Origin of the sequence: Chryseobacterium sp. Leaf201 (assembly GCF_001421435.1) — a bacterium.
In the GTDB taxonomy this organism is placed as follows: Bacteria; Bacteroidota; Bacteroidia; order Flavobacteriales; family Weeksellaceae; genus Chryseobacterium.
On the sequence record NZ_LMKA01000068.1, the window covers coordinates 1 to 57,671 of the forward strand.

Annotated in this window: 48 protein-coding genes and 3 tRNA genes (1 of these 51 running past the window's edge); 18 read left to right on the forward strand and 33 right to left on the reverse strand. The window is 39.0% G+C overall.

Annotation, left to right across the window (positions count from 1 at the left end):
- Window positions 1-280 precede the first annotated feature (280 nt).
- From ASE55_RS08945 to ASE55_RS08970, 6 genes are all read right to left on the reverse strand, one after another.
- A complete protein-coding gene (locus ASE55_RS08945) occupies window positions 281-775 on the reverse strand; it encodes a low affinity iron permease family protein (protein ID WP_056218134.1) in 495 nt (164 codons plus the stop codon).
- 305 nt (window positions 776-1,080) lie between these two features.
- Window positions 1,081-1,386, reverse strand: a complete 306-nt coding sequence (rpsJ, locus tag ASE55_RS08950) for a 30S ribosomal protein S10 (RefSeq protein ID WP_002661363.1) — start codon at window positions 1,384-1,386, stop codon at window positions 1,081-1,083.
- A gap of 17 nt (window positions 1,387-1,403) precedes the next feature.
- Window positions 1,404-3,521 carry an elongation factor G gene (gene fusA, locus ASE55_RS08955; RefSeq protein ID WP_056218137.1) on the reverse strand — a complete coding sequence of 706 codons (2,118 nt, stop codon included), beginning with the start codon at window positions 3,519-3,521 and terminating at the stop codon, window positions 1,404-1,406.
- A 6-nt stretch (window positions 3,522-3,527) separates the two neighbouring features.
- A complete protein-coding gene (gene rpsG / locus ASE55_RS08960; protein ID WP_055987532.1) occupies window positions 3,528-4,004 on the reverse strand; it encodes a 30S ribosomal protein S7 in 477 nt (158 codons plus the stop codon).
- 23 nt (window positions 4,005-4,027) lie between these two features.
- Entirely contained in the window at window positions 4,028-4,441 is a 414-nt protein-coding gene (rpsL, locus tag ASE55_RS08965; protein WP_027381287.1) for a 30S ribosomal protein S12, read from the reverse strand.
- A 107-nt stretch (window positions 4,442-4,548) separates the two neighbouring features.
- A complete protein-coding gene (locus tag ASE55_RS08970; protein WP_056218140.1) occupies window positions 4,549-6,138 on the reverse strand; it encodes a hypothetical protein in 1,590 nt (529 codons plus the stop codon).
- A gap of 101 nt (window positions 6,139-6,239) precedes the next feature.
- Here ASE55_RS08970 and ASE55_RS08975 point away from each other — a divergent pair, with 101 nt between their 5' ends.
- The 7 genes from ASE55_RS08975 to ASE55_RS09005 all read left to right on the forward strand — a co-directional run bounded on the left by ASE55_RS08975 (window position 6,240) and on the right by ASE55_RS09005 (window position 12,338).
- Entirely contained in the window at window positions 6,240-6,716 is a 477-nt protein-coding gene (locus ASE55_RS08975; protein ID WP_056218142.1) for a Dps family protein, read from the forward strand.
- A gap of 86 nt (window positions 6,717-6,802) precedes the next feature.
- The gene (gene pncB / locus ASE55_RS08980) at window positions 6,803-7,981 is read left to right on the forward strand and encodes a nicotinate phosphoribosyltransferase (RefSeq protein WP_056218146.1); all 1,179 of its coding nucleotides are present in this window, start codon (window positions 6,803-6,805) and stop codon (window positions 7,979-7,981) included.
- A 150-nt stretch (window positions 7,982-8,131) separates the two neighbouring features.
- A complete protein-coding gene (locus tag ASE55_RS08985; RefSeq protein WP_056218148.1) occupies window positions 8,132-8,374 on the forward strand; it encodes a hypothetical protein in 243 nt (80 codons plus the stop codon).
- Between the two features lie 104 nt (window positions 8,375-8,478).
- Window positions 8,479-9,234: a DUF5995 family protein gene (locus tag ASE55_RS08990; RefSeq protein ID WP_056218151.1), complete on the forward strand. Its 756-nt coding sequence runs from the start codon at window positions 8,479-8,481 to the stop codon at window positions 9,232-9,234.
- 26 nt (window positions 9,235-9,260) lie between these two features.
- Window positions 9,261-9,908, forward strand: coding sequence for a hypothetical protein (locus tag ASE55_RS08995; protein ID WP_056218153.1), 648 nt, complete (start codon window positions 9,261-9,263; stop codon window positions 9,906-9,908).
- A 53-nt stretch (window positions 9,909-9,961) separates the two neighbouring features.
- Window positions 9,962-11,470, forward strand: coding sequence for a DNA recombination protein RmuC (gene rmuC / locus ASE55_RS09000; RefSeq protein WP_410493013.1), 1,509 nt, complete (start codon window positions 9,962-9,964; stop codon window positions 11,468-11,470).
- 100 nt (window positions 11,471-11,570) lie between these two features.
- On the forward strand, window positions 11,571-12,338 hold the full coding sequence (locus ASE55_RS09005; protein WP_056218155.1) for a TrmH family RNA methyltransferase: 768 nt from the start codon (window positions 11,571-11,573) through the stop codon (window positions 12,336-12,338).
- A gap of 76 nt (window positions 12,339-12,414) precedes the next feature.
- Here ASE55_RS09005 and ASE55_RS09010 read toward each other — a convergent pair whose 3' ends face one another.
- Window positions 12,415-12,657, reverse strand: coding sequence for a hypothetical protein (locus ASE55_RS09010; RefSeq protein ID WP_056218158.1), 243 nt, complete (start codon window positions 12,655-12,657; stop codon window positions 12,415-12,417).
- Window positions 12,658-12,840: 183 nt separating this feature from the next.
- Here ASE55_RS09010 and ASE55_RS09015 point away from each other — a divergent pair, with 183 nt between their 5' ends.
- The gene (locus tag ASE55_RS09015) at window positions 12,841-14,022 is read left to right on the forward strand and encodes a hypothetical protein (RefSeq protein WP_056218160.1); all 1,182 of its coding nucleotides are present in this window, start codon (window positions 12,841-12,843) and stop codon (window positions 14,020-14,022) included.
- Entirely contained in the window at window positions 14,006-14,590 is a 585-nt protein-coding gene (locus ASE55_RS09020) for a hypothetical protein (RefSeq protein WP_056218163.1), read from the forward strand. Before ASE55_RS09015 ends, ASE55_RS09020 begins: the two co-directional genes overlap by 17 nt.
- On the opposite strand, the gene ASE55_RS09025 is transcribed toward ASE55_RS09020, so the two are convergent.
- Together ASE55_RS09025 and ASE55_RS09030 are read right to left on the reverse strand one after the other, a co-directional pair.
- Entirely contained in the window at window positions 14,536-15,114 is a 579-nt protein-coding gene (locus tag ASE55_RS09025; protein WP_056218166.1) for a 5-formyltetrahydrofolate cyclo-ligase, read from the reverse strand. The two genes, ASE55_RS09020 and ASE55_RS09025, sit on opposite strands and share 55 nt — an antisense overlap.
- A gap of 18 nt (window positions 15,115-15,132) precedes the next feature.
- On the reverse strand, window positions 15,133-16,485 hold the full coding sequence (locus ASE55_RS09030) for a rhodanese-related sulfurtransferase (protein WP_056218169.1): 1,353 nt from the start codon (window positions 16,483-16,485) through the stop codon (window positions 15,133-15,135).
- Between the two features lie 329 nt (window positions 16,486-16,814).
- Between ASE55_RS09030 and ASE55_RS09035 the strand changes: the two genes are divergently transcribed.
- Complete coding sequence (locus tag ASE55_RS09035) at window positions 16,815-18,341, forward strand: trypsin-like peptidase domain-containing protein (protein ID WP_056218172.1); 1,527 nt, start codon at window positions 16,815-16,817, stop codon at window positions 18,339-18,341.
- Between the two features lie 81 nt (window positions 18,342-18,422).
- On the opposite strand, the gene ASE55_RS09040 is transcribed toward ASE55_RS09035, so the two are convergent.
- The 3 genes from ASE55_RS09040 to ASE55_RS09050 all read right to left on the reverse strand — a co-directional run bounded on the left by ASE55_RS09040 (window position 18,423) and on the right by ASE55_RS09050 (window position 21,908).
- A complete protein-coding gene (locus ASE55_RS09040; RefSeq protein ID WP_056218174.1) occupies window positions 18,423-18,872 on the reverse strand; it encodes a hypothetical protein in 450 nt (149 codons plus the stop codon).
- Complete coding sequence (locus tag ASE55_RS09045) at window positions 18,872-19,252, reverse strand: RidA family protein (RefSeq protein WP_056218177.1); 381 nt, start codon at window positions 19,250-19,252, stop codon at window positions 18,872-18,874. The genes ASE55_RS09040 and ASE55_RS09045 overlap by 1 nt, the downstream gene beginning before the upstream one ends.
- Window positions 19,253-19,319: 67 nt before the next feature.
- A complete protein-coding gene (locus tag ASE55_RS09050; protein WP_056218180.1) occupies window positions 19,320-21,908 on the reverse strand; it encodes a putative LPS assembly protein LptD in 2,589 nt (862 codons plus the stop codon).
- 66 nt (window positions 21,909-21,974) lie between these two features.
- Here ASE55_RS09050 and ASE55_RS09055 point away from each other — a divergent pair, with 66 nt between their 5' ends.
- The 6 genes from ASE55_RS09055 to ASE55_RS09080 all read left to right on the forward strand — a co-directional run bounded on the left by ASE55_RS09055 (window position 21,975) and on the right by ASE55_RS09080 (window position 24,623).
- A complete protein-coding gene (locus ASE55_RS09055; protein WP_056218182.1) occupies window positions 21,975-23,261 on the forward strand; it encodes an N-acetylmuramoyl-L-alanine amidase in 1,287 nt (428 codons plus the stop codon).
- A 56-nt stretch (window positions 23,262-23,317) separates the two neighbouring features.
- A tRNA-Glu gene (locus ASE55_RS09060) sits at window positions 23,318-23,389 on the forward strand.
- Between the two features lie 339 nt (window positions 23,390-23,728).
- A complete protein-coding gene (locus ASE55_RS09065; protein ID WP_056218185.1) occupies window positions 23,729-24,049 on the forward strand; it encodes a hypothetical protein in 321 nt (106 codons plus the stop codon).
- Window positions 24,050-24,115: 66 nt separating this feature from the next.
- Window positions 24,116-24,370, forward strand: coding sequence for a 30S ribosomal protein S20 (rpsT, locus tag ASE55_RS09070; protein ID WP_027387243.1), 255 nt, complete (start codon window positions 24,116-24,118; stop codon window positions 24,368-24,370).
- Window positions 24,371-24,381: 11 nt separating this feature from the next.
- A tRNA-Glu gene (locus tag ASE55_RS09075) sits at window positions 24,382-24,453 on the forward strand.
- Window positions 24,454-24,551: 98 nt separating this feature from the next.
- Window positions 24,552-24,623: transfer RNA gene (locus ASE55_RS09080), tRNA-Glu, on the forward strand.
- A 588-nt stretch (window positions 24,624-25,211) separates the two neighbouring features.
- On the opposite strand, the gene ASE55_RS09085 is transcribed toward ASE55_RS09080, so the two are convergent.
- From ASE55_RS09085 to ASE55_RS09135, 11 genes are all read right to left on the reverse strand, one after another.
- Complete coding sequence (locus tag ASE55_RS09085; protein WP_056218188.1) at window positions 25,212-25,886, reverse strand: superoxide dismutase; 675 nt, start codon at window positions 25,884-25,886, stop codon at window positions 25,212-25,214.
- 109 nt (window positions 25,887-25,995) lie between these two features.
- Window positions 25,996-26,676, reverse strand: a complete 681-nt coding sequence (locus tag ASE55_RS09090; RefSeq protein WP_056218191.1) for an SCO family protein — start codon at window positions 26,674-26,676, stop codon at window positions 25,996-25,998.
- The gene (locus tag ASE55_RS09095) at window positions 26,663-26,938 is read right to left on the reverse strand and encodes a YHS domain-containing protein (RefSeq protein WP_056218192.1); all 276 of its coding nucleotides are present in this window, start codon (window positions 26,936-26,938) and stop codon (window positions 26,663-26,665) included. Before ASE55_RS09095 ends, ASE55_RS09090 begins: the two co-directional genes overlap by 14 nt.
- Window positions 26,939-27,156: 218 nt before the next feature.
- A complete protein-coding gene (locus ASE55_RS09100; RefSeq protein WP_056218195.1) occupies window positions 27,157-27,519 on the reverse strand; it encodes a hypothetical protein in 363 nt (120 codons plus the stop codon).
- A 165-nt stretch (window positions 27,520-27,684) separates the two neighbouring features.
- Complete coding sequence (locus ASE55_RS09105; RefSeq protein WP_056218198.1) at window positions 27,685-29,652, reverse strand: heavy metal translocating P-type ATPase; 1,968 nt, start codon at window positions 29,650-29,652, stop codon at window positions 27,685-27,687.
- A gap of 44 nt (window positions 29,653-29,696) precedes the next feature.
- Window positions 29,697-30,116 (reverse strand): Fur family transcriptional regulator, encoded by a 420-nt coding sequence (locus tag ASE55_RS09110; RefSeq protein WP_056218200.1) that lies wholly within the window; start codon window positions 30,114-30,116, stop codon window positions 29,697-29,699.
- Window positions 30,117-30,128: 12 nt separating this feature from the next.
- Window positions 30,129-31,376, reverse strand: a complete 1,248-nt coding sequence (locus ASE55_RS09115; protein ID WP_056218202.1) for an efflux RND transporter periplasmic adaptor subunit — start codon at window positions 31,374-31,376, stop codon at window positions 30,129-30,131.
- 1 nt (window position 31,377) lies between these two features.
- Window positions 31,378-35,736: a CusA/CzcA family heavy metal efflux RND transporter gene (locus tag ASE55_RS09120; RefSeq protein WP_128414542.1), complete on the reverse strand. Its 4,359-nt coding sequence runs from the start codon at window positions 35,734-35,736 to the stop codon at window positions 31,378-31,380.
- 239 nt (window positions 35,737-35,975) lie between these two features.
- Window positions 35,976-36,299, reverse strand: a complete 324-nt coding sequence (locus ASE55_RS09125; RefSeq protein WP_056218205.1) for a DUF6660 family protein — start codon at window positions 36,297-36,299, stop codon at window positions 35,976-35,978.
- A gap of 334 nt (window positions 36,300-36,633) precedes the next feature.
- Window positions 36,634-37,587, reverse strand: coding sequence for a hypothetical protein (locus ASE55_RS09130; RefSeq protein ID WP_056218208.1), 954 nt, complete (start codon window positions 37,585-37,587; stop codon window positions 36,634-36,636).
- 113 nt (window positions 37,588-37,700) lie between these two features.
- Complete coding sequence (locus ASE55_RS09135) at window positions 37,701-37,925, reverse strand: hypothetical protein (RefSeq protein ID WP_128414543.1); 225 nt, start codon at window positions 37,923-37,925, stop codon at window positions 37,701-37,703.
- A gap of 566 nt (window positions 37,926-38,491) precedes the next feature.
- Between ASE55_RS09135 and ASE55_RS09140 the strand changes: the two genes are divergently transcribed.
- Both ASE55_RS09140 and ASE55_RS09145 read left to right on the forward strand, forming a co-directional pair.
- Window positions 38,492-39,364, forward strand: coding sequence for a helix-turn-helix domain-containing protein (locus ASE55_RS09140; protein ID WP_157844641.1), 873 nt, complete (start codon window positions 38,492-38,494; stop codon window positions 39,362-39,364).
- A gap of 29 nt (window positions 39,365-39,393) precedes the next feature.
- Window positions 39,394-39,804, forward strand: a complete 411-nt coding sequence (locus ASE55_RS09145; RefSeq protein WP_056218215.1) for a type II 3-dehydroquinate dehydratase — start codon at window positions 39,394-39,396, stop codon at window positions 39,802-39,804.
- Between the two features lie 109 nt (window positions 39,805-39,913).
- Here ASE55_RS09145 and pckA read toward each other — a convergent pair whose 3' ends face one another.
- From pckA to nusA, 10 genes are all read right to left on the reverse strand, one after another.
- On the reverse strand, window positions 39,914-41,533 hold the full coding sequence (pckA, locus tag ASE55_RS09150; RefSeq protein ID WP_056218218.1) for a phosphoenolpyruvate carboxykinase (ATP): 1,620 nt from the start codon (window positions 41,531-41,533) through the stop codon (window positions 39,914-39,916).
- 127 nt (window positions 41,534-41,660) lie between these two features.
- Complete coding sequence (locus ASE55_RS09155; protein WP_056218220.1) at window positions 41,661-42,566, reverse strand: GYDIA family GHMP kinase; 906 nt, start codon at window positions 42,564-42,566, stop codon at window positions 41,661-41,663.
- A gap of 10 nt (window positions 42,567-42,576) precedes the next feature.
- Window positions 42,577-43,452 (reverse strand): ACP S-malonyltransferase, encoded by an 876-nt coding sequence (gene fabD / locus ASE55_RS09160; protein ID WP_056218221.1) that lies wholly within the window; start codon window positions 43,450-43,452, stop codon window positions 42,577-42,579.
- A 69-nt stretch (window positions 43,453-43,521) separates the two neighbouring features.
- Entirely contained in the window at window positions 43,522-45,465 is a 1,944-nt protein-coding gene (locus tag ASE55_RS09165) for a LysM peptidoglycan-binding domain-containing protein (protein ID WP_056218224.1), read from the reverse strand.
- A 37-nt stretch (window positions 45,466-45,502) separates the two neighbouring features.
- Complete coding sequence (gene bshC / locus ASE55_RS09170) at window positions 45,503-47,089, reverse strand: bacillithiol biosynthesis cysteine-adding enzyme BshC (protein WP_056218225.1); 1,587 nt, start codon at window positions 47,087-47,089, stop codon at window positions 45,503-45,505.
- A 12-nt stretch (window positions 47,090-47,101) separates the two neighbouring features.
- The gene (locus ASE55_RS09175; RefSeq protein ID WP_056218228.1) at window positions 47,102-49,033 is read right to left on the reverse strand and encodes a putative porin; all 1,932 of its coding nucleotides are present in this window, start codon (window positions 49,031-49,033) and stop codon (window positions 47,102-47,104) included.
- Window positions 49,034-49,136: 103 nt separating this feature from the next.
- The gene (locus ASE55_RS09180) at window positions 49,137-50,594 is read right to left on the reverse strand and encodes a RagB/SusD family nutrient uptake outer membrane protein (RefSeq protein ID WP_056218230.1); all 1,458 of its coding nucleotides are present in this window, start codon (window positions 50,592-50,594) and stop codon (window positions 49,137-49,139) included.
- Window positions 50,595-50,606: 12 nt separating this feature from the next.
- Window positions 50,607-53,627 carry a SusC/RagA family TonB-linked outer membrane protein gene (locus ASE55_RS09185; RefSeq protein ID WP_056218233.1) on the reverse strand — a complete coding sequence of 1,007 codons (3,021 nt, stop codon included), beginning with the start codon at window positions 53,625-53,627 and terminating at the stop codon, window positions 50,607-50,609.
- A 303-nt stretch (window positions 53,628-53,930) separates the two neighbouring features.
- On the reverse strand, window positions 53,931-56,981 hold the full coding sequence (gene infB, locus ASE55_RS09190) for a translation initiation factor IF-2 (RefSeq protein ID WP_056218235.1): 3,051 nt from the start codon (window positions 56,979-56,981) through the stop codon (window positions 53,931-53,933).
- 76 nt (window positions 56,982-57,057) lie between these two features.
- A protein-coding gene (nusA, locus tag ASE55_RS09195) for a transcription termination factor NusA (protein ID WP_056218238.1) crosses the window boundary here: on the reverse strand, window positions 57,058-57,671 show its 3' end. The gene runs 622 nt beyond the window's last position; 614 of the gene's 1,236 nt are visible here — the last part of the coding sequence; its start codon lies off the right edge, out of view; its stop codon occupies window positions 57,058-57,060.

Consider the following 57,671-nt stretch of genomic DNA (forward strand, 5'->3'; position numbering starts at 1 on the left):
TCTGCATTCTTTGCATTCATTAGCCCTGCTACACATATAGTAGCAACAAATAATAATTTTTTCATAAAAAATATAATAAATTAGTGATTCAAAATTATATAAGAAAAGTATTTTTTTCAAATATTTCATATCAAATAAATAATCTATTTTTTTATGTTAAATCACCTTTATTAGATTTACATTCACTGAGGCGAATCATTTGAATTTTTTACAATAATAATTGATTACTATTTATTAAGGTTAAAATGCATTTGTTAAAATCTGTTAAAAGAAATTACAGTTATCCATGTTGCTGATTCTGTTCCTTCAACCATTCTGCATGACGCTTTCTGAACATTTCATCCTTATGATCCTGGTTCTGCTGGGCAGCATCAATGGAGTGCGAAGCGTGGATGTCTACATCTTCTTCGGCAAAGTCAGCCAGCTTTTCATAGTAGCAGTGAATCTGATCGAGTTCTTTCTCTGTAAGGTCTTCAATATCCACCATTCTGTTGCTTGCTTTTTCGTTGGCCGCGATCAGCTCATTCAGTTTGATCTGGATTGCTTTTGAATCTTTATTCTGAGCCTTCTGAATCAGGAACACCATCAGGAACGTAATAATTGTTGTCCCCGTATTGATCACCAGCTGCCAGGTTTCTGAATAATTGAAAACCGGTCCTGAAGCCGCCCATATAATAACGATTAGTGTGGCACCGATAAAAGCATAGGAACTTCCCGTAAATTTTGTTGCCCAATTTGAAAATTTTTCAAAGACATTTTTGTCTGAACCTGACATCATATTGATTTTAGCATAAAGTTAAGCATAAAAATTTGCAGCAATTGTGGTATCTGGATAAAGTTATGTAAACGATTATAGAATTTAATATAAGGATTACTATTTCACTTATAATAATTTAATCCAGCTAATTAATTAGCTATTTAGTTTTTTCACTAATCATATATACCTTGAACTGAAAAAGTATATAATATCAAAAGATAAAAGAAAAATCCCTCTTCTTTCGAAAAGGGATTTTATTATCATAGCAAAGTTTGATTTGCATTGAAAGCTTCTGACTTACATCATCCGTCTTCCGGCAATTATCACACTTTAATTTCAACGTCTACACCTGAAGGAAGTTCTAACTTCATCAGAGCATCTACCGTTTTGGAAGAAGAAGAATAGATATCCATCAATCTCTTGTGAGCTGATAACTGGAACTGTTCTCTTGCTTTTTTGTTAACGTGCGGAGATCTCAATACAGTGAAGATTCTCTTGTTTGTTGGCAATGGAATAGGTCCGTTTACAACAGCACCTGTAGCCTTTACCGTTTTTACGATTTTCTCAGCAGACTTGTCTACCAAGTTGTAATCGTAAGATTTTAGTTTTATTCTGATTCTTTGTGACATTTCTTTACTTTAAAAAATTAACCTTTTGCTTTAGCAATGATATCTTCCGCAACGTTTTGTGGAGTCTGTGCATACTTCTCCAATTCCATAGAAGAAGTAGCTCTTCCTGATGAAAGTGTTCTCAGCGTTGTTACATATCCGAACATTTCAGAAAGTGGAACTGAACCTTTGATTACTACAGCACCGTTCTTTTCTTCCTGTCCGCTGATTGTACCTCTTCTCTTGTTAAGGTCACCAATAATGTTACCCATATATTCTTCCGGAGTTACAACTTCCAGTTTCATGATAGGCTCCATAATTACCGGCTTCGCAGCACGTCCAGCTTCTTTAAATCCTATTTTAGCAGCTAATTCGAAAGAAAGTGCATCAGAATCCACTGCATGGAAAGATCCGTCTTTAAGAACTACTTTAATACCTTCAACTTCGAAACCAGCCAAAGGACCGTTTTTCATTGCAGCTTTAAAGCCTTTTTCAATAGCAGGAACAAATTCTCTAGGAACGTTACCACCTTTGATTTCGTTAATAAATTCTAAACCGATTTTACCTTCTTCAGCAGGTCCAAGTTCAAATACAATGTCAGCAAATTTACCTTTACCACCGGATTGTTTTTTGTAAACTTCTCTGTGCTGAGCAACTTTTGTAAGATTTTCTTTGTATTCAACCTGAGGCTGTCCTTGGTTAACTTCAACTTTGAATTCTCTTCTCATACGGTCTACAATGATATCCAGGTGAAGCTCGCCCATTCCGGAAATAATTGTTTGTCCTGAAGCCTCATCTGTTCTAACCGTAAACGTAGGATCTTCTTCAGCTAATTTAGCCAATGCGTTACCCATTTTATCCTGGTCAGCCTTCGTTTTAGGCTCAACAGCAATACCGATTACCGGATCAGGGAAAACCATCGATTCAAGAACGATCGGGTTTTTCTCGTCACACATTGTATCACCTGTTTTGATAGATTTGAAACCTACTGCTGCACCGATGTCTCCTGCTTCAATATATTCTACAGGGTTCTGCTTGTTAGCGTGCATCTGATAGATTCTTGAGATTCTTTCTTTATCTCCTGAACGGGTGTTCAAGATATAAGAACCAGCATCAAGTCTTCCTGAGTATGCTCTGAAGAATGCCAGTCTTCCCACGAATGGGTCAGTAGCAATCTTAAATGCCAAAGCAGCAAACGGTTCGTTTACGTCCGGTTTTCTTGTAATTTCAAGATCTGTTCTAGGGTCAGTACCTTTGATATCATCTTTATCCAGTGGAGAAGGAAGGTATTTACATACGGCATCCAACATAAACTGTACTCCTTTATTCTTGAATGAAGAACCACAAGTCATCGGGATAATAGATAAATCGATGGTTGCTTTTCTAAGCGCTTCGTTAATTTCGTCTTCAGAGATTGAATCCGGATCTTCGAAGAATTTCTCCATCAAAGTCTCATCGTAGTCAGCTACAGCTTCTACTAATTTCTCTCTGTATTCCAGAACTTCAGCCTTCATGTCTTCAGGAATCGGAACTACCTCGAAAGTAGCACCCTGTCCAGCTTCATCCCAGATGATCGCTCTGTTTTTAATTAAGTCTACAACACCTTTGAAATCTTCTTCAGCACCGATTGGTAAAACGATTGGAACTGCATTAGATCCTAACATTGTCTTAACCTGGTTTACCACGTTAAGGAAGTCAGCACCCTGTCTGTCCATTTTGTTTACGAATCCCATTCTTGCCACTTTGTAGTTGTCAGCAAGTCTCCAGTTTGTTTCAGACTGAGGCTCTACTCCGTCTACTGCAGAGAAAAGGAATACCAACCCATCCAATACTCTCAAAGATCTGTTTACTTCTACTGTGAAGTCAACGTGTCCCGGGGTATCGATGATGTTGAAGTGGTAAGGTTTAGTATCTGCTAAAGGTTTCCCCTGGTCTGTTGGGAAGTTCCAAGAACAGGTAGTTGCAGCGGAAGTAATGGTAATACCTCTTTCTGCTTCCTGCTCCATCCAGTCCATTGTAGAAGCACCGTCGTGAACTTCACCAATTTTGTGGTTTACACCTGTATAGAATAAAATTCTTTCTGTAGTGGTTGTTTTACCCGCATCAATGTGGGCAGCGATACCAATATTTCTTGTAAATTTAAGATCTCTACTCATTTCTAATTAGAATTTAAAGTGTGAGAAAGCTTTGTTAGCTTCCGCCATTTTGTGAGTATCAGATTTTTTCTTGTAAGCAGCACCTTCTTCTCTTGAAGCAGCTACTACTTCGTTAGCCAATTTCAAAGCCATTGACTTATCATTTCTCTTTTTAGAGTAAAGAATTAACCATTTCATTGCCATAGAAATTTTTCTGTCAGCTCTGATTGGCATAGGAATCTGGAAGTTAGCTCCACCTACTCTTCTGGAACGTACTTCTACGTGAGGCATAACGTTGGTTAATGCATCTTTCCAGATCTCAAGGGCAGTTTTTTCAGTTTCTCCTTTTTTAGTTTCTACGATCTCTAAAGCATCATAGAAAATTTTGAATGCGATTGACTTCTTACCGTCAAGCATCAGGTTATTTACAAATCTAGTTACCAATTGATCATTAAATTTTGGATCTGGTAACAACGGTCTTTTTTTCGCTTTTGTCTTTCTCATTGCTTCTGTACCTTATTTAATGATTATTTTTTCTTTCCTTTAGCCGGTGCAGCTGGTGCCTGACCTGGTTTTGGTCTCTTAGCTCCATACTTCGATCTTCTCTGTGTTCTTCCATTTACACCTGCTGTGTCTAAAGCACCTCTTACGATGTGGTAACGTACTCCCGGTAGGTCTTTCACCCTTCCGCCTCTCACCAATACTATCGAGTGCTCCTGAAGATTATGTCCTTCGCCCGGGATGTAGGCGTTGACTTCTTTCCCGTTAGAAAGTCTTACCCTTGCTACTTTTCTAAGTGCAGAGTTAGGTTTCTTAGGAGTGGTAGTATATACTCTCGTACATACCCCTCGTCTTTGTGGACATGAATCAAGGGCAGCCGATTTGCTCTTCTTGGCAAGCGTGGCTCTTCCTTTTCTTACTAATTGTTGAATAGTAGGCATTTAATTGCTTTTATTTTAGGGTGCAAAAATAATAATATTTTTTTAATCTACAAGCAGTTATGGAGAAATAATCCTTTTTATTAAAAATTAACTCCCAAGTACTTACGCTAATCCACAATTGTAACCCGGACATTCCTGTTCCAGTTAAATTTCCTGATATTTTCTTTAAGCGACCTGAGATTACGATGATTTACCGAATAAACAGAAACTTCTTCCCTGGCTACGGTTACCGGATTGGTGATCTTTAAAACTGCTGCTTTTTTCCAGTTGTCCGGAATCTGCCCTTCTAACCATTGATCATAAACGATGGCTATATCATATGTATTGCTGATTGTATATCGGGTAAGGAACTGTTTAAAATGCTTATCTGCCTTTCTTTTATTCTGATTGAACGGAATAGTTTCTTTCGATCCCAAACCGGCAATATCCAGCAAGTGAATATCTGTATAATAAGTGATAGCCCCGATATCGTTGGCCACTACTTTTGAACGGTTATAATATGTATTAAGGAACCTGGCCGACTGAATCTGCTGTTCGTAAATATTTTTGCCTCCGTTATCCAGCATCAGATGGGCGAAAAAAATTTTGTAGATCATGAGAATAATATTCATGAGTATTAAACCTGAAATCAATTTCTCATGTGTAATATAATTTTTAAAATCTTCAAAAAAACCTTTTACCTTCGGAATCAAAGCCATTGAAAACCCTGCCAGAATATAGGCTTCATACCGGAAAAATCCTTTAAGATCAGCAAACATAGCATGGCAGAACATTAATAACGAAAGCACGATAAGGAGGAGATTGTTATTTATTACTTGTGAAAAGTTCCTGTTTTTAAAATCTCTTACGATAAAAACCAAAGACATCAGAATGGGAAGAAACCCGACTTTATAAAAACTTATATTCAACAGAAAGTTATCAATAAAAATAATTTTTAGCTGATGAAAAAAATCTGAACCGAAACTGATCTGCGTTCCCTTCACCACTACCGAATTCGGGAAAAAGTATCCGGTATGCTGCTCATTGAAATAACAGAAAAAGGCAATCGGGATAAATCCGGTGAGGAGAACAGCCAACGCTTCCCTCCATTTTCTGATCCCCGTAAAAACAACAGCCAGAATGACAAAATAAAACATGCTTTCAAAGCGCACCAGCCCCATCAGCAGTAAAGAAAAATAGAATCCGGCAACAGCTGTTTTGCTTTTAAGATTCGAAAGGCAGAAAATGTTTAATGCAAACAGAAAAACATGCACAACATGCTCCATACCGGATAAAAGCTGCAAATGCACTACTGAAAAAAACAGCGTAAAAACAACAGCCGCGACAATATGACTTGCCTGCTGAAAAACCCGCGAAAAATACAGAGTCAGAATATAGACAAGTCCAAACCCCGCAAATACATTTAAATACAGAGGAATAAGATCCTTATTTCCGAAAAATTTGATAAGAACACTCAACAGATAAGTAAACAGCGGTGAAGATGATGTTGAAGAAAATTCATATCTGGTCACCCCCCACACTTCGTACAGCGCAAAATTCTTTGCCATGGCAAGATGGATATAGGCATCATCAACAAGATAGACATAATGCCCGTCCGTTTCAGCAGCAACAGTAAAATAATATCCGGCACAGACCGCAAAAAACAGGCTTAGTGATATCAGAAAACTCTTTAAAAAAATACCGGAAGAAGTACCCATACCTTAAATCTATTATAGAAATTTCAAAGATAAGTATCATCAATCAGGAAAATATAGTTTCGGCATGATATTTACTAAATTTGTTATCTAAAGTAAACTATATGAAAAATGCCAACATTATAGGCCTGCAGGAGGCCGATTGCCAAAAGATCGCTGAAAAACTCAATATCCTTTTAGCCAATTACTCTGTTTTTTATCAGAATACCAGAGGTTCACACTGGAACATCAAAGGAGATCAGTTTTTTACATTACACCCGAAATTTGAAGAGCTTTATAACAGCCTGGTCCTGAAAATTGACGAGATTGCTGAAAGAATCCTGACACTGGGAGCAACCCCTGCCCACAATTATTCTGATTATTTAAAAATTGCGACCATCCAGGAAAGCCAGGAAGTAAGCGACGGTACGAAAAGTGTCGAAATTATTCTAAACTCGTTCAAAGTAGTCATTGATTTACAGAGAGAACTTCTGGATATCACAGATGCCGCCGGAGACGAGGGTACCAACTCACAGATGAGCGATTATATCACAGAACAGGAGAAGGAAGTCTGGATGTATAATTCTTATCTTGGTAAGTAAATAAATAGACGATAACATAAAAAATCACCTTACATTTAGGTGATTTTATTTTTTAATAATTATATTTGCGTAAAAATTACACAATAATGCAGGAAGTACGACTGAACTCAATTTTAGATAATGACTTTTATAAAATTACCATGCAGAATGCCGTGGTAAAATTATTCCCCGCCTCCATCGTAAAGTACGAATTCATCAACAGAGGAAAGCACCAGTTTCCCGAGGGTTTCGATGTCGCACTGAGAGAAGCGGTGAACAAAATGGCTGAACTTACCCTGACGAAGGATGAAAAAAAATTCATGGCAAGAACCTGCCCGTATATTGATCTTCCCTATCTTGATTTTCTTGAAGGCTATCATTATGACCCGTCTGAAGTGAAAATCCATCAGGAAGGAAGTGATCTTTCTGTAGTGGTTGAAGGACTCTGGTACAGAACCATACTTTGGGAAGTTCCTTTATTGGCACTGATCAGCGAACTTCATTATGAAATGAACCATATGGAACGTGATTCCAATGAGGTGGTTATGCATAAGACGCTTGAAAAAGCCGCGTCACTGGCAAAGCTTGGGGTTACTTTTGCTGAATTCGGGACCCGGAGAAGGCACTCTTATAAAGTTCAGAATCTGGTGATGGAAGCACTTACACAGAAAGAAGGCTCTGCATTCATCGGTAGCTCCAATGTGTATTTCGCGATGAAATACGGTGTAAAGCCTATCGGAACACATGCACACGAATGGTTTATGTTCCATGCTGCAGAATACGGTTTCAAAATGGCCAACGAACTGGCTCTGGAACACTGGGTGGATGTATACAGAGGCGATCTGGGCGTAGCACTTTCCGATACCTATACCACCGATGTTTTCTTCCAGCAGTTTGACAAAAAATTTGCGAAGCTTTTTGACGGTGTCCGCCATGACAGCGGAGATGCGCTTGAATTTGCAGACAAAACCATTGCCCACTATCAAAGGCACGGGATCAATCCTTTATTTAAATACATCATTTTTTCAGACGCTTTGAATCTTGAAAAAGTAGAAGAAATTACCAACTACTGCAGAGGGAAAATAGGAATTTCCTTCGGAATAGGAACCAATCTTACGAATGATGTAGGCTTAAAACCGATGAACATTGTAATGAAGCTGATTGGCGTACAGGCTCCAAATAAGGAATGGATCCCAACCGTAAAACTTTCCGATGAACACGGAAAATACACCGGAGACCCGAAAATGATTGAGCTGGCCAAAGAGTTTTTAAGGATAAAAGATTAATCAGAACAATAATTAAAGGACAAAACGCTCCAATTGAAATTTATAACGCACCCGTGATTTATTTTTAGTACTTTAGATGATAATTTCCGCAACTCATAGAATTAAATATGAGAATGTTACAGCTAATCATTAATCATCAAAATATCTACTATGAAAAAAATCAACTTAACAAAACTTTCAAGACAGGCATTAAAAGACGTTATGGGAGGAGACCTCTATCCTGCCCTGGAATGTTATTCCAACAGAGATTGTGCCCGTTACGGAGAAGCACTAATCATGTGTCCGGATGGAACGTCTTCAATGACAAATTACAGCTGCATGGGCGGAAAATGCATGATGAACACCGGATTCTGCCCGCCGGTTGAAATTGCAGGACCTGTCCAGACTCCGTAATAATAACGAGTCTGAATTAATACTCATCAGTGAGCCTTTCCGGCTCACTTTTTTTTTACAGATAATCCACAGATAATTTTTATATTTAATTAAATAAACTACCCATGAAAACCATTGAAGAAGTCCTGAAAAAATTAGATGAAATCATTATTTGGGCGAAAGAAAACCAAAGTCCTGCCGGGTATTTTGCATGTACTTACAGAATCATGACTGCGCAGGTTTTGAAAGGAATTCAGCAGGGAAAGTTTGAAGACAACCTAAGGATGATCCTGCTTGATATTGCGTTTGCCACCCGCTATCTGGAAGCCTGGGAGGCTTATTCCAAAGGCAGAAAGTGTACAAATTCATGGTACATTGCCTTTGACGCTGCAAAAAATAAAAACCTTCTGATCCTTCAGCACATTTTCTTAGGAATGAATGCACATATTAATCTCGACCTGGGTATTTCAGCAGCATCGGTTATGCCTTACCGGAAAATCAATCCCCTGAGAAAGGATTTTGAAAACATCAACAATGTCATTGCATCCATTAATCAAAAGGTACAGAATGCACTAAATACCATCTGCTATCCGGTAGATCTTATGGATAAAATTTCGAATGGAAAAGACAACGCCGTATTGGATTTTGCCATTTCAAAAGCAAGGGAAACTTCCTGGGCAACCGCAGTTATTGCTTCAAACACCCCGAACTTCATGAGGGAATCCGTCATCGGAATTGTTGATTATGCGGCGGCAAAAGTAGCTTCACAGATTATCAGCCCGAAAATACTCACCCCTGCCCTGACAAAACAGCTGAAAAAATATGAAAGCAGTGATGTGGTGAAGAATATTGAAATTTTATCTTCAGTGAAAAATATTTAACCTGAATCATTTAAACAAAAAAAATAATGAATGAAACCCATAATCCGCTTTGGAACCAATTTCTTGTTATTAAAAACTTCAACCAATACCCTGTCCTTTCTTCTTTACTGACAGGCTACGGAGGTCAAAGTCTTTTCGGGTATACATATGTTGACCATGAGGAAGGCATTACGCTGGAAATATTAAAATTATTCACGGAAAATGACGGGGAATTTATAATTGACAAAGATCTCCCGGCTGACCGGTCAAGAGCAATTTTAAGATTTGAACATTTTTCCGAAATGGATTTTGAAATTGCCGAGGAATATCTGATCAATGCTTTGAAAGCAGAAGTTCCCGGCTATATTAAAGGGTACGACCGGAATGATTTAATATCTTTCAGAAACGAAAAAGCTTTTGACAAATTCAGGGCTCCGGGTTTTACAGATGACATTCAGATACTTCTCATCAACAACAGAAATACGCCTGAACTTATCTGGGGAAGAGTAGAAGATTATAATTCCGTTGAAAAAACCGGTACATCAAAACTATTGGTGCAGCCACATCAAAACTTCAACCTCAATAACGGTGATCAGTTACGGTTCAAATGGATGGATATTAACAACAGCCTGTATGCTGTGGGAATTATTGATCATAAACCTGTTAAAAAATGGTGGCAGTTCCGGCAAAAATAAATTCTACGGTTTCCCGTAAAACAAATCAGCTATTCTTTTTGTAATTTTGAAATATGGAGATGACATATTTAATAATCGGGTGTATGGCAGGAGGAATTCTCGGGGCGGTTATTCTGTATTTTGCGCAGAAATCATCAACGGTTTCGAGAAGTACTTATGATGAGCTGAACAACCTGTACATCAGAAACAGTTCGGATACGGAAAATTCCCATCAGAAAATCCAGGAACTGTCTCAGAGCATCATTAAAGAGAAAGAACTCAGTTTACAGCAGTCGGATCTTCTCAATGATCTTAAAAATGAATTTGCAAAAGTCTCTGCAGAATATGCTTCACTGAATACCCAGTTTCTCGAACAGAAACAGTACAATTCCGGACTGACTGCACAGATTGAAAGCCTGTTGACGGAAAAGCAGCATATGTTTGCTAAAAATGCTGAGCTGTCCGCAGTCAATCAAAGCCTTCGGAAATCCCTGGACACACAGAAATCAGAAATCACAAAGATCCAGGAAGAATCAAAGACGCAGTTTGAAAACCTGGCGAACAAAATCCTGGAAGAAAAAACAGAAAAGTTCACCACACTGAACCAGAATAATTTAAAAAATATTCTTGAACCGTTCCAGGAAAAGATCACCGACCTGAAAAACCGCGTGAATGAAGCCTATGAGAAAGAAAATAAAGAACGTTTTTCACTGGCGGAAAAAGTAAGGGAACTTGCTGAACTGAACCAGCAGATCTCGGAAGATGCCAAGAAACTGACCCGGGCTTTAAAAGGTGAAAGCAAAACCCAGGGAAACTGGGGCGAGATGATCCTGGAAAGTATTCTGGAAAAATCCGGACTGGTAAAAGGCAGGGAATATTTTCTCGAACATGAGCTCCGGGATGAAGACAACAAAGCACTCTTCTCAGAATTTTCAGGCAAGAAAATGCGGCCCGATGCGGTTGTGAAATATCCGGATGAACGGAATGTGATCATTGATTCCAAGGTTTCGTTAACTGCCTTTACGGAACTTGTGGATGAGACGGACCAGGATGTTTATCTGATAAAACTCAACCAGCATTTATCTTCCATAAAGAACCACATCAGCCAGCTGAGCCAGAAAGCGTATGACGATTACGGAAAATCCCTTGATTTTGTCATGATGTTTATCCCAAGCGAGCCTGCCTATATTGCAGCGATGCAGGCAGACCAGAATCTTTGGAATTTTGCGTATGACAAAAGGATATTGCTGCTTAACCCAAGCAACCTGATCACCTCACTGAAACTGATCGCCGATCTCTGGAAACGCGAATACCAGAACAGGAATTCCATGGAAATCGCGGAACGGGGTGCAAAACTGTATGATAAATTCGTGGGCTTCGTTGATAATCTGGAGAAAGTAGGCAGGAATCTGGATCAGGCCAAAAACGTTTATAATGAAGCATACAAACAGCTCTCAACAGGAAATGACAATCTTGTGACCCAGACGCAGAAATTAAAATCATTAGGCATAAAGAATAAGAAAGAACTTCCGCAAAGCCTGATTGAACATTCTCAGGTCCCTGTTGATCTTACCGATGAATAAAATATGCTTCACAATACAAATCCCGGCTGCCAACCGGGATTTTCTGTGCTTAACATTCAATTTAGACGCTCTTAAAAATTATTTTACATAATTTTGCGGAATGTTAATAGAAAGCTTTCAGAACGAAAAAATAAAATACCTTACCCGGCTTCTTACCGACAACAGGTTCCGTAAAAAATCAGAAGTTTTTGCAGTGGAAGGCCAGCAGGAAAACGAACGGGCCCGGAAATTCGGCTTTGAGGCAGTAGAGTTTTTCATCTGCGAAAAGATCTATCAGGAAAAACTTCCGGAAGGGAAGGTTCATCTTGTAAGCGAAAAGGTATATGAAAAAACGGCTTACCGGGGAAGTTCTGAAGGCATTATCGGAATTTATAAAACGAAAGAAACTGATCTTTCTTCATTTACTCCCGGGGAACATGCTACGGTAATTGTAGTAGAAGGTGTAGAAAAACCCGGAAATTTAGGTGCTATTCTGAGGAGCTGTGAGGCATTCGGAATTGATGCGCTTATTGTTTCAGACGGAAAAACAGACTTTTATAATCCGAATGTAATCAGATCCAGTGTAGGCTGCCTGTTCGGCATGCAGGTATTTCAGGCCGATAACCAGCAGACCCTTGAATATCTTCAGAACAACAGCTTCAATATTTATACAACGATAATGGACGTAACAGCAAAAGACCTGTCGGAAAGGGATTTTAAACAGAAGTCTGCAGTTTTATTCGGGACGGAACATTCAGGATTAAGCGACTTCTGGGCCGGCAAAGGAAGCAATACACTGATTCCTATGGCCGGAAGCATTGATTCTTTAAACCTGAGCAATGCGGTGGCAATTACATGCTATGAAGCTCTGAGGCAGAAAAAGGATTAAAAAACCATCATTTAACAGAGCATAAAAAAACCGCATCACTGGGTGACGCGGTTCTTTTATTTTTAGCGGCTAAAAATTATTTGTTTTTAACTGCAGTTTTAGCAGAGTCAGTCTTAACTTCAACGCTATCTTTCTTAGCATCAACTTTAGCATCGATAGAATCTTTCTGAACGCTAGCTGTAGAGTCCATATTGTTCTGAAGTGAATCAGCTTTGTTCTCTAAAGAATCAGTAGCTCCTTCAGTAGTGTTAGCTTCAGTTTTTTTACAAGCAACTAGAGAGATTGCAGCGATAGCAGCTACGAATAATGACTTTTTCATAATAAATTAAATTTAATTTTGTTAATATTGTTATATATAAATCTTTTCTGTTCTGTTATTTGAACAAGACAAAGGTATAGCAGATAGAAAGTTTGTTTATGAAAAATAATTGTAATACCTTTGTAAAATCGTTTTACAAGTGAATGTAACTGATAATCAATAATTTAATTATTTAACAGTAAATTGACAGATTTAGATTTATTGCATTTTGAGCAGCTTAAAAAGGATGTACAGGCTCAATATCTGAAAGAACACACTCCCTCCTACGATGATATTTCGAAATGGAAGGGGATTGATATCATATATTTTCAGGAAGACCTCCGTAAAAAAGCCAAAGGGAACATCAGCGAAAAGTCTTTTTACACCTATTTCAAATCATCACCGGTTACCAAACTGCCAAGAATAGATATGCTCAATTTACTGAGTATCTATGCGGGATACGAATCCTGGTACGAGTTCAAAAAACAGCATCTTTTTGCCGGGGAACTGTTACAGGATGATGATGAATTATCTGATGAAGACATTACAGAACTGGAAAAAACAGTGACTGCATCAGCAGAACTCCCAAAAGATCCTGTTTTAAGTAAAAAAACAGAGATAAAAGCGCCTGAAATTTCTGATTTACAAAAATCAGATACTGAAAATCAGGACATTAATACAAAACCGACAGTCGCTCCTATTCCTGTTGCCGAACCTATAAAACACCGTAAAAATTTCCTGCAGAAGAATGCCTGGATCTTTCTTACCTCAATTTTAATTGTGGTTACAGGGCTTTTAGGATTTAAAGATGTTCTTTTTTCCAAAACCTATAAATACTGCTTCAGCGATGCCGACCGAGGTGCAGGTGTATTGAATATGCTTGAAATAAAGGTGATCAAAGAAAACGAATCCCCCATCCTCTATAAAATAAAGCCCGGTGAATGTTTTTATTATTCCACGAAAGATAAAAACCTGAAAATGCAGATCAGCGCGCCTTTCTATGAGTATCTGGAAGTCAACAGAAGCCTTGAAAATGCACCGGATGAAGAAATGATTGAACTGAAGCCGGACGATTATAAGATGGCAGCCTATTATTTCTCCATTAAAGACGTAACCGGCGCACCGAAAGAAGAGCAGCTTGCCCTGATCAAACAGAAAAGAAACCAGCTGGAAAACCTGATAAGCAGCAATGCGGTAATCTATCAGGTATATGACAACAGCACTTACGGGATTGAAAGACTTGACAAACAAAAGTATATTACCCTCGTAACAACCCCTACTACATCACTTAAAAACCTGACTGTAATAGAAATGAAAAAAGACAATAACGGAAAAATCATCTCCATTAAATTTAAAATTGCAACCACAGATGAAAATAATAAATAACTTTTTAATTTTTACCCTGTTATTTTTTGCATTGGTTTCATGTAATAATAAAAAGACGGAAATAAGCGACCTCGACAAGCTCAGAAACAGCACGAATACAAAAACCTATCCTGCGGTACAGATGGACAGCGCACAGGCCATCAACCTGATTACCAAACAGAAAGTACAGGAGCTTCTGGACCTGTCTACTTTATATCTTTCCGGAAACCGGAATACGGAGATTGATACGGTGATCTATTCCCAGATGCAGAGCTATTTCCACAAACCGGACAGTTTAACGTTTAAAAAACTCTTCAGTGAACTGGACAGCTTAAAAGTAAAAAGCGTAAAAGTAAATAACCTGGAAGTTTATAAAGATTTTTATAATGAGGATACGCTAGATTTTGCCAAATTCAGTGTGGAATATTTTGACAGCAGGCATAAATCATTGGGGTCTTTTGAGAAAAACGCCCAGTACATCCTGGTTTCCACTCCCAATACCAACAGAGAATTTAAATTCTTCTTTTTGGACTTCTATTCCAATCCTTTACTGAAGAAAGACAGTACGTCTGTAGGAGTTACCAAATAGTCAAGCGGAATATCATATTCCCAGACATCATCGATATTTTCATCGGGGTTAAAATAATTAACTCCGGTTTTTTTTGATTTTTCAGAAACTTTCTCAAAGAACCCGTCATAAAAACCTTTGCCATAGCCTACCCTGTTGCCCGTATAGTCGCAATAGAGCAAAGGGGTAATTACATAATCAAAATCCAGACATCCTGAATCTTCATCAGAAACCGGTTCGGAAATGCCCCAGGTATTGGTTTCAAATTTCGTATCCTTTGAAATTTCAACGGAGATCAGCTTCGTATCTGCGATTTTGGGAACAAACACCCTGATATTCCGGGTTAAAAAATAATTGATAAATATTTTCGTATCAACTTCCCTGAACTTTTCAATCGGGATAAAAATATGAACTTTCTCGCCGGTAACCGGTTTAAAATAATCAATAAAATTCTTAAAGATCTTTTCAGATAACAGGAAAGCCTCATCTGTTGACAAGGCTTTTCTTTTCTGTGTATATTTTTTCCTAAGCTCAGCTTTCAACATAACCTTTATGTATTAAGCTTATAAAATTTTATATAATTTATCAGACAAACGAACTCTGAACGGAAGTTCAAAAGTAACCTGATCGCCTGGTTTTGCGGTTTCACAAGGCCCTCCGTTTGCAAAAATCTCAGTAATGGTAATCTCCTGCTCGCCGGTGGTAGGCCCTGAAATAAGTACTTTATCACCTACTGAAAGCTCTTTGTTTTCAATTAAAAACTGGGCAATTTTTGATTTTGTATAATAATGCTCTGCTTTTCCGAGCAGAACTTTCTTAACGGATATTTTCATGCGGATATCTTTTGTCACTGCTTTTGCCAGCGGCTGGTCAGGCAGCGCACCTGATTTTTTAAATTTCAGCGCATCAGATTTCCCTTTCCTGAATACTTTATTCCCAACCTGTAGTCCTTTTCTTAATTTTAACTGCTCGTCCCATGGTAAGTGGATCGTCTCCAGGCATTTGTCTGAACAGCAGTTTTCCATAGCAGCTTTACATTCGTCGCACTGGATAAACAGTAAATGACAGGCATCATTGGCACAATTGGTATGGTTATCACAAGGCTTGCCGCACTGGTGGCATTGTGCGATGATATCATCTGTAATCCTTTCGCCTAATCTATGGTCGAACACAAAGTTCTTCCCCAGGAATTTACTTTCGACACCTTCTTCTTTTACCTGACGCGCATATTCGATAATTCCGCCCTCGAGCTGGAAAACATTTTTAAAACCCTGATGCTTAAAGTAGGCACTGGCCTTTTCACAACGGATCCCGCCTGTACAGTACATCAACAGGTTTTTATCTTCTTTGAAATCCTGTAACTGCTCATTGATAATCGGTAAACTTTCCCTGAAATTTTCTACATCGGGAGTGATGGCTCCTTCAAAATGCCCGACTTCGCTTTCATAATGGTTCCTGAAATCCACTACAATTGTATTGGGGTCTTCCAATAGATTATTGAATTCCTGCGCTCTCAGATGCACCCCTTTGTTGGTAACATCAAAAGTATCATCATTCAGGCCGTCGGCAACAATTTTATTCCGGACCTTTATCGTCAGTTTTAAAAAGGAATGGTCATCGTGCTCAACCGCTACATTTAAACGGATGCCTTTCATAAAATCGTATACTTCCAGCGTATCCCGGAAAGCTTCGAACTGATCTGCAGGCACACTCATCTGGGCATTGATTCCTTCGTGGGCCACATAAATACGGCCAAGGGCATCAAGGGCGTTCCAGGCTATAAATAATTCGTCGCGAAATTTTTTGGGATCTTCAATTCTGGCATACGCATAGAAAGACAACGTAAGGCGTTCCTTACCGGCTTCATCAATAAGCTGAGCTCTTTCTTCTGCGCTTAAGGTGTTATACAGTTGCATGCTATAAACGTTTTAAGTGAGAAAATTTTTGCAAATATAATAATTTTTCACGGCGTCTCAAAGTATGACAATAGTGAATTATTTCATTGTCATATTTAACCTTATTGATGACAATACATCTTATATATGACATTTTGTCTTTAATAAATTTTTAATGTTTGTTAATATCGGTTTTAACAATTATGACATAATGTATTAAGTATTGCTTATCCTGTTAAATTTTAGTTAAAAATGAAACATTACACTTTAAGTATCTACTGATTTAGCATTAAATTTGTTTACAATAAAAAGAATTAATCCATTATAAAAAACAATAAGAAAGATATACAATGAAGAGTACTTTAAAAAAACTATTACCATTTGCTGTAGTAGGCGTCATTTCAGGAGCTACTACCGTTGGAACACTACAATATTTCAATCATGATTCTGCCAACGGGGATGAGTCTTATTTTACCAAATCTGCACCCAATGTTTCTTTTGCAGGCATGAATACGGCAGCAGTAGGTGATGATTTTGTGAAAGCAGCCAAAACAACAGTCCCGGCGGTGGTAACCATTAAAAACTACCAGTCCAGATCAACGAGCAGGGCTTCGGAACAGGATCTTTTTGATTTCTTCTTCGGCGATCCGCTTGGTGGAAGAGGCCAGCAGAGACAGAAACAGCAGATGCCGGACAATATGCCTTCAGGAATGGGATCAGGGGTTATTATTTCTCCGGACGGATATATTATTTCCAATAACCACGTGGTGGCAGGTGCCAATAAACTGGAAGTGGTACTGAGCAACAAAAAATCTTATATCGCAACATTGGTGGGTACTGATCCTAATACAGACATTTCATTGCTGAAAATTGAGGAAAAAGGATTGCCGTATTTAAATTTCGCCAATTCAGACAATATTGAAGTAGGACAATGGGTACTTGCAGTTGGAAACCCGCTGGGCCTTAACTCTACGGTAACCGCAGGTATTGTTTCTGCAAAAGGCAGGGGCATCGGGATCTTAGGATCTCAGGGAAAAGCAGCCAACCCGATTGAAAGCTTTATCCAGACGGATGCGGCGATTAACCCGGGTAACTCAGGAGGTGCTTTGGTGAATACCATTGGTGAACTTATCGGGATTAACTCTGCGATACAGTCGACAACCGGATATTATCAGGGATACGGATTTGCGGTTCCTTCAAACTTAGCCCGAAAAATTGTCGAGGACATTAAGAAATTCGGGATTGTACAAAGAGGCTTCCTTGGGGTAACTTCCCTGGATTTATCCAATGATATGCAGGTAGCGGGTTATAACAAACAGAATAAAACCAATATTAAAGCAGGTTCCGGAGTCTACGTAACCGGATTTGGGGATAACAGTGGCGCCGAAGATGCGGGCATCAGAACAGGTGACGTAATTACCAAAATTGACAACACTGCCGTTACAGATTTTGCTGATCTTTCAATTGCCATCGGAAGCAAACGTCCGGGTGACAAAGTAATGGTAACCTATCTGAGAAACGGTAAAGAAGCGACTGCTACCGTTACTTTAAGAGACCAGAAAGGAGGAACTTCCGCCAGAACGAAAGCAGACCTCAGCGTAACGGAAAAAATCGGGGCTGAGTTCAAACCTTTGGATGAGAGATTCAAAACCGATTACGGATTAAACAGCGGGGTTATCGCGACCAATGTTACCGAAGGAAGCGAGATTGCCAAAATAGGAATTGTTGATAACTATATTGTTATTGAAATCAACGGTAAGCCTGTTAATTCGCAGAAAGATGTTGAAAAGATCCTTGATAAATATTCAGGTAATGTGTCTGTAAAATTTGTGGATGCCTACGGACAGATTTATACGAGAGGTTTTAAAATGCCTTAATCAGAAGAGAGAAACTTAACTTCACTCCATATCAAAAAAACGCTGCTATTTTATTTAATAGCAGCGTTTTTTATGTATGATTTACCTATTTATTTTTTCAGCGATTCTCCGTTTCTTTTTCCGTTCATAAATAACTTCTACAATTTTACCTCCCATCCACGCGAAGGGAAAAAAAGTAAGGAAAATAGAAATTTTATAGAACGTAGGATGGTAAGGAAAGACAATAACATCCAGCATGGCTATAAACAGCATGATGAAACCGATGAGAATGGCATAGGCCACTTTTGCATATTTTACAATGATAGCCGTAACTACTCCCCCAACAGTAGTTCCCAGGCCGGAAACGAACAAGAGGAAGCCGAAAAAGGCATCATCGTTCTGCATGCTCTGAAGAAACTTCTGCCAGTGCTCAAACGGAGCAAAAGCTTCAAAAGTAACCCATTGCGGAAATGCTCTTATACCAAGAGTGATGATAAGTCCGGCAATTCCGAGACCTACGATAACCGCAATTGTATTTCTTAAGAAGTTCATTAATCCTGATGTGCGATCATGGAAATTTCGATATCAACATTTTTTGGCAGGCATGAAACCTGTACTGTTTCACGGGCCGGATAACTTTCTGCATCCAGATATGAAGCATAAATATCATTCATTACCGCAAAATCATCCATGCTTTTAAGGAAGATGGTTGCTTTCACCACATTTTTAAAAGTCATGCCGGCTTCTGTAAGAACGGCCTCAAGGTTTTTCATCACCTGATGCGTTTCCTTTTCAATACCTTCCACCAGTTTACCGGTTGCAGGATCTACCGGAATCTGTCCGGAGATGTATAACACGCCATTTGCCATATTGGCTTGTGAATAAGGCCCGATTGCTGCGGGAGCATTAACCGTGTTGATTATTTTTTTCATTAGAATTTATTTTGGGTGCAAATATAAAATTTATATTCTATTTCCATACCAGATATCAAATCTGATGCTAGAATGGTGCATTAGGCTGGGTAAAACTTCTGTCCTTGTATTTTAATGCATCACTTAAGATGTTGGCTTTGATCCCGATAAAGAAATCATAGACCTTATACTGGCCGAAAGGCACCCAGTTGAAGTTGATGGTAAAACTTCGCTGGTCTCTGGAAAAACCGATTCTTGTATAAGCCAGCTGCTTGGTGACCATATCATAATGCGTACTGCCGTTGATATTCCAGAAAGGGGTAAGCTTTAGACTTCCGTCCAGCCCCACCGAAGCCAGCCTGGTAGGCGTCCTTGATGCTGAGCTTTTGGTGAAAGCGTAATTGGCATTGATATTTAAAGTCCAGGCCTGATCAAAGTGGGCATAATTGTCATCATCAAAATAATAATTTTCATTCCTGACTTCTCCTTTTGCCTGGTATTTTTTAGAATAATCTGTTTTCTCCCCGAATATTTCGCTGCTTAGCGGATAAGACATCTGCACGTTGAATCCCTGTATCCCGAAACCTCCGAAATCTTCTGTCCTGATTCCGGTGTCCTGGCCGGGAAGGTAAATCACTTTGTACGGGTCTAAAGATAAGCTTGTGTTGACACTTAATTTATTATCGAAGAAAGAAGACTGCCCATTGATGGTAATAATGGACCACGGATGGTCTTTTGCTGCAAAGTTATAGCTTCCGGAAAGGTTTAAAGATTCAAAAATCTTCAGTTTTTTCACCCCTGTGGAATCATTTTTAGACTTTACCTTCATTTCAATATTATTCCCGATGTTGAAACCTAATGCACCTACCATTCCGCTGCTCGGGCTTCCTACAATTCCTCCTTCAAAAATAGAATATGGTGTCAAAGCACCGCTGGCATCATAGTAATTCCTGAAATACCCGAAACCGGATCCTCCGAAATCCGGTGAATAAGTAAACCCTATACTTGGGGTCATCATGTGCCTGATGGCTTCAATGGCAGATCCTTTTTTAAAGTTCAGCATTCCGTATAAGGTAGTCTGGAGACTTGCTGTAGTGGAGAAGGTAGAATATCCGGAAATTCCTTTATCTACTTCGCTTACGGTCGCATTCCTGATGGGATCATAATACTTTTTAAGTGTTTTTGTCGTTAAGGCATTGTCAATATTAGCTCCCAAACTGAACGTAAAATATTTGGCTAAGGTTGTATTGGTCCCCAAAGCAATATTGTTCCTCAGGCCAGTCTGCATTTTTTCCCACATGGCTGCAGTAAACAATTCGCCTTCATCGGTCTGTACAAAGTTCGTTAAATTTAACCCTGTGTTTACGGTGATATTCTCCAATAAGCCCTGACGCACTCCTGTTTTGGAACCGAACAGGTAAAACTGGTTGATGGCCACATTCATCTGCGGCAGACGAAGATCTGACAGTCCTGTCGCAAAGTTCTGCGAGTAGGAAGCCGTACCGGTAATGGTTGCCGGCAGCTTCAAAAATCTTTTGGTAATGGTAACCGTAGAGTTTTGCTGGGTGTTCAGAACATTCTGGTTAAGGATGTAATTGTTATTTAAAGTATTGTTGTAAAACTTGGTGCTTACAATATCCACTGAAGCCGAAAAGGTAAGAAAAGGATTGGCTTTTGTATCCTGGGTATGCCTCCAGGCAATCCTGTAGGTACTGGTCTTCCCGTAATCATCCAGCCCTTTGATACCACGCACTGCAGTTCCTACGTCTGCTGAGAAATTACCTGAATACCGGTATTTTTTTATATAATTCATTTCCGGCCTGAGGTTCCAGCTTCCCTTCGTATAAATATCGGCAAGGATTTTAAGGTCAAAATGCTCCCCGATCGGCTGATAGTAGCCCAGTCCGTTCAGGAAGAACCCTACATCCTGTCTTTCCCCGAAACTCGGGATCAGGATACCGGCAGACCTTTTATCTGAAAAAGGCAGGATGGCAAAAGGCATCACCAAAGGTGTTGGGACCTGTTCAATATACATCTGGATCGGTCCTGAGATAATTGAAGACTTGTTTCTTGTTTTTACCAGTTTGATATTGGAAGCCCGCAGGTGGTAATCTGCTGCCGTATCTTTTTTCTTGATGAAATAATCGTCAGTGGTATAGTTGGCGCGCCTCATGGCAAAGACGGAATCATTATACTTTTTTGTTTTTTCGGCGACAATTACCCCTTCGCTTTCCTCTGTCCTGGCATTGAAAGCAATGGCCTGTTTGGTTTTGGTATTGTACTGAAACTGGTCGGTTTCATATTTTTTGCCGGCCTGTGTGATTACTGCAGGTTCTATAAACCTGCCCAGTGAGTCCTGCTTGCCGCGCGCGAACATGAGGCTTTTCTCTTCATCTATAGAGATATAATCTGCGTCAATCTGCACATCCTGGTACTTTACCTGCGCATTTTTATTCAGGTAAATCATTTTTTTCTGAAAATCCCTCCGGTTATAGTCTGCTTTTGTCTGCATGACATCATCAAGGGCTTCTTTTTTCAAGATAACAGTATCTTGCTTTGCAATAGTATCATTAGCCACATTTTCGGGCAATTTTTCAGGAGTTTGCTGTGCTAAAAAATTGTTAAAAATTAGGATAATTAAAATTTGTAATATATTTTTGAAGACGGTTTTGGCCAATTTATTTTGTTATATTTATGATATACAATTAAGGCCCAAAATTAATATAATTTTTAACACTGTAAGATGCACAAAGTAAATTTTAAAATAATTTTATCATTTCTCCTTATTCTGTTCAGTAACTTTATTTTTTCACAGAAAAAATTTATCGTTGTTTTAGATGCCGGACACGGAGGAAGTGATCACGGGGCCAACAGAACCTACGCTGATATCGGAAGGATTGCAGAGAAGGATGTTACCCTTGCCATTACCCTGAAGGTGGGCGAAATGCTTGAGAAGAATAAAGATTTTAAAGTAATCTACACAAGGAAAATTGACGAATACCCTTCTTTATCAGACCGGACCAACCTGGCAAACAGGAGCAAGGCAGACCTATTTGTTTCCATTCACTGTAACTCATCAAAAAGGCCGACGGCTTACGGAACGGAAACTTTTGTACAGGGCCCGGACCAGAATGACACCAACCTGGAAGTGGCCAAAAGGGAAAACGACGTAATTTTCCTGGATGAAAAAGATAAGCAGACCTTCGGTTCTTATGATCCAAGCTCCCCGGAATCTTTAATTGCCCTGAAGCTTCAGCAAAGCCGGTATCTTGAATCCAGCCTGCTGCTGGGAGGCTTGGTGGAAAACAATTTCGTCAATAAGGATAAAAGAACTTCAAGAGGAGTATTCCAGAAAAACCTTCACGTTCTCCGTATGAATGCCATGCCTTCCGTACTTATAGAAACCGGGTTTATTAACCATCCGGAAGAAAGCCATTATTTAGCCTCGGAAAAAGGACAGGATGAGATCTCAGAAAGTATTTACAAAGCGATCATTGATTATAAAAAAGCGGTCGACAGAAAATCCGGTAATTCCTATGTTGTGAAGAAGCCCGAGCCTGACAGGCTGGCAGAAGTTGCATTAAAGAATGATTTCAGGATTTTACTTTTAAGTTCTCCGACAAAATATAATGACGGCGATCCGGCTTTAAAAGGACTCAATTACATATTGCCGATTAAGGAAAACGGACAGTACAAATATTATTACGGCGTAACGAATCTGGCTTCCGTACGGGACATCAATATTAAAACGGCTAAAGATGCAGGCTTCAGGAATGCATATGCGGTAGGATTTATGCCTAACCAGAAGATGAATGCCGGATATTATACGCTTGAAGTGTACAGCGGAGATAAACTGAATGGCAATTCATTCATTATACAGACCCTTAAAGACGTGGAAAGAAATAAAGAAAACGGCGTTTTTTATTATACTTACGGAAAAGCGTATACTCTGGAAGATGCAGTGAAGCTTCAGAAAGATATTGAAGCTAAAGGCATTAAGAATACGGTGATCCAAAAAGTTTTCAAATAATAAGAAATAATTTTGAAGTTAAAAAGTTAATGGTTATTTTTGCAACCTCAAAATTTGGCCTATTCGTCTAGTGGTCAGGACTCAAGATTTTCATTCTTGCAACAGGGGTTCGATTCCCCTATAGGCTACGCCAGGCACTACTTAAAAGCTCTTTTACAGAGCTTTTTTTGTTTTTAACGGGGGAATTATTTATAAACCTCGGTACATAAACAATTAAAAAATCAGATATTTTTTTCATTTAATGAACAGTCACCGGATAATTTAAGCATCACAAACAGTGGATATTGCTGGGCAATGAACCGTAATTTTAAGGATATTGAGCAAAAATCAGCATGATTTTAGTGAATAATCTTTTTTTAATATCAGAAAAATATTATATTTGCACCGTCTAACAGAGACATTAAGTTAACAGTAAATACAGATGTATTTGAAGAGCTTGATTTTCTGCAGATACCAAATTTCAGATCATGCCGGATTTAAAAATACAGGAAGCAAAGCTCCTTTTTAAGAAAATCCACTCGAACCCAAAAAGTTACGATTTAAAGATCAATGAAGATGGGATAACAGGCAGTGATGACAAAATAAGTTTCAGGCTTTACAGGACAGGTGAAAGAGTTGATTTTGAAGTAACGATTGACGGATTTACCCTCACCAATACTACCGGAGAATGGAACAATGCGATGGTTATGCTGAAAAGCACCATCAAAAAATTAGAAAGAGAAGAAGAGAATATTAAAATAGAACAGGCGATCGATAAACTCAGAAAATATTTATCAAACGAAAATTAATTTTTTTAAAAAATTATTTGGTAGATAAAAAAAAAGTTTTTACTTTTGCACTCACATTTGAACGATATGGCAAATCATAAATCAGCATTAAAAAGAATCAGACAAAACGAAGTAAGAAAAGTTCGTAATAGATATTACCACAAAACTGCTAGAACAGCAATTAAGGGGTTAAGAAATGAAGAAGATAAAACTGTTGCTGCAGAACAACTGCCAAAGGTTATCGCTTTATTGGATAAATTAGCTAAGAGAAATATTATCCACAAAAACAAAGCGGCTAACTTAAAAAGCAAATTAACTAAGCACGTTAACAAACTGGCTTAATCAATATAGCTGGCCCGTTCGTCTATCGGTTAGGACCTCAGATTTTCATTCTGGTAAGAGGGGTTCGACTCCCCTACGGGCTACTGATTTTAGTTACTGCTAACCGGGTAATTAAATAAGAGTTGTAAACTTATAAAAACAAAAAAACTAACCCTGTAGATTTATTTACAGTTTGGTAGATGGCCCGTTCGTCTATCGGTTAGGACCTCAGATTTTCATTCTGGTAAGAGGGGTTCGACTCCCCTACGGGCTACTTAAAGAGATTCATTTTTTGGATCTCTTTTTTATTGTTATCAATTTACCTTTATAATCAATTAAACTCAATTCAGGCCTGATAATTCCTGTGCTACGACAGAAGATAAATCATAGAATCAAAATCATATCTCATCCTACGACTTCTTAATAAAAAAATTAATATGATGAATATTTTAACGCAAAGTTTTAATTTTAATTGTGCCTGTTTAGGGAGCAAAGGATGGATCAATTAAATTGATTTGAAAAAGCTGAGGTCTGAAAAAAGGATCTAAGACAGAAAAGAGTAGCCTGCTTGTAGATGAATTTGAAATGAGAAATACTTTTGTAGTTATAATTTCTGTACGGTCAGGAAGAATGTAAAATGGAAGATTTCCTATCCTGAGTTTTTTTGTTTCACTGAAAGAAAAAGAATTGGCACCGCTGATTTTTGCAAAACCTTGTTAAGGTAATATTTTCCATTACAATGAAGCATGGACTTGTTTTAACTTCAGAGGTACATTCATAATGTACAGCATATTCCAACCGACAGTATTAGAGATATAATGCCCCAATAAGGCTAGGAACATGCTGTAAATTAAGTTTATTATTATTTTTTAGCTACCGCTTCCTCGTACCTTCTGCTGATTTCTTTCCAGTTGGTTACGTTCCAGATCGCTGTTAAATAATCTGCTCTTTTATTTTGATATTTCAGGTAATACGCATGTTCCCAGACATCAATTCCAAAAATAGGCGTTCCCTTCTGGTCTACCACATCCATCAAAGGATTATCCTGGTTGGGTGTTGAAGAGACGAAAAGTTTCCCGGATTTATCCACAGAAAGCCATGCCCATCCTGATCCGAAACGGTCAGCTCCCGCTTTGCTCATCTTCTCTTTGAAACCGTCCATACTTCCGAAGGCATCATTAATCGCTTTGGTAAGCTTAGCTGACGGCTGCGTATTTTTTTCAGGTGTAAGAACCGTCCAGAACAGTTCGTGGTTGTAATGACCTCCCGCATTATTCCTGACAGCAGGGCTCAATTTTGAAGCATTTGACATAATCTGGAACAACGTCTGCTTTTCCTGCGGCGTTCCGGCAATGGCTTTATTCAGGTTGGCAACATAGGCCGCAGCATGTTTTGAGTAATGAATCTCCATGGTCTGCGCATCAATATTTCCCTCCAGTGCATTGTAAGCATAAGGCAGAGCTGTCTGCTTAAACTGTGCGAATGCAAACTGCGCCGCAAATACTGCACTTAAAGCAGCTACTTTCATAATCTTCATAATGTTTCGTTTATGGTTTATTTAACAATTATTTATTAACGTCCGGAGGCCTGAGAAATAATATCGTGCCGAATATAACTTCCAGCTTCCCTCTCCTGACTTCCTACTATTACTTAAGCAATTTCCTGATATCTTCAATTAACAGTTCCCGGTCAGGATGGTATTTGCCGGTCAGTTTCGGTACTTTTCCCTCCGGGTCTTCATAATTCAAACCTGAGTAATACAGAATCGGCATATTATCCTTGTTATATCTGCAGCGGATATTTCCTTCCTGATCAACAAGTGCAATCATCCCGCTGTGGTTCAGGCTTTCGCTTTCATCTTCTTTATCCCCGACATAAATATTAAACTGGTCTGCTATTTTGCCGATATAATCCCTGTCTCCTGTAAGAAAATGCCAGTTCGGGGATTTGACACCGATTTTCCGGGCATGTTCTTTCAATAATTCCGGAGTATCATTTTCCGGATCGATGCTTATGGAGATTATTCCGAAATCAGGGTTATTGATTTCATTCTCAATTGCCTTCATATTTGTATTCATTACCGGGCAAATCGTGGGACATCTGCTGAAGAAAAACTCCACCAGATATACTTTTCCCAACATATCTTTACTGGTGATCTTTTTGCTGTTCTGATCGGTAAGTTCAAAATCCGGGACTTTCATCACCGTGTAAAGATTCTTTTTAAAATAGCCCATTCCGACACCGATCCCTAAAAACAATAAAGCAATAATTACAATGGGAATAATCACTTTGCGTTTGCTGTTGTTTTCTTTTTTACTTCTGGACATATTTCGCCGGATCTTTTTTAAACTCGTCTTTGCAGTACACACTGCAAAAACCGTACGTTTTATTTTTATACACTGCCGTATCTTTCATATCGCTTTCTGTCGGCATGTGACAGATTGGATCTACTTCGTTGGCAAACTTCACTTTATGAGCATGAGATTTTGAGGCTGCACTGCTTTTCTTATGCTTTACTTTAGGCGTTTCCTGGGCGCACGCCATTAATGAAACCGACAATAATGCCGTTATGATGATTTTTGATTTCATTTGAATTGAATTTTAATTAATAAGGGTACTAAATGAATAATGACTGGGTTTTTAAACTGAACTTAATGTGGTAAATTAATTTTGAACCGCTAAGGAGAAAGATAAACTGTTAAGATTAATTGAAACAAAACAGTTTTAACTTGTATTCCAGCAGGCATATCTTAAAACCTTAATCACGCTCAATGATTAAAATAAAAAATAATTAGTTTAAAATAAATTTAAGCCAAAGGAGGATGGAATATCCGGGAAAAATATTCTGAAGTATGAGAATTGATATAATCCGAATCAGGATTTTTTACTGAAGCACCCGGTTGAATGGTATCAGAACATGAAAGGATTTCATTTGAAACAAAGACATCCAGTCCGGAAATTTTAATATTCTGATGGTTGCCGGACTGCTTCTCGGTTTTGGCCAGTTCTTTTTCCACATAGCATTTCCCTTTGCAGGTAGACTGCGGAATGTCTTTTTTTTCACAAAGGTTTTTTACGATGTATTCATAGTTCACTGCATAATTTACCAGCGGCAAAACCGGACGGACTGCAATGGTAAAAATGATGAATATGGAAATGAAAAACCTCAATTGTAAATTCTGTCTTTACAAATATACTACAGAAATGGTTTTTATGGTTCATTTATGATGAAAGTCATTCTTTCTGTTGACGCATTTTATTTCTCACAGATTGCACAGATTTTAATTATTTTAAAATTATACGCAATCATCAATGTAATCCGTGGGAGACTTTTTTTAAAACTTCATCCTTTGAATTCTTACAGCGTTTAAAATAGCTAACAATGCCACTCCTACATCGGCGAAAACAGCTTCCCACATCGTTGCAATACCTCCGGCACCCAGAGCCAGAACCATTGCTTTTACAGAAAATGCCAGAATAATATTCTGCCAGACGATTTTTTTTGTCTGCTTCCCGATGTTGATCGCCATCGGGATCTTGCTCGGCATATCATCCTGAATCACCACATCTGCGGTTTCAATGGTTGCATCGCTTCCCAGTCCGCCCATAGCAATTCCCACATCGCTTAGCGCGACAACCGGAGCATCATTCACCCCGTCACCGACAAAAGCTACGGTTTCTTTTTTAGATTTAATTTCTTTGACCTTATTTACTTTATCCTCCGGAAGCAGGTCTCCATAAGCATTTTGAATCCCCAGTTTACCGGCAACAAATTGTACAACGGAAGTTTTATCGCCGCTGAGCATTGTTGTTTTGACATGTAATGCTTTTAATTTATTGATTGTTAACTGAGCATCTGCTTTGATGGAATCTGCAATCGTGAGGTAGCCGACAAATTTTTTATCGTAAGCAACAGCAATTAAAGTATAGACGATATTTTCAGGTTTGATGTCATAGCTGATGTTGAATCTGTCGAGTAATTTAAAATTCCCGACTAACAGTTCCTTCGCATTAACGGCAGCTTTTAATCCATAACCGGCAATTTCCTCTACATTTTCCAGTTGAACAGTATGATCGATTTCGCCGGCGTATTCATGAATGGCAGTAGCAACCGGATGTGAACTTTTACTTTCCAGCGCATTGATGAACTTTAAAATTTCATCTTTATTAAAGTCATTTTTAAAATTAACCTCCTGTACTTTGAAAACACCTTCTGTCATCGTTCCGGTTTTATCCATGACCACATGCTGCACTTTTGCCAGAACATCTAAAAAGTTGCTTCCTTTAAATAAAATTCCGTGACGGCTTCCTGCGCCAATCCCCCCAAAATACCCTAACGGAATGGAAATCACCAAAGCGCATGGACAGGAAATTACCAGAAATACCAACGCACGGTACAGCCAATCCCTGAACAGATAATTTTCGACAATAAAATAAGGCAAAAACGTAATCCCAATGGCCAAAAATACAACAATCGGGGTATACACTTTTGCAAATTTTCTGATAAAGAGTTCGGTGGGAGCTTTCTGTGCCGTTGCATTCTGAACCATTTCCAGGATTTTACTCAGCTTGCTGTCTTTGTATGCTGTGGTGACTTTTACTTGGCTGACGGTATTCAGATTGATCATTCCGGCTAAGACGGTTTCACCTTTTATTTTGGTATCCGGTTTACTTTCACCCGTTAACGCTGAGGTATTGAATGAAGCTGTTTCGGATAATAATTCGCCGTCCAGTCCTAACTTTTCCCCGGATTTCAACTGAATGATTTCCCCAATATTTACTTTTTCCGCTTTCAGGGTTTGCGGGTTTCCGTCTTTCAAGACTGTTACCTCATCAGGACGCTGGTCGAGCAGGGTTTTGATGTTACTTTTCGCTCTCGTTACGGCCATTGCCTGAAAAACTTCACCAACGGAATAGAAGAGCATCACGGCAACCCCTTCCGGATATTCTCCGATCCCAAAGGCACCGACGGTTGCAATTCCCATCAGGAAAAACTCAGAAAAAACATCGCCATGCCTTATACTTTCATATGCTTCTTTCAGAACCGGCAATCCAACCGGTACATAAGCGATTAAATACCAGACCAGGCGGATCCAATCTTTAAACCAACCGGGTTGTATGTAATAATCCAATACAATTCCGATCACTAGCAATGTAAAGGAAATCATTGCAGGCAGAAACATCTGAAAGGCTGACTGATCTCCCGTATCATGAGAATGATCATGGTCGTGTTCATGACCTTCATGATCATCGTGGTTATGTTGAGGTTGTTTTTTCGGTTCAGTACTGCAGCATTCTTCCATAACTTAAAATTTTAATCAAAATTAAATACAAATCTGATGCAACACTATTGCAAACTTTCCAGGCAGTTTTCACAGATGCCTTTGGCGAAAAGCCGTATTTCATCAATCCTGAAATTTGCCTGAACATTCTCCGGAAAAGAAATTTCCTCTTTACAGGTGGTCTGTCTGCAGATTTTACAGTAAAAATGAAGATGCCGGTCTTTATGGGTAGTTTCATTGCAGCCATCATGGCAAAGCTTATATTTAGTGGTCGTATTTTCCTGAATGCTGTGAACAATTCCTTTTTCTTCAAAAGTTTTTAAGGTTCTGTAAATGGTTGTGCGGTCTGCATTTTCAAAATAACTTTCAATTTCCGATAAAGACAAAGCTGTTTCCTGAGAGTTTAGAAAATCATACACCAAAATCCTCATGCTGGTGGGTTTTGTGTTTTTATTTATTAATTTATTTTCGGTATCTTTTTTCATAATGCAGGTCTGTTAATGTTCATGTTCTCCGGAATTGGTCAGTTTTGCATTGATAAAAAATGCTCCTTTTACAGCGATTTTTGTCTTGGAAGAAATTTCTTTTACAGCAGTAATAGCCGTGTAGCCCATATCAGATGAACCTTTTACCACTTCTATCTTCTCAAAGTTAACGATTTTAGATTTCTGCTTTACCCGGCTTTCATTTTTTTCACTATAATGTGCATGATCCGTTTCCTGGTTTTGTGCGGTTTCCACAAATATGTAGAATTTGCCGTCTGCCTCTACAATCGCTTCATCAGGAATGGCAGGAGTTGTGGTTTTATCAAGGCTTACGATTCCGGTGATGTTCATTCCGTCGATCAGTCCGGTTTTATTTCCTGTCACATCAGCATGAACGGAAATGGTCTTGCTGTCGTTTTCAAACGAGGACCCGATGCTGTAAATGGCTGCATCATATTCGATTTCCGGATTATTGGTCAGCTTAAAATGTACCACCTGCCCAACCTTCATTTTAGGCAGGTCTTTTTCAAATACCTGAAGATCAAGATGGATGGAATGGTTATCAATAATTTCTGCAACCGGAGAAGAGATATCTGTATAACTGCCGATCTGTGCGGAAATACTGCTGACGGTACCGCTAATCTGTGCTGTAACGGCAAGACCCGATCTCATATTTCCGTTGCTCACTTTTCCCGGACTGATGCCCATCATCTGAAGCTGCTTCAGAAGAGACGCTTTTTTTGTCCTTAAGGCTTTAAGTTCCGCCTGTGCATTCTGCAGGTTTTTCTTTGCACCGGCATCATTGTCAAAAAGTTCTTTCTGCCGGCTGTACTCCTGTTCCGCATAGGTAATCCGGCTGTCTGATGTAAGGTATTCTTCCTGTAACTGAATGAATTCCGGATTGGCTATGGTTGCAATCACCTGTCCTTTTCTTACAAAACTCCCGACCTGAACATTGAGCGTTTTAATGATTCCCCCGTACAGGGAAGTTACTGTTGCTTTGTTATTGTTCGGAACCCTGAGCAGGCCATTGGCTTTGATGGTGGAAGTCAGTTCTTTCATCTCGACTGTCCCCAGTGTAATTCCGACAGCTTTGATCTGTTCTTCCGTTAATGAAACCACTGACTGCTGATTTTCTGTATGGCCTTCGGTTTGTTCTGTTTCCTGTTCAGAATGTTCAGGTACATTTTCTTTTTTACCGCAGCTTACCATAAGAACGGCGGTACATAAAAAATATATGATTGTGTATTTAAGTTTCATGCTATTTGTTGATAAGTGAGTTAATCATAATCACAGATTCGTTAACCTGCTGAATGGATTCTAAGTATTTTAACTGGATATTCGTTGCGGTCTGTAAGGCAAAAAGATATTCCACATAAGAGATTTCTCCTGTTTTATAGCCTAACTGCGCTGCCTTCACCATTTTTTCCGCATTGGGGACAGCCTGGCTGATATAATAATGATATTGCTGAACATCCTGCCTGTATTGGTTCAGGGTATTTTCCAACTGTGCCAAAAGTTGTTTCTGCTGCTGTCTGGCATTGATTTCTGCCGTCTGTTTCTGATATTCCCAGGACTGGATTCTTGCTTTTGCTGCTCCGAAACTTAACGGAATGGCAATCCCTAAGGTTACGGAACTGAAGCGGTCTCCTGCATTGTAAAACCGCTCCTGCCCATTTCCTGTATGAAATCCGATCAATGACTGGTTGGTATAACCGAGGCTGAATTCGGGAAGCGCCTGAGACTTTTCAACATTTTTATTTTTTTCGGCAATTTCTATTTCCTGATAGAAAGATTTTACCGCAGGGTTATTGGTGAATGATGTACTGTCTAGTACTATTTCTGCCTGTAAAGGGAGGTAGTCTTTATTCAAAGGGATCTCAAAAGTTTCAGTAGTATTCAGTAGTATGCTTAAGTTCTTGTATGCATTCTGTATATACACCTCATTCTGCCTTAATAGAAGACTGATTTCACCTTTCTGCGTTTCTGCAGTACTGATTTCGACCTTTTTAATATCCCCGGCTTTAAATCTTACCGTAGCAATCCGGATGAAATCCTGGTACAGGCTGTCAAGATTTTTTAGTTTTAACTGATTGTACTGCAGGTATTCAATCTGATAATAATAGGTTCTTACCTGCTTTACCAGTTCGTTCACTGCCACCTCTCTGTCAATCTGCCGGCTTTTGACGCTCTCGGAAATCAGCTCTTTTCTTGCCCTGAACAAAGTAGGGAAAGGAATGCTCTGTGAAATAGAAACCGACTGGTCAAATTTCGGGCTGTTGTACTGTCCCAGCTGAGCCTCAGCATTGAGCTTGGGAAGCTCATTTGCCGTTTTTTTAAGGGCTTCCGCAGATTGTATGCTCAGGGTTTTAGATTTAAGGCTTAGATTATTCTTTACAGCCATTTCCATTGCCGTTTCAATGGAAAGCTGTTGCGACTGTGCTTTAAAAACATGTCCCGAAAGCAGAAATCCGATGATCAGAACCGGCATTATTAGTTTCAACCCGATCCTTTTTCTCGAAATTTTCGAATTAAAAATAATATACAACAGGGGCAGAACGAATAAAGTAAGAAAAGTGGCCGTCACCAGGCCGCCGATGACTACCGTTGCCAGGGGCTTCTGCACTTCTGCGCCGGCACCTGTAGAAATTGCCATCGGTAAAAATCCCAAAGAGGCAACAGTGGCTGTCATTAAAACCGGCCTCAGCCTTGCTTTTGTTCCTTCCAATACCCTTTTCACCATATCATTTTCGCCTTCTTTTTCCAATTCATTGAAAGTGCTGATCAAAACAATTCCGTTCAGGACAGCAACACCGAAAAGAGCAATAAAACCGATCCCTGCACTGATGCTGAAAGGCATATCCCTTATAACCAAGGCAAAGACACCTCCGATTGCACTCATCGGAATGGCAGTAAAAATCAAAGCAGCCTGCCTGAATGAGTGAAAAGTACCGTACAGCAGCATGAAGATCAGCAGCAGGGAAACCGGCACTGCAATCATCAGCCGCCGGCTTGCCGCCTGCAGGTTTTCAAACTGTCCTCCGTAGGTAAAATAATAACCGGACGGCAGTTTTAAGGTATTCAGTTTCTCCCGGATGTCTTTCACTACATTTTCCACATCCCGGTCTTTCACATTAAATCCGATGACAACTCTCCGCTTCCCTTCTTCACGGCTGATTTGCGCGGGACCAAGTTTATAGCTGATATCAGCCACCTGAGAAAGCGGGATCTGGGCTCCAGAACGGGTAGCAACCATCAGGTTATTCACATCATCAATATTTGTCCTGTGCAGGCTGTCAAGACGGACGACCAGATCAAAACGCCGTTCATTTTCAAAAACCTGACCGGCACTTTTTCCTGCGAAAGCGGTGCTTACCACATCGTTTACTTCTTCAATATTCAATCCGTAATTGGCCATCCGTATCCTGTCATAAGCTACATTGATCTGGGGAAGACCGCTGATCTGCTCAATTTGCGGAGTGGTTACCCCGTCAACCGACTGAATAACTTTTCCTGCCTGATCTGCATATATTGCCAGTGAATCTAAATTTTCACCGAAAATTTTCACGGCTACATCCTGGCGCACTCCTGTCATCAGTTCATTAAACCGCATCTGGATCGGCTGGTTTTTTTCAAAAAACACACCGGGAATAACTTCCAGTTTTTTCAGGATTTCATCTGACAGCTCTTCATAGGACTTATCGGTCTTCCACTCACTCCGGGGTTTTAATACAACGATTAAATCTGAAGCTTCGGGCGGCATGGGATCAGTAGGAACCTCTGCAGAACCTGTTTTCCCGATAACCATTTTTACTTCTTCAAATTCTTTGATTATTCGGGAAGCCTGCATTGAAGTTTCAATACTTTGGCTTAATGAGCTTCCCTGCGGTAAAATGCAGTGAAATGCATAATCTCCCTCCTGTAGCTGGGGAATAAATTCGCCGCCCATATTTTTAAAAATAAATACCGTAACAATAAAGACTGCCAGAGTAACTGAAACGACAAGATATTTTATGCTGACTGCTTTTTTCAGCAGAGGCTGATACACCTGCTGTAGCCTCCTCATCATTTTATCGGAAAACGTTTCTTTACATGTTCTGCTTTTAGATAAAAACAAAGCACTCATCATCGGGATGTACGTTAATGATAAAATCAGTGCCCCCAAAATAGCAAACCCCACTGTTTTTGCCATAGGCGTAAACATCTTACCTTCCACACCTGCCAAAGTAAGAACCGGGATATAAACAATAAGGATGATGATCTCTCCGAAAGCAGCACTGTTTCTGATTTTTGAAGCAGAAAGAAAAACCTCTTCATCCATTTCTTTCTGAGAAAGCTTCTGTACAGATTTTCTCAGGCCTAAATGATGAAGCGTGGCTTCAACCATAATAACCGCTCCATCTACGATCAGACCAAAATCAATGGCTCCGAGGCTCATCAAATTAGCACTTACCCCAAAGACATTCATCATTCCCAATGCAAATAATAGAGAAAGCGGGATTGCCGAAGCAACAATCAATCCTGCCCGGAGGTTCCCAAGGAAAATGACCAGGACAAAAATAACGATCAGGGCACCTTCCACTAAGTTTTTTTCTACGGTTTCCATTGCCCTGCCTACCAGGTCGGTCCGGTCAAGAAAAGGCTCTATGACAATGTCATCCGGGAGCGATTTCTGAATGGTGGGGATTTTTGCTTTGATATTTTTAACCACTTCATTACTGTTGTCTCCTTTTAGCATCATAACCACTCCGCCCACCGCATCTACTTTTCCGTTGTACGTCATGGCTCCGTAACGCGCGGCACTGCCAAAATGTACTTCTGCCACATCTTTCACAAAAACAGGGACGCTCCCCGTTTCATTTTTTACGGCAGTGTTCTTTATATCATCCAGTGAAGTAACGACCCCGATTCCGCGGATAAAATAAGCATTCGGTTTTTTATCAATATAAGCACCACCTGTATTGCGGTTATTTTTTTCCAGCGCATTAAAAATATCGGTAATGCTTACCCCCATTGCTTTAAGGCGGTTGGGATCTACAGCCACTTCGTATTGTTTGAGCTGCCCTCCGAAACTGTTGACTTCCGCGACTCCGGGTGTTCCGTTAAGCTGTCTGCGGACAATCCAGTCCTGCATGGTCCGGAGCTCTCTGGAATCATATTTATTTTCACTTCCTTTTCGCGGATGAAGAATATACTGATAGACTTCACCCAGGCCTGTGCTTACAGGAGCAAGTTCAGGGGTTCCGGTTCCTGCCGGAATGTCTTCTGCAGCTTCTTTTAGTTTTTTATTAATCAGCTGACGGGCGAAGTACGGATCTACCTCTTCTTTGAAAACAACGGTAATTACCGACAGCCCAAACCTTGAGATACTTCTTGTTTCTTCGATGTTGGGAATATTGGCAATGCTTTGCTCAATAGGAAAAGTAACCAGCTGTTCAACTTCCTGCCCCGCTAAAGCCGGACACACTGTAATAATCTGAACCTGATTATTTGTAATATCAGGAACGGCATCAATTGGTAATCTTGTCGCGCTCCAAACACCCCAGATTACCAGCAACAAGGTCATCATACCAATAACGATCTTGTTTTTGATACTGAATTTTATGATTTTATCTAACACAAATTGAGATTTAATTTGTGACTGCCTGTTGATGTTAAACACGAAATATGCAGAGGTTTTCTTTAACAGCTGACTGTTGTAAGATCGCAAAAGCATTGTATCCGGCAAAAATGAAGACAGGCAGTCATTAATTTATTTAAATATTTAAATTCTGTTATTCATGAATAACAGATGCAAAAATATCATGAAGAGCCCTGCAACTATATGGCAAAGTTTCAAGTATTAAAAATTAATGAAAATTAAATCTTAGGCGGCTGCCAGATATGGTCGTAAACCTGGTAAGCGAAGTTGTTCTTCCGGAAAAGAATCTTCTTTGAAAAGTATGCCTGAACCTGAGTGGGAATTCCGATTAAAACATCCAGTTTTAAGGCGGTAACCGTCATCTGGCAGCAGTTGCAGACACATAACGGAGAACATACATCTCCTTTATCTTTTGAATGGGATTCTTCAACACTGAAAAACTGCTGTGTATGGTTTGGACCTGATTGATTCTGCACATCTTCACAAGGCACCAGTGATAGCGCCATGAAATAAAATGCCAGTATAAATCTTAAAAGGTTCATATGGACAAAGGTAAAGATTTTCTGTAAAAGGGAATCATTTAAATAAACGGTATAAAAAAGAGCAGCCTAAAAAGACTGCTCTTACATACAAACCACTTCCTCACAGATGCATAAAATAGTATTACTATACCCATTATACATTTTGATTTTTGTTTTCAAAAAAAGATGTCTTTGTCTGGCTTATTGGGCATTCTATAAGACCGTCTTTCCTTTGTACAGCTTTTATGATCACAGTATAAACGAGAAAAAGACCGTTTCAGTTAAAAAACAAATCACTTCATTTTTAAGATAAAAAAATTATTGAAAATCATATAGCTGAATTTATTTTCAAGGCTTAATATAATCTCTGTATAGATAAATATATCGTTCTCATGTTATCGGGAGTACCGGAAGTATTCATATTATCCACAATTGGGAAATAATATATCCTGTACCATTTATCATCCAGCGAAAGATCCATCGTAAGAACTTCCTGGTGACCTCCTTCTCCGCTTCCGGTAACTCTTGGTGTTGATGAACCCAAAATATCATTGTACCCTACTCCGTAAAAAATGCCGTTATCCAGTTCCATGTAAGCGGAAGGAGCAAGTGTTGCGCCCGACCCTGTTGAAGTACTTGGAGCCAAAAGATAATTTGAAGCATTAAATCTGTCAACATTCGATAATGCACTAAACCATAATTTTACGGGAGATGAAGAAATATTCACCAATCTCGGCCACATGGTAACACTGCCATTTCCACTGTTCGAGGCGCCGTTAAACCATGCATCGAGCCTTAATTTCCCTCCGATAACTGGCAGATCCGGTACGAAAGTACTCATCCAGCCACCTACATTTGAAGAAAATCCGGCTTTATAAAATACCATATCTCCGGGCGCCATTCCGTCTCCGCTTCCAATAACGGCATTACATGTTTTTCCTCCTACATTAAAAAAAAATGTTGTGGTAACCGGACTTGTAACAGTGGGTGTACCTGAAACTGTATAACTCAAAGTTCCTGATCCCGAATTAAAATTTCCGGATGACAGCGTTGCAGTAAGACCATGTACCGGACCTATTGCCTGTGCTGCATGAATCCCTCCGTTTCCTCCGGTATAAGGCACATTCATTGTTCCGCTGTAAGGAGTTCCTGCAGTATATGTACTGGGAGAAAGTGTAATCCCATTACAGGTAATATTCCCTACAATTCCCGGAGCGAGCGAACCGTTACTAAATGTCCTCCATTCTGTTCCGTTCCAGAATACATAGCCGTTATATACAAGCCCTCCGGTTCCTAAATTATATACCAATAATCCGGTTGCCGGCGAAGGTATTGTAACCTGATCTGTTTCAGAACTTAAAGCTGCTTTCGGACCGAGAAAGCCTTTTTTGTTTCCTGATGACAGCCCAGATGCATTTACGTCTAAATTGCAGATGCATTTGGTGAAACCGTCCCGATCCCTATGCTTCCGTTTGAAGTTACAACAAAGTCATTTGCCTGTTGGGTTAATGTTGGAATTCCTGTTACTGCATTATCTTTTGCTCCGTCTACATGAAAAATCCCTGTAGGATTTCCAGTATTGATTCCAACCTGAGAATACACAGGTACAAAAGAAATACCGGCAATCAGTAAAATAAGTTTCTTCATGATCATTGTTTTTATGGTTAATTGTTTTTCTAAGAATCAATTTAAAGGGCTCATTCTTTCAAATCATCATTTACCTGTCTGTTCTAATATTTTTGGATTTTGCGATTGCTGATTTTTTGTATTTGTTTTATTAACGGTATCGTAATAAAAACTTTAGATTTCTTTGCATTTTTTTTCTAATTTTACGTTTAGGTTACTCTTATTCCAACCTTATTAAAAACACAAAATTTTTCTAATAAAGAAATATCCATTTAAATATTTTTATAGTGAAAAGTATTTCGCAAAATTATTTTTGTTGATAAATCAAAAAAAAACCGGATAAATGATAATCAGTAAAATGACTCAAACCAGCACATACACTTAACTACCAGTTAATTAAAACAGTCATTTTATAAAAAATCATTATTCTTATTTTAAAATAAATTGACTTATGCATCAAAATGAACACAACAGATGAACAAACAGAAAAATTAAAACAGGAATTATTAGACCGCTATGTAATTCTTATGATTTTGATCTTAGGAATTTATACGCTTATATTTACTTTTTACGTTTATAATAAAGTAATGTCCTGGTATTTAACCGGTGGATTGGTTTTTATAAGCTACAGTTACTCGCTGGTACGAAAAAGATATTCTATCAACACTATTGTACATCTGTATTTAATATGTGCTCCTTTATATAACTTTTATGTGATGCTTGCTTTCTGGGATAACTCTGTGGCAAGTTTCGGCTGGTTTTTACCCATTCCTCTGGGAGCCTATATCTTTTTTACCAAGAAAGAAGTGCTGGCTTATTCCTCATATACTTTATTAATTGTGGTAACATGTTATGTTATTGCAAATAATTTTGATTTTGATTTCCCGAGCCATACCCAGAAAGAAGTGATGTTCACAGATACGATACTTTTTATATTCAATATTTTAGTCATCACTTTATTGATTCATTACAAAGACAAAATCAGAAAACAGGAAATATCATTACATTTTAAAAGGCCAGCATTACTAGATGCTCAGAAAGACAAAAAGAATGACGCTGAAAATGTATTGGAAAATGCTGATATTAATGTAGAAAGTATGGAAAACCTTTTCTTAAGAATTGAAGCTTGTATGTCTGAGAACCTTCTGTTCAAAGATGTTAAATTCAATCTTTCCGCATTAAGTGTTGCGCTGGAAGTTAACAGCAGTTATATATCTAAGGCTATTCGCGGCAAAGGGTACCCTAACTTCAAAAGTTATCTTAATATTTACAGAATCAATTATGTGAAAAAATTATTTACCGAAGTTGATTTTCAGAAAACAACCCTGATGTATGTCTATACGGAAGCCGGATTTTCTAACCAATCTACCTTTAACCGTGTGTTTAAGCAGATTGAAGGAATTACGCCTTCAGAATATTTCCAGAGAAACCTGAAAAACAACACCGGGGAAAGTACTTAAAAATATTATCTTTGATTAAATTATTTTCAATGAAAGTTCTTATTATCAATGGCCCGAATCTGAATCTTTTAGGCACCAGAGAACCTGAAATTTACGGAACGGTTTCTATGACGGATTATTTGGAGACTTTAAAAACTGAATTTTCTTCTTTTGAACTGTATTATTATCAGTCGAATATTGAAGGAGAAATTATCAACAGGCTTCAGAAAGATGATTTTGATGCTTTGATCATCAATCCCGGAGCTTTCACGCATTATTCTTATGCCATTGCAGACTGTTTAAAAAACATCCGTAAGCCAAAAGTTGAAGTTCATATCAGCAATATTTATAAAAGAGAAGAATTCCGCCAGAAGTCTGTAACGGCTGCCAATACCGATGCAGTTTTGTCCGGTTTTGGCATGGATGGATACCGATTGGCGATCCTGAGTTTAAAATCATAACACATTCCCACAGATTACTCAGATGCCCGAAAGTATATGATCTGTGAACGTATAACGATAGGAATATAAAATAACAAAACCTCATCGGCTGATGAGGTTTTGTTATGTATTAGTTAGTGGTCTCTTCCTGCAACTGAGGGCCGGAAACGATCAGCTTTTTACCTTCGTCCGTATTGCAGTACTGTTCGAAGTTTTTGATGTATTTTGCCGCAAGATCTTTTGCTTTTTCTTCCCACTCAGAAACATCACGGTAGGTATCTCTCGGATCTAGAATGCCCTCGGAAACATTCGGCAGCTCTGTAGGAACTTCCAGATTCATAATCGGGATTCTTGTTTTCGGAGCATCTTCAATGGATCCGTCGATAATAGCATCAATAATCGCTCTTGTATCTTTCAGAGAAATCCTTTTTCCTGTACCGTTCCAGCCTGTATTTACCAGGTATGCTTTTGCGCCGTGCTCTTTCATTTTCCCGATTAATGTTTTAGAATACATCGTTGGGTGTAATGTAAGGAACGCTTCACCGAATGCGGGTGAAAAAGACGGCTCCGGCTCTGTAATTCCTCTCTCTGTTCCGGCTAACTTTGAGGTATAACCGCACAGGAAGTGGTATTGTGCCTGATCTTCATCCAAAACAGAAACCGGAGGCAATACCCCGAATGCATCTGCAGAAAGATAAACAATCTTGCTTGCGTGTCCCGCTTTTGAAGGCAGAACAATTTTATTGATATGGTAAATCGGATAAGAAACTCTCGTATTTTCTGTGATAGATCCGTCTGTATAATCTGCAATTCCGTTATTGACCACAACATTTTCAAGAAGTGCATCCCTCTTGATGGCTCTGAAAATATCCGGTTCTTTTTCAGCAGAAAGATCGATTACTTTTGCATAGCATCCTCCTTCATAGTTGAAAACCCCGTTATTATCCCACCCATGTTCGTCATCACCGATCAGGTATCTTTTCGGATCTGCAGACAACGTTGTTTTTCCTGTTCCTGAAAGTCCGAAGAAAAGAGCAACATCCCCTTCTTCGCCTACATTTGCAGAACAGTGCATGGAAGCCATGCCTTTTAACGGAAGGTAATAGTTCATCATCGCGAACATTCCTTTCTTCATTTCTCCACCATACCATGTTCCTCCAATGATCTGAAGCTTTTCGGTAAGATTGAACATCACGAAATTTTCGGAATTCAGTTCCTGGGCTTCCCAGTTAGGATTTGTTGTTTTAGAACCGTTGATTACCGTGAAATCCGGCTCTCCGAAGTTTTCAAGCTCATAATGAGAAGGACGGATGAACATATTCGTAACGAAATGTGCCTGCCACGCCACTTCAACAATGAACCTTACTTTTAACCTGGTATCTGTGTTGGTTCCGCAGAAAGTGTCTACCACATAAATTTTTCTGGATTCGGCAAGCCTGTCCAGCACTAATTCTTTACAAGACTGGAAAATTTCCGGAGTGGTTGGCAAATTCACTTTACCATCCCAAAAAATCGTGTCTTTTGTAACCTCATCCTGAACAATGTATCTGTCTTTAGGCGAACGACCTGTGAAAATTCCTGTTTTTACTGATACTGCACCAGATTCCGTAAGCTCAGCTCTTTCAAAGCCCTGATTTTCAGGAGCCATTTCGGCCTGGTATAATTCTTCATACGAAGGATTATAAACGACCTCATAATTTCCTTTAATCCCTAATTTCTCTAAATCCCGGATGATTTTAGCGTGTTTCATTTTACTTATATTTTCTATTTCTTTTGGATCCTCAACAAAATTAATATTAATTAATTGTTAAAAGTGGTTTAAATATAATGATATAAGTCAAAATGACAAATAAAAATGCAAGTTTATAACCTTCTGTCTACGAGTCTATTATCTCCGACCATTCAAAAATTGTGTTAAAACCTTTTCCCCAAAAATAGTCCTTAAAGCCGTCAAATTTTGAGCTCATGACAAAATCTCCGCCCCAGGCACCCAGACTTTTCACAAAAACCGGACAATCAATGAAAAGGCGGCTCTTAACTGCGGGAATTTCAATGAAATCCGATATTTTTTGTTCATGAATTACCATTAGCTCCGAAAAATTTTCCAATTCGTTACATAGTAAAATTTTCCTTGTAAGATCCGAAAATTCATCAACCTTATTTTTAGACTTATTTTTAGACTTGTAAAGGCTGATTCCTTCACGGCTGTCCTGCTTCTGATTCAGGTGGATAAAAATGAGCTCGTTTTTAAAAGAAGGATTAAAATTTACCTTTTCATATTTTATTTCAGGCATACTCTGATACAGTACCGCGGCTTTCTCTTTTGCTACTGCAATATCATAACCGCTTCCGCCCAAACTTATCTTATTTAAATGAAAAGGATCCACTTGTGCCCATTCCGCAAGATTGGTCATTAACGTGGAACTGCTGCCGAGCCCGAAGTCTGCAGGAAACTGAAGATTTGTTTTGAGGTGATAGGTAAAACTGTTTTTGAATTTAGTTTCAGAAAGTGACTGAACATTCTGTAAGGTTTTTAAAATGAATTCAGCACCTGAAGGAATATTGGTTTCTTTGACCTGCCAGTTGTTATAATCAATGACAGCTCTTAACCATAATTTGTTTTGATGATAAGCCTCCCAAAAAATCAGGGATTCTCCATTATCTTTTTCCCGGAAATAAAACTCTTGTCCGAGCCTGGTAGGTACCGCCAGGACAAGAGCTCCATCCATGGCGAAATATTCTGAAGTAAGCATCAGCTTTCCCGGTGAAAATATTCCGCTCATTGTTTTTGTTTTAGATTGCAGAAGCAATAGCTACCGAGGGATCTATTTTTTTGATCAGTCCCTGTAATGTTTTTCCCGGGCCTACTTCTACGAAATTAGCGGCTCCGTCTTTAATCATATTCTGAACTGACTGCGTCCATTTCACAGGGCCTGTTAACTGGGCAATCAGGTTTTTCTTAATCTCATCAGGATCAGAAACCGAAGTGGTGGTTATATTCTGGTATACCGGGATGGTTGCTTTCCTGAATTTTGTCTGCTCGATGGCTGCGGCCAGTCTTTCCTGTGCAGGCTGCATCAGCGGAGAATGGAATGCGCCGTTTACAGGCAGTAACAATGCTCTTTTGGCACCTGCCTCCTTCATTTTCGCACAGGCTTCTTCAACGGCTGCCGTTTCTCCGGAAATCACAAGCTGCCCGGGACAGTTATAATTGGCAGGAACTACGATTCCGTTAACGGATGCGCAGATTTCCTCTACTTTAGCATCCTCCAATCCCAGAATAGCGGCCATTGAGCTCGGATTTGCATCACAGGCTGCCTGCATGGCTTTTGCTCTTTCGGAAACCAGTTTCAGGCCGTCGGTAAAAGATAAAACGCCGTTCGCAACCAGTGCTGAAAATTCTCCCAGCGAATGCCCTGCAACCATTTCGGCTCCGAGACCGTTTACCGCTTTAAGCGCAGCTACGGAATGGATGAAAATGGAAGGCTGGGTAACTTCAGTTTTCTTAAGATCTTCATCCGTTCCGCTGAACATCATCGAAAGGATATCAAACCCTAAAATTTCATTGGCAGACTCCATCAGATCTTTAATATCTTTTCTGGAATCATACAGTTCTTTTCCCATTCCTACGAACTGAGACCCCTGGCCGGGAAATACAAGTGCTTTCATGTATTAATTTAAATATTTTGCAAATATAAATATAATGTTAATAATCTTCTTTAAAACCAACGGATTGATTTATGGAACTAACCGGATCACACGATAACCGGTATTGATATAAGCACCGTTTGCCTTTGATTTCACAAACTCAAATTTTGTCGCCAGCTGGGTCTGAACTTTGTTAATCTGCCTGAAGATTTCCCCTTTCCGGTTCTCTCTGGTCAGCATGTCATTCACAACATCAAAACCGATGATGGCATATTTAGGAGGTGTTTTACAGTATTTGCTTTTATAAGCAGCAAGAATCTCTTTTTCAAAGCTTCCTTCCGTGTTGATCTTGCGGTCCATCAGGTATACCAGATTAGCCTGGCTGAGATCATCCACTTTCTTTTCAAAGACAGGGAAATAGTTCATACTGAACGCTTTTATGCCCTGTACTTCTTTAGATAAAGCAATCACTCTGTTCGCAAAAGCCTCTCCTGTTGCATCATTATCACTTGCAAGAATGGCAATTACGGGAGCCGACTGGCCGGTCATCATATTCTGGTCCAGTTGGATATCCGCAGGAGAAGACACCACTGTGATGTTGGCATTCTTCAGGTTTTTTTCAAGGCCTGCCTTGATATAGTTGGCATTTTCTTTTTTAGTACCGGATACGATATAAATTTTCTGGTCTGAAAATGTAGATTTTACTTCGTCTACAATTTTATCAGCATACGTCTGGTCATTCGTTTCAATAATAATCAGGTTGCTGTAATTGTACAATTCAGGGGAATTTGCGAAAGGAGCAACAATCGGTATTTTCTGATTTTTTGTAAAGTCTAAAACATCAACGACATTCGACTTAAAGAACGGCCCGATAATCAGGTCCGTGTTATCCGGATTTATTTGGGTCAGTGAATTACGGAAAGATCCTTCATTCCCTGAATCCACTATTTTTATATCTAGCTTCTGGCCGTTTCTGGCGTTTCTTTCAATAGCAAGCTTTGCTCCTGTCAGGAAATCCACAGCCATTGTTCTGTACTGGGTTTCATTAGTGCTGTACCCGAAAGGCAGCATCAGGACTACGCTCAGCGCATCACCGCTTTTCTTCACATAAGCCGGATCAAGCTTTTTGATCTTTAAGACCATTCCGCTTTTTAACCCGTTGGACAACTCAGGGTTCAGAGCGATCAGCTCATCAATGGTAATTCCGAATTTATTTACGATAGAGAAAACGGTATCTCCCTGCAGAACGGTATAGGTTACATAGTCATCCGCAGTTCCTGTTACAACATTAGAGGAAGATCTCTCGTTGCCGGAGTCTACTTTTGTTTTTGGGTTGGCTGTTTCTCCAAAGATATCAGCTCCGGTATTTGTTTTTACACCGGACTTTGTAACTTTAATTGCTTCGCCGGGTTTAAGCCCTTTTTCTTCCAGGCCGGGGTTTAAGGCAAAAAGTTCTTCTCTGGTGATATTGAACTGTCTTGAAATCCTGTAATAGTTATCTTTTTGCTGAACAATATATTCTCCTTCTGAAGCTTGTGCAACAGGGGCTTCAACAGCAGATTCTACTGACTTTACCGGAGCCGTTACCGTGGGCTGCTGCTGGTTCCCTCCATATTTTTTAATGCTTTCAAGAGGCAGGGAAATCTCATCACCGATTTTCATGTGAGAATCCAGCTCAGGATTAAGTTTCCTGAGATCTGTTTCCGAGATCCTGTACTGTTTTGTAATTCCGTAAATGGTCTGTTTCGGCAGAAGGACAATTGTTCCTGTCTTAGCATTATTCACCGCTTTCGGTACGGATACCGCTTTTGAAGCTGCAGCCGCCGCTTTCTCGTTGTTAAGCTTTAAAACTTCTCCGATGGCCAGTTTGCCGTCTTTCACAGACGGGTTAAGCTTAAGCAGCTCATCGACAGTCAGCCCATATTTTTTTGCAATATTATAAGGGGTATCGCCTTTTACAACGGTGTGCGATTTCTGAGCAGACACTCCCAAAACCATACATAAACTGGACAGAATAAAAAACCTCTTTATCATATTGGATCATTATAAGTACAAAAATACTTCTTTAAAATTAAATGGCAACAATTATTAGTTTTGACTCATCTATTTGCATTTCTTCTAAACAAGTCCCGATCCAGGAATATCCGTGGTCTGCAAAGAAGACACTGAAATTATATACCCTTTCCTGCCAGTTCTTGGAAGGATGTACTTCCAAAAACAGGTTTTCCAGTCTTTCCAGCAGTTCATTTTTTTTAATTTTTTCTGCATGGAGAAGACGCTTCTTCATCCTCCGGAACGATTTTAATTGCCTTACTTCTTCCGCTTTCACCATGTTCCCGAAAGATTTCTCAGTGGTTTCGGCGGCTGCTTTTAATTCGGAAAACTGACTGATCAGCATATTTTCTTTTTCTTCCAGCAGATCAAGAACAGCATTATTATCCAGTATTTTGTTATTGGTAATTGCTGTAAAGTTCTGAAAGAAATCTTCTGTCCTGAGACCCAGCTTTTCAATTTTGCCCAGTGTTTTTTCCTTTAAAAACAGCATGGAGTTCCTTGGGATTAAAACAGGGAAAGGAATATTGATTTTCGTAAAATAATCTTTAAGTTCCAGCCAGTACATGATTTCGGCATTGCCTCCGATATATGCCAGATTCGGCAAAACGGTTTCCTGATATACCGGACGCATCAGGGCGTTCGGGCTGAATTTCTCAGGATGACGGTCCAGTTCAGCTAAGATTTCTTCTTCTGTAAACTGAATATCTGTGTCTACGAATCTATATTTCTGACTGTCAAATTCAATTCTGTCCCGGGTTTCGGAAAGGTAAAATAAATTAATTTCACGTGGATTTACCTGGACTTTCCCGTATTTTCCCGTTAAGAAATCTACTTTTTCTTTTGATGTTTTATATAAGCTGAAATTAAGGAGTTCATCCCTGAACGTTTCTTTAACCTGATTTTTCAATTCTTTTGCATCTCCGTCAATCATCAGCAATCCGAATTCCGAAAACAGGCGGTTAACCAACGTTTTAATGGCTTCCGTTAATGTATTTCCGGATTTGTATGCTTCTTTCAGCATGAGGATCAGCTCGGTTCCGAATACATAGTCTTTAAATTCCTTCTCGAACTCTGAGATGAAAAATGTGTCATTGACTTTTATCCTTCCCACTGCACTACCCGGTTTCTCATTAATTTCGTAATAACCGCTTTCCGTTTTAAAATGGTTGATTTCTGCAAAATCATGGTCTTCGGAAGCCATCCAGTATATGGGGACAAAATTAAAGTCGGGAAAGTTCTGTTTTAAATAAGAGCAGGTTTTAATGGTCTGCAGGATTTTATATACAAAAAAGGCAGGTCCCGAAAAAAGGTTCAGCTGATGGCCGGTGGTAATGGTAAATGTATTGATCTGTTTCAGGCTTTCAAGGTTTTCTCTCTGTTTTGAGGAAAGTTCAAGGCCTGACATTTGGTTTTCCAGCGTTTCTGCAAGCACTTTTCTCTGGTCCGGAGTAAAAGAGCCCTGTTTTAAATGAATCTGATTTTTAAAATGATCTAAAGAGAATGTATGTTCTTCAAATCCTTCAATTTTATGATTCAGAAAGTCTTTTACCAATTGGGGAATGCTTTCTATTTTCTGGAATGATATTTTATGAATCGTTTTCAACTGTGATACGTTTTAGTTGAACAAATACCATACAATCCCTAAGTTCAGCCTGAAATCATAGACCGGATAACTTGGAAATGCATATGCTTTGTTGTGTGAAATTACGGTGCTGATCTGCTGGCCTTCGATAAAGAAGAACATTTTTTTAACTTTCATATTAAAGTAGATATCAGCAATCGGCTGCCCGCCAATGGAAAATGAATTGGAATCAGGAAGGATATATTCGTTAAGAACCGGAAAGTATTCTCTTGATGCAAATTTTGAAAAGTAATATACTTTAAGTCCCGCCTGGATTTCTGCGGCATTTTTAAATGCTTTTGACTGGAAAAAGAAATTGGCACAGCCGATAAATCCCGGCAGAGGCAAGAGATCTTTGTTGGTTAATACATTCTGGAACTGTAGCCTTGTATTCAAATGGAATTTCCCATAGCTGAAAGTGGCATCCCCTCCAATCTGCGAAATATTTACCGGGCTCTCGCTTTGCTTCGGCATGGCATCAGCATCAAAATAGGTATAATTTTCAATCCTGAAATAATTGGCAAATAATTCTGTCTTGAACCATTTTAGATTGATATTTCCTCCGATTTCCATAACCGACTGGTTTTTTGCATCCGGTAAGTAATAATTAAAGTTCCTGTAGACTGAAGTGTTCGCTAAATAATTAAATGAAGGATAAGCACTCTGGAAATTTACTTTTGCATTGACAAAGTAATCTTTAATAGGTTCAAATTTTAAGTTGTTTGCCGTTCTGAGATATGTTCCAAACCGGCTGCCGTTTGAAAACTCCAGGAAGGAATTGACCTGAACTTTGTCGAAAAGCCTGATCTGTAAATTCCCTACAGCTCCGATTCTGGCTTCTTTTATTTCCCCTGAAAGACTGAAGTCGGGCGAAATGATTTCTGATGTCCCGAACTTAATCATCTGATAGCGGGCTCCGGCATCAAGTTTAAATTTTTCATTGTCCCATACCAAACTTAAGGTATTGCTGAAATTATCGGAGTATTTTTTAGAGGTAAGCGAGGCTCCGTTTACCAGGTCTGCCACCGTGTCAAACCAATAGCTTTCCGGTGAACCCTGGGTATAATAATATTTATTTCCCTGATGAGAAAGGGTATGCCTTATTTTAAAAGGAATCTTATCTGAATTGAAAGGTGCGAACTGATGCGTCAGGTAATATCTCCTGTAAGAAAACTGAGAACTGGAAGACGCCAGGTTCACCTGCATATTCTGCCGGTTCCTGGAATCGCTGTTGCCATTCTGGAAAAGACTGTCTACTGCTATTCCCCCGCTTTCCTGATTGTTTACATTCTGGTGCAAATAATGGGCAAACAATTCATAGTTTCCGCTTTTTGAAACATAATGCCCCGAAAACAAAGTATTGTTATTGGCCGCTAACGAGTTCCTGTACATTCCCTGCGAACGCAGCCCGGTATATTCCAGTGCAAAGTTGAACCTTTTCCCGATATTCTGAGTGTAGGTTGAATGTAAAGCCGCACCGTTTTTCATAGCATTATGATAAACGAAAGTGGCAGTCGGGGTTTTCACATCATAATAACGGATGTCATTGACTCCCAGAATCCCATAAGATTTATGAGCCGGCAACAGTGACAGATTCTGTTCGGGATTAACCTCATACGACAGAGGGTTAAAGCCTGCCCCGATGTTGGCCACCTGTACCCGTCCGAAATTATCTCTGTTGTTATACTGCGAGAAAATATAGGTCTTGTTAAACGTCATTACCGTATCAAACACTTTCTTCTCCGAGAACTGGGTCTGGTACAGATAATCATTGATGGTCGGCTTGAATATCTTCAGGGAATCTTTCTTCCCTGAGTCAATCACCAAGGTGTCCTGTTTCGGAAGCTGATTGGCGTCTGTTTTGTTGACTACCTGGGCTTTCGCAGTGAGGCTGAGGAAGAGTATGATGGAAAGGATGTACTTCATTATAAACTTTGTAGGGCAAATTTAATAAAAAAAAGGCTGCCTCGCTTTCGAGACAGCTTTTAACTTACAAATAGATAGTATATTTAAAAACTTCTATTATTTATTAAAAATTAGGATTATTTAAAATTTCTTCTTGAGGAATTTTTAAAGATACTCTATCATCATTATATGGAAATGATTGTCCTACGTAAAACAGATGGTTGGAACCTCTTGTAACTGTAGCTTTATTTCTTTTAAATGCTAGATAAGATTTACCCTCACCCCAAAACTCTAAACGAGTATTCTTATAAATTTCATTCTGTAAAGCTGTACCACTTAGTGCATCAATATATGAAACATCTGTCTGCCTGTTTAATAAATAATTCTTAAGAATTGTTTTAGCCTCACCTTCCTGGCCTGACTTAGCAAGTGATTCTGCTGCTAGCAAATAAAACTCATCTACTCTCATATAGATATAGTCAGTAGTAACTTGTCTCTGCCCTTGTCCAACCCTGTTTGGATCAAAAAACTTATTGCCAGGATAATTCTGTGAAGGATTTGTTACAACAAACTGATTTCTTCTAATATCATCAGTTCTCATACTATTATATAATCCCAAATCTATACCTTTTCTGGTTCCAACAGAAGCATAACTATATGTAAATACATCTATCTGACCCCACCAGCTAACAAGATCTAAGCCATTAACTACTTCAATATTAAAGCCCCACATCCAGCTTGGAGTAGTCAATGAATTAAATCCACCACCACTTGGCGTAGCACCTGGAGCCTGGACCATTCTCACAGCTTGAGCTCTAGTAGTTACTGGATATCCATAATTGGCAATAATATCTTTAGATAAAGCTGCCGCTTGTACAGATTGTTCCATAGCTGCATATGTATATGCTAAAAGTCCCTTTGCTACACCTTGATCAATCATTCCTTTATTTGCCCTATCAAAGCCATCTAAATAGTTAACAGCCTTCGTTAAATCATCAACAATAAGAGCATATACTTCTGCTTGTGTAGATTTTGGTGCAGCAGGCATTTGTGGCTTCGTATATACAGGGATAGCCGCTTCGGATGCATTATATCCTTTTGTATAGAATTGCATTAAATAAAAGTACGCATATGCACGTAAGGCCTTCGCTTGACCCATTGCAAATTTATCTGTATCTGATGCTGGAACTGAATCTGTTCCTCCAAGTGCATCAATTACATCGTTAGCTCCTGCAATAATTCTATAATAATATCTCCATGGTTTATAGTTTACTGTATTAGTAAAATCTACCTGACCAGCCATATTGGCTATGTTAACATACCATCCATAATTCACAGCTTCAAGAGCCATATCCTGCGAAAGAAGGTCACTATATATATCGTATCCTTTTTGTCCAAAATCATCATGATCTAAATTAGTACCTCCAGTTCCTGTATTAATCATCATCAGGTATAAACCATTTAATTTGGTTTGTGCAGGTGCATCTCCTATAGTCTCAGTTGGTGCACTGTCAAGAAATTCTTCGCGACATGAAACTGTTAATGTAGCCAATGCTATACTTAATAATAATATCTTTTTCATTTTATTTACTTATTAAAAATTAATTTTTGCTCCAAATGTAATTGTTGAAAGCGGTGAATAATTGTAAGTATTAGTACCCCCAGTTTCAGATACACTTGGGTTAAAACCTTTCCTTTTACTTGCAATCCATAGATTATCTCCGCTTACAAATAGACTGAAACCTGTCATTCCAATAGAATTTACAAATTCTTGTGGAAGATTATAACCTAAACGAATATTATTTAGAGCAATATAATCAGACTTTACTAAGAATCTGCTTGATCTTGATGCAAAGTTTACATCAGCTGCATAATTGGAAGACATTCTTGGAACATCAGTAATATCACCAGGATTCTGCCATCTGTTTAAAATATCCGTATGCCAATTATTTGTCCCTACTTGTCCATTAGCCATCAATCCCGCATAGGCAGAATCATAAGCATAACCACCAATACTGTATAAAAATTGTACGCCTAATGTAAATGATTTAAAACCAAAATCAAGATTAAATGCACCTCTTATATCTGGTATAGCAGATTTATCTAAGAACTTTTGAGTGGCTTGAGCGTAAACTTCAGTAACGCCTGTTCTTATATCAGCATTAGGATTTTGAGCTTGATATTCATGCAATGATGCAATTTGCTCGCCTGCATCAAAAACTCCATTTCCATTATTATCTGTATAATTAACATACCACTGAGCAGCTCCTGTTGCAGAATTTACTCCTGCATATTCTCTCATATAATAATCATATAAAGATCTTCCTTCAGTTCTTCCGAATCCAGCTTCAGATAAATCAATAATTTTTCTTTGCCCTGTACTTGCATCAAATGGCATTCTCGTAATTTTATTACGCAAGAACTCACCATTCACACCAAAATCAAGGAAAATATCTTTTTTATTGATGATATGAGCCTTTAATGTAAATTCAATACCTTCATTAACCATATTACCATCATTAACTTTTAGGATTGCATTTCCTGTAGATGGTGCTAATCTAGTATCGAAAATCAGATTATCAGTTTTTCTGTTATAATAATCAACATCAAGTTCAATTGCTCTATTCTTAAACAAGCCTAACTCCATACCTACCTGGAAAACTTTAAATTTTTCCCAAGTTAAAACAGGATAACCACTCCTATCATATGTTGCTCCCGGAAGTCCCATAAAGTTTCCTGGATTGTAAACATTATATCCAGGGTAGTATCCTACTCCACCTTGATCCCCTACAGTACCATAGCTTCCTTTTAGTTTTAAGTTAGTAATAGTTTTATTATCCGATAAGAAATTTTCTTTTGTTACTAACCATCCTAAACCCGCAGATGCAAACGTATCCCATTTGTCATTCAAAAATCTTGAAGAACCATCTCTTCTTACCGATCCATTAAAGAAATATTTACCTTTGTAATCATATGTTAACTGACCAAAGAAACTTTCTAAAGCGTAATTGTTTGTAAATGAACTTGACAGAGATTCTCCAATTCCTAAATTCAACTCAGGAATCATATCAATAATGTTTGGTCTCCCTGCAGATAAAAATTTCTGTTCCCAATTACTATTCTCATGAGCAACAAAAGCCATTATACTATGATCTCCAAACTTCTTATTAAACCGCAATAACTGTAACCAGTTATAAGACATTAATTCTGTTTTAGTCTTATAGATATACCCATTCTGGCTTGCCGCACTACCATAAAAAGGATTTTCTATCTGATCATTGCTATTATTATAATATTGGCCACCAATTCTTGTTTCAAAACTTAAAAACTTAGTGATATCAGCTTTTAAAAACATATTGGCATTAATCTCATGCTTATAAAACTTATTAAGATTATTAGTAGCATCTCCAATTGAATTTGTTAATCCTCCAAAACCTCTCCCATTAGGCCCGTCTCCATAGTCAAATTCACTCCCGCCAAAATGAGGGTCAGGAATTTTATTTCCAGCTGCATCACGTTTAAACAAAGGATATATGGAAGGAATATTATCAACAAACCAAAAAATACTCCCGGAATCGCTGGTTTGTCCATTTCTGTTTGCTTTTGAGTAGGCATATCCTAAATTAAAATCCCCTTTCAACCATGGTCTTGCCTGATGACTTAGATTTAATCTACCTGTATATCTTTCAAAATCAGAATTAATAGAATAACCTTTATCACTTAAATATCCAATATTAGTATAAAACGTTGTTTTACCACTACCTCCACTTATACTTAAATTATTTTCTGTTCTCGCCGAAGTCTGGAAAGCATAATCTTCCCAATTTTCGGGATCATATAATCTAGCGGATCCTGGCCTTACTTGTCCTGTAACAGGATCAATTAATTGGGCTGTAGGTGTTCCCCATATATTATAATCTGCACTTATTCCACCATTGCTAAAAAGATTTGTATTAGCATACGCAGTAGGATCAGCTTGGCCTAATAATCTCCCACGATTTCTCAAAGCTTGCCAACTTAATCCAGCATACTCTTCAGGGGATTTTATTGTTGAATATCTTGGAAGTAATGCCATATTAAAACCAACTTTAGATTCAAGTTGTATGACAGACTTATTAGATCTTCCTTTTTTAGTATTCATAACCACTACACCATTAGCACCTCTTGCACCATAGATAGAAGTTGCTGTAGCATCTTTAAGAATTATCATATTCTCAATATCTTCAGGGTTAATAGCGCTTATATTCCCTGTATATGGCATACCATCTAATACATATAATGGTGCTCTGTTCCCACTTACTGATCCAAATCCTCTGATACGAATTGTTGCATCTGTACCAGGTTGTCCTGATGTATTAATAACTCTAACACCAGCAGATTCTCCAGCAAGCGCCTGACTTACTGAAGATACATTTTTTGAATCAATCGCTTTGGCATCAACTTTGGATGCAGTTCCTACATAGCTTTCTTTTGGAACTTGGCTATATCCAATCATTACAACCTCTTCAATTTCGGTTTCTTTAGTAGCCGTATCACCCGGTTTCTGCTGGGCAAAAGCTATTTGTCCTGTAAAAAACAGTACTCCAGCAGTCAATACACGTAATCTCACATTCATATTAACAAATTTTAATATTTTAAGATCACAAATATGTTAATAAATATTAACATTAACAAACTTATCTTAAATATGCAATTATGCATGAGTCATTATAAACCTTTAATATAATATGCTTTACATATTTCACTACATTTATAAATCATTAAATCACTTTATAGTTATAAAAAACTTGTCTGCTTTCTAACCTTTAACACTTTCATTGTAATAACATAAATATTGTTTAGAATTATTATAAATTACTAAATATAAAAAGCCTGCTTTTTAAAAAGCAGGCTTTGATTATTATCTCAAAATGATAAATTACTTTAATTTCTTCTTTACAGAAACTTCTTCATAGACTTCAAGGATATCTCCCTGTTCTATATCATTATACCCTTTAAGGTTTAATCCACACTCGTAGCCTTTGGTTACTTCTTTTACATCATCTTTGAAACGTTTCAAGCTTTCAAGCTCTCCATCGAATTTCACGATACCGTCTCTTAATAAACGTACTTTGGAATTTCGGGTTACTTTTCCTGAAAGAACCATACATCCGGCAATTGTTCCTACCTTGGAAATCTTAAATACTTCCCTGATCTCAACATTTCCGATTACCTGTTCCTGAATTTCAGGAGAAAGCATTCCTTCCATCGCTTCCTTAACTTCGTCAATGGCTTTGTAGATGATGGAATAGGTTCTGATTTCAATTTCTTCACGGTCTGCAAGATCTTTGGCATTTGCACCGGCTCTTACGTTAAATCCGATAATAATTGCATCTGATGCAGCCGCGAGGTTGATATCCGACTCAGTGATCTGCCCGACACCTGAGTGCAGGATGTTAACACTAATTTCTTCGGTTGATAATCTCTGTAACTGGTCAGAAAGTGCTTCTACGGAACCATCCACGTCACCTTTAAGGATGATGTTCAGTTCTTTGAATTCACCTAAAGCGATACGTCTGCCCAATTCTTCAAGCGTCGTATGTTTTTTAGTTCTGATCGAAAGTTCTCTCTGAAGCTGTTCTCTCTTATTAGCAATCGCTTTACCTTCACTTTCGTCGGCATATACACGGAATTTATCACCTGCTGTAGGAGCGCCGTCCAGACCTAAGATAGTTGCCGGAATGGATGGACCCGCCTCTTCAAGGTTTTTACCCCTTTCATCAAGCAAAGCTTTTACTTTACCGTGGTTTTTACCTGCTACTACATAATCGCCTACTTTTAAAGTTCCGGTTTGTACCAACATAGTGGATACGTATCCTCTACCTTTATCTAAGGATGCTTCAATAACAACGCCTTGTGCAGCACGTTCAGGATTTGCTTTTAATTCAAGCATCTCAGCCTGAAGCAATACTTTTTCCAGCAAGGTATCTACATTATTACCGAATTTTGCTGAAATTTCCTGGGCCTGTACATTTCCTCCCCATTCTTCTACCAGAATATTCATTCCCGAAAGCTGCTGACGGATATTATCCGGATTGGCATTCGGCTTATCTACTTTATTGATTGCAATAATCATCGGAACTCCTGCTGCCTGAGCATGGGAAATTGCTTCTTTTGTCTGAGGCATTACATCATCGTCCGCTGCAATTACAATAATTGCAATATCAGTAACCTGTGCACCCCTTGCCCTCATCGCCGTAAAGGCTTCGTGACCCGGCGTATCTAAGAATGTAATTCTCTGACCGTTTTCAAGCTGCACGTTATAAGCACCGATATGCTGTGTGATCCCTCCGGATTCACCTGCAATTACATTGGTTTTTCTTACATAATCCAGCAATGAAGTTTTACCGTGGTCTACGTGTCCCATTACGGTTACGATAGGTGCTCTTGATAAAAGGCTGTCTTCTGTATCGATATCGTCTTCAGAATCTGCTTCTTCAAGATCAGCATCAGAGAATTCGATTTTATATCCGAATTCGTCAGCTACCAATAATAAAGTATCAGCTTCCAGTCTTTGGTTCATGGTTACCATTACACCTAATGAGAAACAGGCAGAAATTACTTCTGTAGGAGACACATTCATTAAACTTGCCAGTTCACCAACCGTGATGAATTCGGTCACTTTTAATGTTCTGTCCTGTGCATCAATTTCCTGCTGACGCTCATCCTGTTCTCTACGGTAGTTTCTCTTATCTTTTCTGTGTTTGGCAGATTTAGATTTACCTCCTTTATTAGTCAGTTTCTCAAGGGTTTCCTTGATCTGGTTTTTAACCTGTTCGTCTGTTAATTCAACAGGCATGGTACGCTGCCCCGGTCTGTTGTTTCCGAAACGGTTTCCGCCACCCTGTCCTGCAGGACGGTTGACACCACCCTGGCCCGGCGGACGGTTTCCCTGGGTATTGTTCCCAAAACGGTTTCCACCTTGTCCGGCCTGACCCGGCGGACGGTTCCCTTGAGCACCTCCCTGGGTATTGTTTCCAAAGCGGTTTCCGCCTTGTCCACCCTGACCTGCAGGACGGTTCCCCTGGCCTTGGCCCTGAGGACGGTTTGCCTGGTTACCTTGTTGATTATTATTATTACCTCCCTGCTGATTGTTGTTTCCGCCTTGAGGATTCTGACCTCCTGGCTTCTCAATTCTCTTTCTCTTCTTTTTAGCGCCTGCTCCTTTAGGGGCAAACTGCGTTAAATCGATTTTCTCTCCGACGATTTTTGGTCCGTCAAGTTTCTGGTAAACCGTTTCAATTTTCTGAGATTCCTGAGGCTGGGATTCTTCCTGCGCTTTTACCGGTTCAGCCGGTTTTACCTCAGCGGGTTTAGCCGGGGCCTCAGCGGGTTTCTCAGCAACAGGTTTCGGGGTTTCTTTTACAGGTTCAGCCGGTTTCTGTACGGGCTTTTCCTCTGCTTTTTTCTCCTCCATTTTAGGTTTGTCTTTTTTTACAGGTCTGTTTCTAGACTCGATCTGGGACAAATCTATTTTATCCAGAACTTTAAATTCCTGTTTTTCAGGAGCCGCCTTTACCTCAGGTATAGGTATAGGCGCAGGTGCAACTTCTTCTTTTTTCTCTTCCACCACAGGTTCCGGTTTCGGAGCAGGAGTTTCTTCAATCTCAGGCTTTTTAGGCTCAAGGTCTATTTTACCTAAGATTTTAGTTTCCGGTTTATTAGCTTTAGCTCTTATTACTTCAGGGGTTTTCTTTTCTTCAATTTCCAGTTTTTCTTCCGGAACTTTTGTGATCACCACCTCATGGGAAGCTTTACGCTGTTCGCCGTCCTTGGCAAACTCAGCCTCCAATGCAGAATATGCCGCTTCTTCTAATTGAGCGTTAGGATTGCTTTCAACCTCGATACCCTTAGCCTGTAAAAACTCTACTAACCTGGACATCGAAATGTTGAATTCCTTAACCGCTTTATTTAATCTAATTTTTGGCATTTATATTATTTACTGTTTTTTAATTCTTAAAATTAAAGTATTTCCTTTTTACTGTTTATTAAAATTATTTAAAATTTTAATCTTCAAATTCCTCTCTCAGAATCCGTTTCACATCTTCAATGGTTTCTTCTTCAAGATCCACCATATTTAAAAGACTCTCAGTTTCCTTATCCAGTACTGATTTTGCAGTTGTAAGGCCTACTTTCTTAAATTCATCCAGAATCCACTGTTCGATATCGTCATTGAACTCTCTCAAATCAACATCGTCATCTTCACTGGCTTCTCTGTATACATCAATTTCGTATCCTGATAACCAGGAAGCCAATCTGATATTCTGCCCCTGCTTACCGATTACTTTGGAAATTTCTTCAACCGGAGTATACACCAATGCATAATTTGCCTCCTCGTTAATATCAATTTTATTGATGGTAACATTTCCTAATGCTCTCTTCACTAAGATCTCAGGGTTTTTAGACCACTGGATCACATCGATGTTTTCATTTCTCAACTCTCTTACCACGCCATGAATCCTTGAACCTTTCACCCCTACACAGGCACCTACAGGGTCAATTCTGTCATCGTAAGCATCTACTGCAATTTTCGCCTTCTCACCAGGAATTCTTACTGCTTTCTTCAGCATAATAGTTCCGTCCTGAATTTCAGGGATCTCCAGCTCCAATAATTTCTCTA

Bases quoted from the DNA above. Each gene is read 5' to 3' on its own strand.
- ASE55_RS09165 (WP_056218224.1), bottom strand. From the start codon at position 45,465: ATGATAAAGAGGTTTTTTATTCTGTCCAGTTTATGTATGGTTTTGGGA.
- ASE55_RS09185 (WP_056218233.1), bottom strand. From the start codon at position 53,627: ATGAATGTGAGATTACGTGTATTGACTGCTGGAGTACTGTTTTTTACA.
- ASE55_RS09055 (WP_056218182.1), top strand. From the start codon at position 21,975: ATGCACAAAGTAAATTTTAAAATAATTTTATCATTTCTCCTTATTCTG.
- ASE55_RS09145 (WP_056218215.1), top strand. From the start codon at position 39,394: ATGAAAGTTCTTATTATCAATGGCCCGAATCTGAATCTTTTAGGCACC.
- ASE55_RS09155 (WP_056218220.1), bottom strand. From the start codon at position 42,566: ATGAGCGGAATATTTTCACCGGGAAAGCTGATGCTTACTTCAGAATAT.
- pckA (WP_056218218.1), bottom strand. From the start codon at position 41,533: ATGAAACACGCTAAAATCATCCGGGATTTAGAGAAATTAGGGATTAAA.
- ASE55_RS09010 (WP_056218158.1), bottom strand. From the start codon at position 12,657: ATGAAAAAGTCATTATTCGTAGCTGCTATCGCTGCAATCTCTCTAGTT.
- ASE55_RS09005 (WP_056218155.1), top strand. From the start codon at position 11,571: ATGTTAATAGAAAGCTTTCAGAACGAAAAAATAAAATACCTTACCCGG.
- ASE55_RS09030 (WP_056218169.1), bottom strand. From the start codon at position 16,485: ATGCAACTGTATAACACCTTAAGCGCAGAAGAAAGAGCTCAGCTTATT.
- rmuC (WP_410493013.1), top strand. From the start codon at position 9,962: ATGGAGATGACATATTTAATAATCGGGTGTATGGCAGGAGGAATTCTC.
- ASE55_RS09125 (WP_056218205.1), bottom strand. From the start codon at position 36,299: ATGAACCTTTTAAGATTTATACTGGCATTTTATTTCATGGCGCTATCA.
- ASE55_RS08985 (WP_056218148.1), top strand. From the start codon at position 8,132: ATGAAAAAAATCAACTTAACAAAACTTTCAAGACAGGCATTAAAAGAC.
- ASE55_RS09105 (WP_056218198.1), bottom strand. From the start codon at position 29,652: ATGGAAGAATGCTGCAGTACTGAACCGAAAAAACAACCTCAACATAAC.
- ASE55_RS08945 (WP_056218134.1), bottom strand. From the start codon at position 775: ATGTCAGGTTCAGACAAAAATGTCTTTGAAAAATTTTCAAATTGGGCA.
- ASE55_RS08970 (WP_056218140.1), bottom strand. From the start codon at position 6,138: ATGGGTACTTCTTCCGGTATTTTTTTAAAGAGTTTTCTGATATCACTA.
- ASE55_RS09085 (WP_056218188.1), bottom strand. From the start codon at position 25,886: ATGAAGATTATGAAAGTAGCTGCTTTAAGTGCAGTATTTGCGGCGCAG.
- ASE55_RS09065 (WP_056218185.1), top strand. From the start codon at position 23,729: ATGCCGGATTTAAAAATACAGGAAGCAAAGCTCCTTTTTAAGAAAATC.
- ASE55_RS09020 (WP_056218163.1), top strand. From the start codon at position 14,006: ATGAAAATAATAAATAACTTTTTAATTTTTACCCTGTTATTTTTTGCA.
- pncB (WP_056218146.1), top strand. From the start codon at position 6,803: ATGCAGGAAGTACGACTGAACTCAATTTTAGATAATGACTTTTATAAA.
- ASE55_RS09025 (WP_056218166.1), bottom strand. From the start codon at position 15,114: ATGTTGAAAGCTGAGCTTAGGAAAAAATATACACAGAAAAGAAAAGCC.
- ASE55_RS09175 (WP_056218228.1), bottom strand. From the start codon at position 49,033: ATGAAGTACATCCTTTCCATCATACTCTTCCTCAGCCTCACTGCGAAA.
- ASE55_RS09180 (WP_056218230.1), bottom strand. From the start codon at position 50,594: ATGAAAAAGATATTATTATTAAGTATAGCATTGGCTACATTAACAGTT.
- ASE55_RS08995 (WP_056218153.1), top strand. From the start codon at position 9,261: ATGAATGAAACCCATAATCCGCTTTGGAACCAATTTCTTGTTATTAAA.
- ASE55_RS08990 (WP_056218151.1), top strand. From the start codon at position 8,479: ATGAAAACCATTGAAGAAGTCCTGAAAAAATTAGATGAAATCATTATT.
- ASE55_RS09040 (WP_056218174.1), bottom strand. From the start codon at position 18,872: ATGAACTTCTTAAGAAATACAATTGCGGTTATCGTAGGTCTCGGAATT.
- infB (WP_056218235.1), bottom strand. From the start codon at position 56,981: ATGCCAAAAATTAGATTAAATAAAGCGGTTAAGGAATTCAACATTTCG.
- fabD (WP_056218221.1), bottom strand. From the start codon at position 43,452: ATGAAAGCACTTGTATTTCCCGGCCAGGGGTCTCAGTTCGTAGGAATG.
- ASE55_RS09110 (WP_056218200.1), bottom strand. From the start codon at position 30,116: ATGAAAAAAGATACCGAAAATAAATTAATAAATAAAAACACAAAACCC.
- ASE55_RS09115 (WP_056218202.1), bottom strand. From the start codon at position 31,376: ATGAAACTTAAATACACAATCATATATTTTTTATGTACCGCCGTTCTT.
- fusA (WP_056218137.1), bottom strand. From the start codon at position 3,521: ATGAGTAGAGATCTTAAATTTACAAGAAATATTGGTATCGCTGCCCAC.
- rpsG (WP_055987532.1), bottom strand. From the start codon at position 4,004: ATGAGAAAGACAAAAGCGAAAAAAAGACCGTTGTTACCAGATCCAAAA.
- rpsT (WP_027387243.1), top strand. From the start codon at position 24,116: ATGGCAAATCATAAATCAGCATTAAAAAGAATCAGACAAAACGAAGTA.
- ASE55_RS09135 (WP_128414543.1), bottom strand. From the start codon at position 37,925: ATGAAGAAACTTATTTTACTGATTGCCGGTATTTCTTTTGTACCTGTG.
- ASE55_RS09090 (WP_056218191.1), bottom strand. From the start codon at position 26,676: ATGTCCAGAAGTAAAAAAGAAAACAACAGCAAACGCAAAGTGATTATT.
- rpsL (WP_027381287.1), bottom strand. From the start codon at position 4,441: ATGCCTACTATTCAACAATTAGTAAGAAAAGGAAGAGCCACGCTTGCC.
- ASE55_RS09035 (WP_056218172.1), top strand. From the start codon at position 16,815: ATGAAGAGTACTTTAAAAAAACTATTACCATTTGCTGTAGTAGGCGTC.
- ASE55_RS09095 (WP_056218192.1), bottom strand. From the start codon at position 26,938: ATGAAATCAAAAATCATCATAACGGCATTATTGTCGGTTTCATTAATG.
- ASE55_RS08975 (WP_056218142.1), top strand. From the start codon at position 6,240: ATGAAAAATGCCAACATTATAGGCCTGCAGGAGGCCGATTGCCAAAAG.
- ASE55_RS09140 (WP_157844641.1), top strand. From the start codon at position 38,492: ATGTCCTGGTATTTAACCGGTGGATTGGTTTTTATAAGCTACAGTTAC.
- ASE55_RS09045 (WP_056218177.1), bottom strand. From the start codon at position 19,252: ATGAAAAAAATAATCAACACGGTTAATGCTCCCGCAGCAATCGGGCCT.
- rpsJ (WP_002661363.1), bottom strand. From the start codon at position 1,386: ATGTCACAAAGAATCAGAATAAAACTAAAATCTTACGATTACAACTTG.